This is a genomic window from Alcaligenes sp. 13f (assembly GCF_020496585.1).
Classification (GTDB): domain Bacteria; phylum Pseudomonadota; class Gammaproteobacteria; order Burkholderiales; family Burkholderiaceae_B; genus Alcaligenes; species Alcaligenes phenolicus.
The window spans coordinates 1-57,671 of the sequence record NZ_JAHKKC010000008.1; the positions used below are offsets into that span (position 1 = coordinate 1).

Here is a 57,671-nt window from a genome sequence, read left to right on the forward strand (position 1 = left end):
TCGCCCGGAACCAAGGAGTCCAGCGTGACCATTTCCCATTCATGTTGATAAGCAGTCGGGGTCTTAAGCATGAACGTATTATGAACAAGCCTGCTGTTTTATGGGAGGGTTTGTCAGCAGTCTGAGGACGCCTACTGGCGTCCTTTCCTTAACCTTTAACAAGCAAACAATCCGATCTCAAATCCTACAAAGTCGCATCACCCTTGCTCTTGCGCTTGAAGATCTTCCACAAGGCCCCAGCCACAACAGGCACTGCCGCTGCCGCAATACCAATCAGCACAATGGTGTTCAAATGCGCCTTGATGAAAGGCACATTACCAAAGAAGTAGCCCAGGGTAATCAAGCTGCAAATCCACAGCACCGCGCCGGTAATGTTATACATCTGAAAGCGCATGGCATTCATATGGCCCACCCCGGCCACAAAAGGCGCGAAGGTGCGAAACAGAGGCAAAAAGCGGGAAATGACGATGGTCTTGCCACCATGCTTTTCATAAAAAGCATGGGTTTTGACCAGCGCACGACGATCCAGGAATCGGGATTCCTGGGTAAAGACTTTCGGACCTATATACCGCCCCACGTGATAGTTCACGGTATTACCCAGCACGGCTGCCACGATCAGCAGGCCACCCAGCATGACCGGGTCCAGCATGCCCGAAGCGCCAAAGGCTCCAGCAATAAACAACAGGGAATCGCCCGGCAGGAAGGGCAAAACCACAAGCCCGGTCTCGCCAAATATAATCAAGAACAGAACAAGATAAATCCAGGCTCCATACTGCTCGACCCACACACCCAGGTACTGGTCAATATGAAGGATCATGCTGAGTAAATCGGGCATAGTTCCACACCAAAATAACAATCCAGCCAGTCCGATACTGGCCAGACCGACACCATAGAGCAAGCGGTTAAAATAAGCCGCTACCGTTTGAAACCCGTTGAACGTGTAATGTTCAACCCTGAATACACACAAGGCCAGCCGCCCTATGTCATCAAGACGCCGTATTATCCCACTCCCGGACTTGCTTGTAAGCCAAATTGCGGCCGGTGAAGTTATCGAGCGCCCGGCATCTGTCCTGAAGGAATTGCTGGAAAACGCCATTGATGCCGGAGCCAGTGCCATCGAGATTCGTCTGGACGGCGGCGGCATACGCCGCATCTCTGTCAGCGACGATGGCCACGGCATCACCCAGGAAGAATTGCCCCTGGCGCTGCTGCAACATGCCACCAGCAAGATTCGCTCGCTGGAAGAACTGGAGTCCGTGGCCTCCATGGGCTTTCGGGGTGAAGCCCTGCCCTCAATTGCCTCGGTAGCCCGCCTGACGATCAACTCGCGCACCCAGGACGACCCACACGCCTGGGAGTACTCGCTGGGCCAAGCTGAACCCCAGCCCGCCTCCGGGCAGATTGGCACGCATGTGGATGTACGTCAGCTATTTGACGAAATCCCTGCCCGTCGCAAGTTCCTGCGTACGGAAGGCACGGAGTACGGCCATTGCGTGACCGCGCTGGAGCGCATTGCCCTGGCACAGCCGCAGATCGCTTTCCGACTGTTTCACAATGACAAGCCCCAACGCCACTGGCGCAGCGGCACACTGGAGCAACGCCTGCTGGATATTTTGGGCAAAGAGTTTATTGAGCAAAGCCTGCCTGTCGCCCAGGAACAAGGCCTGATCAGCTTGCGTGGTCTGGTGATTCACCCCGCCCATGCTCGCCCCAGTGCAGACAAACAGTTCCTGTTCGTGAATGGCCGTTTTGTGCGTGATCGTACTGTGTCACATGCTATACGCAGTGCTTATGCCGATGTACTGCATGGAGATCGCCAGCCTGCCTATGCCTTGTTTCTGGACATTGCCCCATCGACGCTGGATGTGAACGTACACCCCGCCAAGCATGAAGTCCGCTTCCGTGACAGCGGCGCCGTGTACCGCTTTGTGCTGCAGTCTGTCGGACAAACCCTGGCGCAAGGCAGCATGGCCGGCGAAACGCCTGTTGCCGCCATGCCTTTACCTGAAGGCGCTACCCAGCCTCCCATAAGTGGCACGCCCTATCCTTCGTCGGCTCCAGGCGCGCCAAGCGCTTCCTATACCAGCAGCGAGCCCGCCATGCCATATAGCCATCCGGCTCGCCAAGGCTGGCAATCCAGTTTCAGCCTGCGCGAGCCATCTGGCGGCGGCAGTGCCGACTGGAAAAGCATGTATCGCCCGATTGAGCCTGCTCCCAGCAACACCCCAGTCACCAGCTATCAAAGCGAGGCAGACAGCACGACGGACGAATTTCCTTTGGGTATGGCCCTGGGGCAGTTGCACGGCATCTATATTCTGTCCGAAACCCGTCAGGGCATGATTCTGGTGGACATGCACGCCGCACATGAACGCGTGGTCTACGAACAATTGAAGCAGGCTCTGGATGGCCGCGAACTGCCTCGTCAGGATCTGCTGGTGCCGGTCGTATTCAGTTGCTCGGAAAGTGATATCGCCTTGCTGGATGAGCATCAGGAAACCCTGGCCGATCTGGGCCTGAGCATGAACCCGGCAGGCCCCACCACCATGGCCGTGCGTGCCGTCCCCGCCCTCCTGGCCCAAGGCGACATCGAATCGCTGGCCCGTGCCGTACTGCGCGATCTGGCTCAGGTAGGCTCGTCACGCCACCTGGATGAGCAACGCAACGAACTGCTCTCCACCATGGCCTGCCACGGCGCCGTACGCGCCAATCGTCGCCTGAGCATCCCCGAGATGAACGCTCTGCTTCGCAAGATGGAACAAACTGACCGGGCCGACCTGTGTAATCACGGTCGCCCCACCTGGTTCCAATGGAAGCTCAGCGAGCTGGACAAACTTTTTATGCGTGGACAATGAACGATTTACCCATTCTGTGCCTGGCTGGCCCGACGGCCAGTGGCAAAAGCGCAAGCACGCATATCCTGGCGCAACACTGGCCGATTGAAGTGATTGTGATGGACTCGGCCACGATTTACCGTGACATGGACATTGGCACCGCCAAACCCAGCGCCGAAGAACAAGCCGCTATCCCCCACCACTTGCTGGATATACGCGACCCGGTAGAGAGTTACTCAGCCGCAGAGTTCGCCACCGACGCAACCCGTCTTATTCAAGAAATCCGGGCGCGCGGGCATTACCCTGTGCTATGTGGCGGCACCATGCTGTATTACAAAGCCTTGCGCGAAGGCTTGAACGATTTACCGCAGGCAGACCCTGCCATTCGCCAGCAACTGGATGAGCGTGCCCAGGAAATTGGCTGGCCCGGCATGCACGAGGAACTGACCCGCATCGACCCGGTGACGGCTGCCCGACTGGCTCCCCGCGACAGCCAGCGCATTCAACGTGCGCTGGAGATTTTCCATATCAGCGGCAAGACCATGAGCGACTGGCTCAAGGACAAAGCCCAGCCGCAAGAAGAGAGCCACCAATACGTCACCATGAGCCTGGAGCCAGAAGATAGATCCTGGCTGCATAAGCGCATTGCGGCTCGCTATCACGACATGATCGCGCAAGGGCTGCTGCAGGAAGTGGAGAAGCTGTACCAGCGCCCTGATTTGCATCCCGGTCTGCCCTCCATTCGCTGTGTGGGCTATCGGCAACTGTGGTCGTATCTGGACGGCGAAGTCAGCCTGGACGTGGCGATCGAACAGGCGATTGCCGCGACTCGCCAGCTAGCCAAACGTCAATTGACCTGGCTACGCTCCGAACCCGAGCGTCTGCAATTCAACTGCCAGAGCCCGCAAGCCGCCGAGCAGATTGTGCAAGCGGCACGCCAGATCTGGCCAGCCTGATACACCAGGCTCGCTCGTAGGAACGGCCCCTTGACGGCCGGATAGTATCCGACTGCCAAGGGGCCGTTCAAAGAGACCGTTTTTTTACCCGAAACGCCTCTTATACCGAAGCGCCGCTCAGCTTGGGCAAAACTTTGGTGCGCATGGCCAGGTATTGGAACGCGCCACCCAACAAGGCACCAATCAGCCAGCCGTAACCCGCCATATTCGCCAGCGCAGGCACCCAGACGGTCGCTACCGAGAACACCGCCGCCAGGAAGAAAGCGGCCATTGCACGCTTGTTCCAGCCGTTCTGGAAGTAGTAGGTACCGCTTTCTGCCAGGCTGAACAGATCCGACACCACGACACGCTGTTTGCGGATCAAGTAGAAGTCCACAATCATGATGCCGTACAAGGGAGCCAGCAAGGCGCCCAAGGTATCCACAAAACCCGTAATGCCGATAGCGCTGATCAAGGGCAGCCACAAGGCACCGATAAAGAAAGCAATTACGGCTGTCAGAATGCCGCCCATCTTGGCAGAGATCAGCTCGGGCTTGAGGTTGGCCAAATCAAAGGCCGGTGGAATGAAGTTCGCCACCAGGTTGATACCCACGGTTGCGGCAAAGAAGGTCAAAGCCGCGATCACCGTTAAAGCCAAACTATCGACGCGATCCACAATATCGGTAGGGTTGGTCAAGGTTTCGCCAAACAACACAGCTGTACCGGCGGTAATGAACAAGGCCAGGAAGGAGAATACGGCCAGGCTGACAGGCAAGCCCATGAAGTTACCGATACGCATGCTGCGCTCGTCTTTCACAAAGCGCGAGAAGTCGCCGTAGTTGATCACAACGGCAGCAAAGTACGCCACCATAGTGCCCACCACCGCACCAAAGGCCATCAAGGGTCCGCCTTCGTAAGAGCCTTTACCAGCAAAGATCTCGCCCACTTTGTCGAGCAAACCACCGCCAGCCTTGTACCAGATCACGGCCAGCAAGGCGAACATCACCAGATACACCAACGGGCCCGCCCAGTTCAGGAAGCGCGTAATCCACTTCATGCCCATCAGGAAAATACCCAGCTGCAGGATGCAAACCACCACGTAAGACACCCAGCCCACCCAATCCAGCCCCAGGAACAAGGCTCCGCCGGGGTGATCCAGCAAGGCATTGAACAACAGCGCCAAGGCCGTGGAGGCAAAGTAGGTCTGCACGCCATACCAGAAGATAGCCACAATCCCGCGCACCAGAGCAGGAAACTTGGCGCCCTTCACCCCCATGCTGATACGGGCAATCACAGGATAGGGAACGCCATACAGCACGCTGGGTTTACCGCTCAGATTCACCAGCCCCATCACAATAAAACCGGCCAGCAAGATGCCGGCAAACACGGCCCAACCATTCAAACCATAAGAAATGAACAAGGTGGCGGCCAAGGTGTAGCCAAACAGACTTTGAATATCGTTAGACCAGACGTTGAAAATCTCGAACCAGCCCCACAAGCGTTTTTGTCGTGGCAAAGGCGCCAAGTCTTCGTTGTGCAAAGCAGGATGCGGGTCTTTCAAAGATAAATCGCTGTGCTCCATTTTCTTCCCCCTAAGAAATTGCTTCTAACATTTCAGCTGAAATTTCTATGTGCTTGCCGCTACTGTAGGAGCCTTGCTGATCGGGGAATATTATGGAATGTACGAGTAATACCTAAATTCGGATTAGCTCGAAAAACGACATAATCAAATCCATATAATATTTATTTGAAAATCAAATACATCAGATTCGATGCGGTAATACAGGGCAATTCAAAGCAGGATGCAGGAATAAAAAAAGCCAGCTCGATGAGCTGGCTTTTTTACTGACGGAAAGATCAGAGGTTTTTAGACCACTTCGGTCTGTGCCTGACCTTCCTGACGCTCCAGGATTTCGCCCAATTGGTAGACGGTTTCGCCTTGCTCGGACAAAGTGGCGCTGATGGCGTCTGCCTTGTCAGCAGGAACAATGATGATCATGCCGATACCGCAGTTGAACACACGGTACATTTCTTCGTCGGCCACGTTACCGTTGCTTTGCAACCACTGGAACAAGGCAGGCATGGTCCAGGAATCGCGCTTCAGACGGGCAGTCAGGTGCTTTTGCAGAATGCGTGGCACGTTTTCCAGCAAGCCGCCGCCGGTGATGTGAGCCAGGCCCTTGATGTCCGCACCGTGAGCAGCCAAAGCAGCCAGCACGGATTTCACGTAGATGCGGGTGGGTTCCATGACCACGTCAGCCAAAGGACGGCCATCAAGCTCGTCGGTAGGCTTGGCGTTGGCGTGCTTGAGAATCTTGCGAATCAGGGAGTAACCGTTGGAGTGGGCACCGCTGGAAGCCAGACCCAGAACCACGTCACCAGGAACAATGGACTTGCCATCGATAATGCGCGATTTTTCTACCGCTCCCACTGCAAAACCGGCCAGGTCGTACTCGCCTTCGGGGTACATGCCGGGCATCTCTGCCGTTTCACCACCGATCAGGGCACAAGCGGACAGTTCACAACCCTTGGCAATGCCGCCAACTACTTGAGCAGCCGTGTCGACCGACAGCTTGCCGCAGGCAAAGTAATCCAGAAAGTACAAGGGTTCTGCGCCCTGGACTAGAATGTCGTTGACACTCATGGCCACCAGGTCTATACCCACAGTGTCGTGGCGCTGCCAGTCAAATGCCAGGCGTAGTTTGGTACCAACACCGTCGGTGCCAGACACCAGAACGGGCTCTTTAAGGTGGGTAGGCACTTCAAACAAAGCGCCAAAGCCTCCGATTCCAGCCATGACGCCTGCACGCATGGTTTTGGCAGCCAGTGGTTTAATACGATCGACCAGGGCATCGCCCGCGTCGATATCCACGCCTGCATCGCGGTAGGTCAAGGAAACAGAAGTAGTGTTTTTCATGGGAAAAGCCGTGGGATATGTGAAAATTGCGAGTTGGACGAAATTGTACGACACATGACCGAGCAACTGATTCTGGATATATCTCCAGCACCGCCTGCCTCTTTGGACAACTTTGTTGCCGGAGCGAATCAGGCTGCGTTGCAGGCTCTGCGTCAATGCAGTCCAGGACGCGCGGTTTACCTGTGGGGACCGCCCGGCGCAGGTCGAACACATCTGCTGCGGGCGATGGCCAGTCAAGACGACAGCCGCTATTTTAGTTCAGATACACCCTCCCAGCCCATCTTTGACATCGCTACCGATGACAAAGCCCCTCCCAGCCTCTTGGCCATCGACGATATCGAACGTTTTGACGAGCACGGACAGGCTGCCGTATTTGCACTGTACAATCGCTGGCGCGAGTCGGCCACCCGGCCAGACGCCTTCACGCTGCTGGTCTCCGGCGACCGGGCTCCCAAAACCATGTCCGTGCGCGAGGACTTGCGCACACGCCTGGGCTGGGACCTGGTATTCAGGCTGGAATACCTGTCGGACGCCCACCGGGCCGAAGCCATGCAACAGCGAGCCGCTGCCCGCGGTCTGCAGCTGCAAGCGGAAGTGCTCAGCTGGATACTGACTCACTACGATCGCGATATGAACCGCTTGAGCGCACTGATCGATGCGCTGGACAATTATTCACTGGTAAAGAAACGCCCCATCACTTTACCCCTGCTCAAAGAACTTCTGGCCAACAGCCAGACCCAATCTTCTAGTTGAGTCATGACTGCTTCTTCTTTTATTGCCCTGTTTGATCTGGACCACACTCTGCTTCCTTTAGATAGCGATTACCAGTGGGCTGACTTCCTGGCCCGTACCGGCCGCGTCGGTGACCCCGCTGAAGCCATTCGTCTGAATGAAGACCTGATGGAACGCTATAACCAGGGATTGCTGACGGCCGAGGAATCGGCCGAATTCATGTTGGGCCTGCTCACCAATGCCAGCCAGGAAGAGTTGCTGGCCTGGCAGGACGAATTCATGCAGGCCGTGATCCTGCCCTCGATCAGCCCCGCTGCACGCGAACTGTTGGCCCAGCATCAGGACCAGGGCCATCTGGTGGCAATCGTGACCGCTACCAACGAATTTGTGACACGCCCCATTGCTGCGGCATTGGGCGTAGACCACCTGATCGCCACCACCCCCGAGATGAAAGACGGCCGCTACACCGGCAGGATCAGCGGCGTGCCCAGCTTTCAGGCTGGCAAGATCACCCGTGTAGAACAGTGGCTGCAAACCATGGGCAAAACTTTGGCCGACTTCGAGCGCAGCTGGTTTTACAGCGATTCGCCCAACGATCTGCCCCTGATGGAAGTGGTGACCGACCCCGTGGCAACCAACCCCAGCGACAAGCTGCGTGCCGTGGCCACCGAACGCAATTGGGTCGTCATCGATTTGTTCGCTGACATGATGGACAGCAAATCGTAAAATCAGACGCATGCTCAAGCGAACAATAAAAACATTTGTCGACCGGCTGCTCAAACCAGCCAAAAGCGCGCGTCCCAAAGGGCCGCGCCGCTACACACGAGAAGAACATGGCATAGACCGACGTCTGGTCTCGCGTCATGCCATCAAAGTGTGCGAGGTCCTGAACCACGAAGGCTATCAAGCCTATGTCGTGGGCGGCGCGGTGCGCGATTTGCTGGTGGGCCTGGAGCCCAAGGACTTTGACGTGGCAACCAACGCCACACCCGAGCAAATCCGCCCCCTGTTCCGTCGTGCCCGCATCATTGGCCGTCGCTTCCGCCTGGTTCACGTGGTGTTTGGCCAGGAAATCATCGAAACCTCGACCTTCCGGGCCGATGATAGCGGCAAGCAAACGGACGAACATGGCCGCATCCTGCGCGACAACGAGTACGGCACCATCGAAGACGATGCCGCACGCCGCGACTTCACACTGAACGCGCTGTACTACGACCCCCTGACTGAAACCGTCATCGACTACCACAACGGGGTAGCCGATCTGAAAGACCGTCAGGTACGCATTATTGGTGATGCGGAAACCCGCTATCGCGAAGACCCGGTGCGCATGCTGCGTGCCGTGCGCTTTGCCTCCAAGCTGGATGCCACCATCGAACCGGCAACGGATGCGCCCATTCGTTCCTTGTCGCGTCTGATCGAGAACGTCCCCGAGTCCCGTCTGGCTGACGAAACACTCAAGCTGCTGAACTGCGGCCATGCCATGGATTGCATCCAGCGCCTGCAGGCGCTGGGTCTGCACAGCAAGCTCTTGCCTATGGTCGAGCCGGTTCAACGCCTGCCCGGTGGCTCTGAATTTCTGGACATGGCCTTGGCCCGCACCGACACCCGCGTTCGTGCTGGCAAATCGGTCAGCCCCAGCTTTATCTATGCCTGCCTGCTCTGGAAGCTGGTCAAGCAAGAATGGGAACGACGCAGTGCCCAGGACATGCATCCCCAGCAAGCCTTGCTGGAAGCCGCCGACCTGATCCTGGAAAAACAAAGCCGCATCATGCCGATTCAAAAGCGCTTCCAGTCGGATATGCGCGAAATCTGGTTCATGCAGCCCCGTTTTGAGCGCATCGCCAATCGCGCTATCTGGCGCATGACGGAACAACCTCGTTTCCGTGCCGCTGTGGATTTTTTACAACTACGCGCCGAAGCCAAAGAGGTGGATAGCGTGCAGGCGCAGTGGTGGATGGATCTGGCCGATGCCGGTGACGAAGAACGCAGCAATATGATTGCCGTGCGCAAACCTGCTGGCACCGCCGCTACCGGCTCGCGCAGCGGCCAGCGCCGTACCCGCCGCCGTCGCTCCAACGCCAAGCGCAGCAACGCAACGGGTGGAAGCGAATCGTGATTCCAGGCAGCACCACCGTTTTCGTCGCCATGGGCGCGAATCTGGGCGAAGCACGACAAACTCTGGACACTGCAGCGGCTGAACTGGCCGCTACTGCTGGCATCCAGGATCTGACGCTGGCCCATTTCTACAGCACGGCTCCCGTCGATTCCAGTGGCCCGGATTACGTCAATACAGTCGTTCGCTTCACCTGCACCCTGGCTCCCGAGACCTTGCTGGACCGTCTGCAACACATCGAGCAAGAGCACGGCCGCACGCGCCTGTACCGTAATGCACCCCGTACTCTGGATCTGGACTTGCTGCTTTACGGGCAAGAGCAGATCAACACGGAGCGGCTGATCGTCCCCCACCCCCGCATGCATGAACGTGCTTTTGTGCTGGTACCGCTGGCTGATCTGGCTCCTGAACTTGAACTGGCTCAAGGCCACATCAGGGAGTTACTGGTCAACGTGCAAGATCAGGAAATCAAGCGGCTGAGTTGATACCCGCGGCCAGGCCCTCGTCCGTAGCGGAGCCTGTCGCCAGCCGCCATCCCATTTGCAAGACCTGGGTAATACTGCTGACAATTTCCTCGCGGCGGGTCGCAGAGTCCACACGCAGCGCATACGAAGGATGCCAAGCTGCAATTACCCACGTCTGCCCTAAAAGAAACGGCTTGGCCAAATACTGAGCAAGCGGCACTTGGGTTCCCAGCAAAGCAGATAAGGCCGTCACCCCAAGGGTAACGATGACAGCAGGTTCAAGGCGCGCCAGTTCTTCCTGCAACCAGTGCCCACATGCCTGCACTTCGGCTTGAGAGGGGCTGACATGCAAACGCTGCTTGCCTCGCCCTTTCCATTTGAAATGCTTGACGGCATTGCTCAGATACAGCGCATTGCGTTCAATACCGGCACGCTGCAAAGCCTGATCCAGAACCCGCCCTGCAGGACCGACAAAGACACGCCCTGCCAAATCCTCGTAATCACCGGGTTGCTCGCCCAGCAACATCATGCGCGCTGTTGCCGGGCCTTCTCCCGGCACTGCTTGCGTAGCGTGCTCCCATAGGCCGCAGCGACGACAGGCTTCCAGTACAGACGGTTCACTGCGGTGAGGCTGTGCGCTGTGGGCCTCCACCGCGACTGACTTGCCCGGCATCCGGGCTACCGCACTAAACTGCCCCACTCGCCGGGCGCCATTACGGGCCTCGCTAATCATGGCGGGAATCAAGCTGGCTTCGGGCAGGCCTTTCCAGAATCGCACTGGCATGCTCTGCTGCAAAGCGGTTTCATTCAGCCGCGCGGGATTGAAAATGCTTTGGTAATAGCGCAACCACAAGGCCTCCACCTGATCATCGGCCGGGCCAGCCCGTAACGCCTCTATATTGTCGGGGGCATCCTGCAGCTGCAGATTCCGACCATCCCACAGTGCAAGCCCTTGCGGCGTCGCGATACACCACGACGTGCCCCCCATGCGTTTGGAGAAATAGTCTGCAATCCACTCCAGCACATCGTGCTCGGGTTCAAACCAGGCCCAGTACTCGGGCTGCATGCCCTTGCCACAATGGCGGAACCGTACATAAGCCATCATGTCGTGTTTTTCCTTACGCACCGCTTTGGCCATCTCGTACAAACGGGCACCATCTTCGTCTGCTACAGACTCCACACTGCGATCACCCTGATGCCAGCGCCACAGGACACGGTAAAGTAAAGCCCAACGCGCCGGCGCACGACACAGGGCCGCATCCTGCAGCAAGGCAGCCAGCCCTTTGGAAATACGCACAGACACACTGGAAACGGGCTGCTGCGCCTGGGGCTCTTGCAAGGAAACAGGAGAGGGAAGCGGCGCATGGGACGCTTCATACTCCAACCCGATTTGCTGCCCTTGCCGCCCTAAATCCGGGCTTGCTTCTGCCCAACAAAGCTCCTCCGGCGACCAGCCCTCGGCCAAAGCGCGTAATGCCTGCTCGCGCCAGGCCAGATAACCGCCGTTCACCATCAGAGTCATCATGACTGTTGGCTCCTGCTGCCAGAAAGAAGCAAGGTCGTCACACAAGGAGGATTCATAGCAAGCTCAGTTGCTGCGGATTGCTCGAGAGCATGCGTCGCAGCTTGTCTGACGCGGCTTCAGCAAGGCCGGGACGGTAATCCTGGACCACTACAAACGGCTGCAATGTCTTGATGGAACACCGCAAGCGAATCAAGTCCTGATATCGGATCGCCCGCATCTGACGAAGCTCGACCAGGCGCTTGGCATTGCGTATGCCTATACCCGGAACACGCGCAATCAGACGCTCGGGCGCCCGATTCAGATCTACCGGAAAAACCGCTCGATTGGACAAGGCCCAAGACAGCTTGGGATCAATATCCAAGGGTAAATCGCCCTTATCCTGAAACAGCTCCTCGGCCCGGAAACCGTAGCTACGCAGCAGGAAATCGGCCTGATACAGACGATGCTCCCGCAAGAGCGGCGGCGGCTGGGCTGGCAGCGCCGACGAACTGTCCGGGATGGGGCTGAATGCCGAGTAATACACCCGCTTGAGCTTGTAGGCTCCGTACAAGGTCTGCGCCGTTTGCAAGATATTGCGGTCATCCGCTGCATCCGCACCGACAATCATTTGTGTACTTTGCCCGGCAGGCACTTTAGGCCGCTTCTCCTCCTGAGCCTGTTCCTGGGACAGACGAATGACGCCCATGGCGCGCTTGATCGTATGCCCACTTTTCTCGGGCGCAAGACGGCTCAGGCCAGCGTCTGTGGGAAGCTCGATGTTGACGCTGAGGCGGTCTGCATAAAGACCAGCCAACGTAATCAGCTGGGGATCTGCATCAGGAATGGTTTTAAGGTGGATATAGCCGCGAAAATGGTGATCTTCGCGCAAGGAGCGCGCCACCTCGACCAGGCTCTCCATGGTGTAGTCCGAACTTCGTATGATGCCCGAGCTCAGAAACAGACCATCTATATAGTTACGCCGATAAAAATCCAGCGTCAGATCAACCACTTCGGCAGGCCGAAAACGCGCGCGTGGCACGTTGCTGGAGCGCCGGTTCACGCAATACAGGCAGTCATACTGACAAAAATTGGTCAGCAGTATTTTGAGCAGCGAAACGCAGCGCCCGTCAGGCGTGAAGCTATGACAGATGCCCGCCCCCGTACTGGCCCCAAGACCCGTACGCCCACGGGAATCCCGTTTGGGCGCGGCACTGCTGGCGCAAGAGGCATCGTACTTTGCCGCGTCGGCCAGAATTTCGAGTTTGCGCGATAGCTCCATGGTCGAAATACTGTATATAAAAACAGCATTATACAGTTTTCGCTCAAGGCGTCACTTATCCAGAAAACGTTCAAAGAGGGCAAGCGGCCTGGCCTGTCCGGCAAAGGACAAGCCAGGCAAACCAGCTCAAGCTAAAGGATCACGCGTCCAAAAGCTTGATCAAGGCCTCTTGATGATTGGATCGAGCCTCCAGCAACTGCCGCCCTTCTTCGGTCAACATGGCTATCAGGGGAGCGGGGAAAGGGGAAGGAGTCTGCGTCGTTTGCGGGATGGCTTGGACTAATCCCAGCGACTGTAATTGTTCAAAAACTGCTTGTTTCTTGTGCCAGGGGGTTTGGCGTAAGCGCACGAGCTCAAGAGTGTTCCAGATTGTGGGGTTGAGCTGCGGAATAGTGATGGAGCGCTGAAGTTGCGTCATACAAGGCCCTTAATTAAGACCACCCATACCGACGTTGTGTGCCCATAAGGGAGGTCAGCCAGAAAGCATCCCTATACCGTACAACATAACGATGTACAGAATATTTCAAGGAGTTCTGACAGACATCGTCGCAGCGCTCCTCCAAGACTCCAATAAGCAATAACCCGCGCTTGCGCCCTGGCAAACCCGGAAAAATCAGTCCGGGCCCGTTTTTTCTGCTCATTTTTTTTGATGCAAAATTGTTCCGAAAAGCAGCAAAAACACAACAAACGATCCGGCTCCAATCAACCCCAGATTCGCGCTTAAACCGTAGGCATCCACAGTCTGCCCGCCCAGCCAGGAGCCAAGCGCTATGCCGATATTGAACACAGCCACGTACAACGCCGTAGCCACCTCAACAGCATTGGCAGCGGCCTTCATCATCCAGCTCATCAGCCCTACCGACACCCCGCCATACGCCAGGCCCCAAAGCAGCAAAATCGCACCTCCACTCAGCGGTGATCTACCCACTGTCAAGAAAAGCAAAGCAGTGATGCTTAGACCCAACGCTATCGCCATCAAGCTGGCTTCAGTGCGTTTGGCCGCCGACATCCCGATCAGGAAATTGCCCACAATCCCGGCCACTCCATAAGCAAACAACAAGGCTCCTATCCATTGAGCACCTATGCCGGAAACAGACAGCAAAAGAGGACGCACAAAGGTAAATGCGCTGAAATGCCCCGCGACCAGAATCAGGGTCAAGAGCAAACCAAACCATAACTGCCGATTGCCAAACTGCTCGGCGAACTGACGCCATGTGGTCGAGCGCGACACGGACAGGGGCGGAATCACGGCCAGATGGAAGATCAACACCAAAGCGCTCAGCAGCGCCATGCCGCCAAACGCCCAGCGCCATCCAGCCAGTTCACCCATCAATGCGCCCAATGGCACGCCCAACACAGAAGCGGCGGCAACCCCACCGAAGATGATCGAGGTTGCCAAACCTACAGACTGAGCCGGAACCAGACGGGATGCCAAGCCACCTGCAATGGCCCAGATGCCTCCCATACAAAAACCAACCAGAACACGGGCGGCCAGCATCCAGGCGATGCTGGGGGCCAGGGCGGACGCTATATTGGCCATCACCAGCAAGGCCTGCAAACCACACAGAATGCGTCGTCTGTCCACGCCACCAGAGGCCAGCACCACCAGAGGCGCAAACAGGGCCGCCAACAAGGCAGGCAAGGAAATCAGCAAAGCAGCCGTCCCCGTGGAGGTCTGCAAACTGTCTGCAATAGGAGTCAGTAAACCTACGGGCAGCATTTCCGTCGTGACCACAGAAAAAGTGGCTAGGCCAACGGCGATAACGGCCAGCCAGGACTGCCGCTTGCTGGGCTGCCCGGTCATGGATAGAGAAGAGGTATTCATCGCTACATGCTCAAAGAAAGAAGTCTAGACAGCGCAGGAGCGGGCTACTACGGGTGCGCGCAAACTTTGATAGCTGCACAAGGCAAGCAAGACGATCAGGGCAGCGGCATAGAGCGCAGCCACAAAGCCGGAGCTGGCTCCGCCCTGATCCACCATCCGCCCCGAAACGGCAGCCCCCATAGCCACACCAATATTCAGACCAGCCAGCAGCCAGGTCATGCCCTCGGTTAATTGCTGCTCCGGCACCACACGCTCGACCAGCGACATGGCCACAATCATAGTGGGGGCGAAAAACAGACCAGCCAGCAAAACCGCCCCTGCCAGCTGTGCCACGCTGGCCACCAGCAATAAAGGCAAGGTCGTAGCGGCGGTAGCCAAACCGCCCAACAGCAGCAGGCGATGCAAAGGGATGTTCAGCTTCAAACCACCAAACACCAGACCTGCTGCGCAAGAACCCAGGGCGTAAGCCGACAGCACCAGGCTGGCCGCCCCCGGCTGCCCCATTTGCTGGGCAAAGGCCACGCTGACAATATCCACGGTGCCCACGATCACGCCCATGGCGACCATCAGCAATGCCAGCAAACGCACACTATTCAGACGCAGGACCGAAGGGCGGCTGCCCTGCTCCTGCGCTTGGATCGGCGGCTCAGTCCCCTTTTGCAACAACAGAGCCGACACACCGGCAATCAGCAGTAGCGCGGCAGCCAGCACACCGGCTTGTGGAAACACCAGGACCGCCAAACCCACCGACAAAGGCGGCCCGGCAATAAAGGTGACTTCATCCAGCACGGTTTCCAGCGAATACGCTGTTTGCAAGCGATCCTGCCCACGATAAATCGCCGTCCAGCGAGCACGCACCATGGCCGACATGCTAGGCATGAAACCGGCCAGCACCGCGCCTGCAAACAAGGTCCAGTCAGGCGCCTGCCACCATGTCGCCCCAAACAAGAGCAACAAGCCCAGAACACTAATGGCTGTTGCTAGCGGCAGAACACGGCTTTGCCCACGCCGGTCCACCCAACGGGACACTTGTGGCGATAGCAGCGCATAGCTCAATACAAAGGAGGCGGACACCGCCCCCGCCAAGGCATAGCTGCCCCGCAGTTGCGACAGCATGGTGATGATTCCTATCCCTATCATGGGCAGCGGAATCCGGGCCAGCAGCCCGGCCAGGGCGAATCCCCGTGTGCCAGGCGCGGCAAAAAGTTCTCGATAAGGCTGAGCCATTACATTCTCCGTGAGCGCCCGCTTGCCACGACACGGTGATGCGTCGACAATACATACAGGGCGTATGTTTAAAATGATATATACATACTCCGTGCATGTAAATATACATTCAGTTCGTATGTAAGGAGAAACTATGGCACGCCGTACCCGCGCCGAGATGGAAGAAACCCGCGCCACCCTGCTCGCCACCGCTCGCACGTTCTTTGCGGAACGTGGCTATGCCGACACATCCATGGACGAGTTGACGGCGCAAGCGGGCCTGACACGTGGTGCGCTCTACCATCATTTCGGTGACAAAAAGGGTTTGCTGGCGGCGGTGGTCGACCAGATCGATGCAGAAATGGACGAGCGCCTGCAGGCTATTTCCAACAATGCCGAGGACGCATGGGACGGGTTTGTACGCCGCTGCCATGCCTATCTGGAAATGGCGCTGGAACCGGAAATGCAGCGCATTGTCTTGTGTGATGCCAAGGCCGTGCTGGGGGGCGCATCACCCGAATCGCATCAGTATTGCGTGGGTTCCATGGAAGGCTTGATTCAGGCACTGATGGATCAAGGTCGGATTGAACAGGCAGATCCCCACGCCCTGGCTTCCCTGATTTACGGCAGTCTGGCCGAAGCCGCCTTCTGGATTGCGCAGGGAGAGGATGGGGATGCCCGCTTGGTAAAAGGGCTGGCTGCACTGGATTTATTACTGCGCGGCTTGCTGATCAAGTCCTGAACGGGCGATGCTGAAAAAGCCAGTGTCCAGGCAAAGAGCGGGCCTGAGATCATCTGCTTCTAGCGGCAGGCAGATCAACAGATCGAATTCTTGTTTACGCGACCTCTTGAGCCGCCAGAAATATACGGTCCTGGCATCTGTGGCGGTAATGATCCTCTCCTAAAACCAGAACATTCAGGCAGCCAAGCAAAGCTCATACAAACGACAGACATAAAAAAACCCGCATTGAATGTTGTGCTGACGCTGCTATTACAAGCAGACCAGAAACACTCAGGCGGGTTTTCTATCTATAGCGCCGGGAAGCCCAAGCTTCCCGTTTGACGTCTTACACAGCGACCAAAGAGATCTCTGCGATACGCTTGCGCCACTCGGCAGGGCCAGTGTTGTGCACGGACACGCCTTGCGAGTCCACAGCCACGGTCACGGGCATGTCCTGAACTTCGAACTCGTAAATGGCTTCCATACCCAGGTCCTCGAAAGCCACCACTTTCGCATTGCGAATGGCCTTGGAAACCAGGTACGCGGAACCGCCCACAGCCATCAGGTAAGCCGATTTGTGAGCACGAATCGCTTCAATCGCGGTTGGGCCACGCTCGGCCTTGCCGATCATGGAGATCAGGCCAGTTTTGGCCAGCATCATCTCGGTGAACTTGTCCATGCGAGTGGCGGTGGTCGGGCCTGCTGGACCAACGGCCTCGTCGCGCACAGGATCAACCGGGCCCACGTAGTAAATCACGCGGTTGGTGAAGTCCACAGGCAGGGACTCGCCTTTTTCCAGCATGTCCTGAATACGCTTGTGAGCGGCGTCACGGCCAGTCAACATCTTGCCCGACAGCAGCAAGGTCTGACCTGGCGTCCAGGAAGCCACTTCTTCAGGAGTCAGCTCGTCCAGGTTCACCTGGCGGGACTTGTTGTAGTCCGGCGCCCAGTGAATGTCAGGCCAGGCCGACAGCGGCGGAGGTGCCAGCTCGGCGGGGCCGTTGCCGTCCAGCGAGAAATGTACGTGACGGGTTGCCGCACAGTTGGGAATCATGGCCACAGGCTTGGAAGCGGCATGAGTCGGGAAGGTATTGATCTTCACGTCCAGCACGGTCGTCAAACCGCCCAGCCCTTGAGCGCCAATACCCAGAGCATTGACCTTCTCATATAGTTCGATACGCAGCTCTTCCAGCTTGCTTTGCGGGCCGCGTTGCAGCAGCTCGTACATATCGATATCTTCCATCAGGGCTTCCTTGGCCATCAGCATGGCTTTTTCAGCCGTACCGCCCACGCCAATACCCAGCATGCCCGGAGGACACCAGCCAGCGCCCATCGTAGGAACGGTTTTGAGCACCCAATCCACCAGAGAATCGCTGGGGTTGAGCATCACGAACTTGCTCTTGTTTTCCGAACCACCGCCCTTGGCGGCCACTTGAATGTGAACCTGATCCCCAGCGACCAGTTCCACATTCACAATACAGGGTGTGTTATCGCGCGTGTTTTTACGGGTGAACAAGGGATCATTCAGGATCGAGGCGCGCAGTGGATTATCCGGATTCAGATAACCGCGACGCACCCCCTCGTCACAGAGCTCCTGCAAGGAGCGCTTGGAATCAAAGCGCACACCCATACCCACTTTCAGGAATACGTTCACCACCCCGGTGTCCTGACAGATGGGGCGATGGCCCTCGGCACACATGCGCGAGTTGGTCAGGATCTGAGCGATGGCATCTTTGGCCGCCGGGTTCTGTTCGCGCTCATAAGCGCGGGCCAGATGTTCCAGATAGTCGGTGGGATGGTAGTAACTGATGAACTGCACCGCATCAGCGATGGACTGAATCAGATCGTCTTCTTTGATCGTGGTCATGGTGGCGTCTATATAAAAAACGGGATGAACAAGGGGAAACTATTTGCCCTGCCAGACAGGTTCGCGCTTCTCGGCAAAAGCCGTCGCGCCTTCCTTGGCGTCTGCAGAGGTAAAAATGCCGGCGATACGGGGGCGCTGCAGATCGAACAGATCCGACTGACGCCAGTCGCGCGACTGGGAAATAATGCTCTTGGCGGTTTGCACGGCCAAAGGACCGTTGGCGGCGATCTGCTCGGCCAGTGCCAGCGCCTGCTCGGTAGTTTTGCCGGGTTCGGCCAGACGGCTGACCAGACCCAGTTCGGCCATGCGGGCTGCAGGGTACATACCACCGGTCAGCACCATTTCCATGGCCATGTGGTAAGGAATACGGCTAGGCAAGCGCACCATGCCGCCCGATCCGGGGACAATGCCGCGTTTCACTTCAGGCAGGCCAAAGTTGGCGCTGTCGGCCGCAACAATCAGGTCGCAGGACAGGGCAATTTCAAAACCACCGGCCAGGCAGTAGCCTTCCACGGCGGCAATCAATGGCTTGGCAGGCGGGCGCTCGCAAATACCAGCGAAACCGCGGTCGCCTACATAGGGGCGCTGGCCAGTCTTGGCAAAGGCTTTCAAATCCATACCGGCGCAGAAGGTATTGTTGGCCCCTGTCAGCACGCCTACGGCAATGCTGGGGTCGGCATCGAACTCATCCAGAGCCTGGGCCAGCGCCTGCGCGGTTTCCAGGTTGATGGCATTGCGTGCCTCGGGACGGTTCAAAGTAATCAACAACACCTTGCCGATACGTTCAAGCGTGACAAGTTCACTCATGGACCTAGCCTCCTTTAGACTGCCGCCCGAGATTCTGTTTCAAGATCAGGTCAGCAAATAAGCAGTATTTGGACAAACGCATATGATACGTCTAAAAACAACTTGCCCGCCCGGTACACAGCGGCCTTGCCCATGGCCCGGACGGCCAAAATAGCCCATTACGGGCGCTTTTCTGCTGCAAGGGCGCAGTTCACGCTAAAATAGAAAAATTTTGCAGATTCTCGCTTTACTGGCCATTGCTCATGCTCACCTTTCAGCAAATCATACTTACGCTCCAGCAATACTGGGACAAGCACGGATGCGCTCTGCTTCAGCCCTACGATATGGAAGTCGGTGCCGGAACCTCTCATACGGCAACCTTTTTGCGGGCCATCGGCCCTGAACCGTGGCGCGCTGCCTATGTGCAGCCTTCGCGCCGCCCCAAAGACGGGCGTTACGGGGACAACCCCAACCGCCTGCAACACTACTACCAGTTTCAGGTCGTGCTCAAGCCCGCACCTGAAAACATTCTGGACTTGTATATCGGCTCGCTGGAAGCCTTGGGCATCAACCCCAAAGCGCACGACATCCGTTTTGTTGAAGACGACTGGGAAAACCCGACACTGGGCGCCTGGGGTCTGGGCTGGGAAGTCTGGCTCAATGGTATGGAAGTCACCCAGTTCACCTACTTCCAGCAAGTAGGCGGTCTGGACTGTACCCCTACCACGGGCGAAATCACCTATGGTCTGGAACGTCTGGCCATGTACTTGCAAGGCGTGGAAAGCGTCTACGATCTGGTCTGGACCGAAGGTCACAACGGCCAGCGTATTTATTACCGCGACGTGTTCCACCAGAACGAAGTGGAGCAATCCACCTACAACTTCGAGCACGCCAGCACCGATGTACTGTTTGCGCATTTCAACGACTACGAAGCCGAAGCCAAACGCATCATTGACGTGCCGCTGGCCCTGCCCGCTTACGAGCAAACGCTGAAAGCTGCCCACACCTTCAATATGCTGGATGCCCGCGGCGCCATCAGTGTGACCGAGCGCGCTGCCTATATTGGCCGTATCCGCAATCTGTCCCGCGCTGTCGCACAGGCTTACTACGACTCCCGCGAACGCCTAGGTTTCCCCATGCTGAGCAACAAATCCTCGGAGGCCAAGTAATGAATGCCTCCACGACACAGCCTTTGCTGATTGAACTGTTCACCGAAGAACTGCCCCCCAAAGCGCTGCAACAGCTGGGGCAAGCCTTTAGCGAAGGTCTGCAAAAAGTATTGGGCGAGCAAGCCCTGCTGGCCCCGAACTGTGAAGTGCGCGCCTATGCTACGCCTCGCCGTCTGGCGGCCTGGTTCAGCGCTGCGTACCAGCAAGCCGAAGACCAGCCTTATACCGAAAAGCTGATGCCCGCCCATATTGGCCTGGATGCCAATGGTGAGATCGCTCCGGCACTAGCCAAGCGCCTGGCTGCCAAAGGCCTGGAGCATCTGAAGGCCAGCGACCTGCTGCGCGAATCCGATGGCAAGCAGGATTACCTGTACGCCAGCGGCATTGCCACTGGCGCCGCCCTGAAAGACGGGCTGCAAGAAGCTCTGGAATGGTCCATTACGCACCTGCCCATCCCTAAAGTGATGCGCTATCAGTTGGCCGATGGTGTCAGCAGCGTGCGCTTTGTACGCCCTGCTCACGGCCTGGTCGCCCTGTGGGGGTCGGACATCGTTCCCGTCAGCGCCCTGGGCCTGCAAGCCGGTCGCCAGACACACGGTCACCGCTTCATGTGCGATGTCCCCTTCGACATCCGTGATGCCGACAGCTGGGCCGCACAAGTTCAGGAGCAAGGCTGGGTGGTTCCTTCCTTCGAAGTTCGTCGCGAGCAGATTCGCACCGACCTGGAAGCTGAAGCCCAACACCTGAACTCCACCTTGGGCAACGATCCCGAAGTGGAAGCCCTGCTGAACGAAGTCACCGCTCTGGTCGAATACCCTACCGTGTACGTGGGCCAGTTTGACGAGCAATTCCTGCAAGTGCCTTCCGAATGTCTGATTCTGACCATGCGTCTGAATCAAAAGTATTTCCCGCTGTTTGACCCCGCCACACAAAAGCTGACCAATCGCTTCCTGATCGTCAGCAATATGAAGGTGGACGATCCCAGCAACATCATCGAAGGTAACGAGCGTGTGGTGCGCCCCCGTCTGGCGGACGCTCAGTTCTTCTTTGAAACCGATCGCAAGCAAACTCTGGCCGAGCGTGTTCCTACGCTGGCCGGCAGCGTGTACCACAACAAGCTGGGTTCGCAGCTGGACCGCATCGAGCGCCTGCAGTCCGTGGCTGGCTACATTGCCAAGCAACTGGGCGCGAATGAAGAGCACGCCCGTCGTGCCGCTTTGCTGGCCAAGGCGGACTTGAACTCCAATATGGTGGGCGAGTTCCCCGAGCTGCAAGGCGTGATGGGCGCTTACTACGCCCAAGGCGATGGCGAGCCCGAGGACATCGTGCTGGCTATTCGCGAGCAATACCGTCACCGTCTGGACCAGCCTGTCACAGAAGCCAGCCTGACCCAAGCCATTCTGTTCCTGGCCGAGCGCGCCGAGGTGCTGGTCGGTATCTGGGGCATTGGTCTGGCTCCTACAGGTGAACGCGACCCTTACGCCCTGCGCCGTGCCGCATTGGGCCTGATCAGCGCCTACGAACAGCTGCAAGCCGGTTCCCAATTGAAGGCCAACAGCCTGAATCTGGATACGCTGCTGAACACCACCGCTTCCTTCTTCAAGGACGGGGTTCTGGCCGATGACACGGTCGATGCGGTTCAGACCTTCATCTACGAGCGCTACCGCAATCAGCTCAGCAACGATTACGAGCGCAGCGTGGTCGATGCCGTGCTGGCCCTGCGTCCACCGCTGGAACAGGTTCACGCCCGCATTCAGGCTTGCGCCTCTTTTGCCCAACGCCCTGAAGCCGAGAGCCTGGCTGCCGCCAACAAGCGCGTCAGCAATCTGCTCAAGAAAGCCGAAGGCGAACTGGCAACACTGGACGACCAACTGCTGGTCGAGCCCGCCGAGCGTGAGCTGGCTACCAAGATTCAGGAATTGCAGCCCGTTGCCCAGGCCCAGTTTGAAGCCGGTGAATTTGATGCTTCCCTGGCCACGCTGGCCCAGGCCCGTGGTGCCGTGGACAACTTCTTCCAGGACGTCATGGTCATGGCCGAAGACCCTGCCATCCGTGCCAATCGCCTGGCCTTGCTGGCCAAGCTGCATGCACTGATGAACCAGGTTGCGGATCTTTCCAGGCTGGCTAACTAGTGAAACTTGCCATCATTGATCGGGACGGTGTCATCAACCATGACAGCGATGCCTTTATCAAAAGCCCACAAGAGTGGGAGGCCATCCCAGGCAGTCTGGAGGCCTTGGCTCGCCTGACCGAAAACGGCTGGAAGGTGGTCATTGCCACCAACCAGTCCGGTCTGGCGCGTGGTTTGTTTTCCATGACCACGCTCAATGCCATCCATGCCAAGATGCGCCGTGAACTGGCCTTGCTGGGTGGCTTTATCGACGCCATCTTTATTTGTCCGCACGGCCCGGATGATGGTTGCACCTGTCGCAAACCGGCCCCTGGCATGTTTCGCGACATTGCGCATCGCTATGAAGTGAACCTGCAAACCGTACCCTCGGTAGGCGACTCCTTGCGCGATCTGCAAGCGGCCAGTGAAGCCGGTTGTGCCCCCTGGCTGGTTCAAACCGGCAAAGGCATGCGTACCCTAGAGAAAGGCGGCTTGCCCGAAGGCACGCGCGTCGAGGCCGATCTGGCCGCTGTTGTCGACAAATGGCTCCACGGAAACTGATATGGGCATTATCCGCGCTTCACTCTATCAACTCTTTTTGTTGATTACCGTTATCCCCTACGCCTTTGCCTGCCTGATTATTGCGCCGCTGCCCCTGGATATGCGCTATCGCTTTACCACTGGCTGGCCACGTCTGGCTGTCTGGGGTGCGCGCACGATCCTGGGCATACGCTGGCAGACCAAGGGCTGGGAAAACCTGCCCGATGGCAAGGCCATCATCCTGTCCAAGCACCAGTCGGCCTGGGAAACGCTGTTCTTTCCTTCTTACATGCCGCGTCAGGTGTGCTTTGTGTACAAGCGTGAACTGCACAAAGTCCCTTTCTTTGGTTGGGGGCTGGCTTTGCTGCGCATGATTCCTATTGATCGTGCCAAAGGCCGGGATGCCTTTGAACAGGTGATCAAGATCGGGCAGCAGCGCATTGACGAAGGCCGCTGGCCCTTGTTGTTTCCCGAAGGCACCCGTACCGCCCCAGGCTCTACCGGCCGCTACAAGATGGGTGGCGCCTTGCTGGCCAGCCGTACTGGCACGCCCATTATTCCCGTAGCGCATAATGCGGGCGAATGCTGGCGTCGCAATGCCTTTATCAAGACGCCGGGCTTGGTTACTATCTCCTTTGGTCCTCCCATTGATCCTGCCGGGCTGACCCCTGAAGAAGTAAACCAACGCGTACAGACATGGATTGAAACCGAAATGCGCGTCTTGAATCCGGAACGCTATGACGGTCCCCCCACAACTGGCTCTGTTTCCTGACACGGCCTTTCCCCACCCGGCGAAGCGGCAAGAAAAGCCGCCCGCCGGTTCTGCTCTGCCCCCCAAAAGTGCCCTGACTGTCCGGCCCGAAAGCTTGCCGGAAGGTGTGCAATGGCAGCAGGTGGAGCTGGATGGCCACACCATTGGCTATCAGCTCAAACGCTCCCGCCGCCGGACTCTGGGGTTGACCATTAACGACAGTGGCCTGACCGTTGCCCTGCCCTCCTGGGTCAAGATCAGTCAGGCAGAACAAGTGCTGCACAGCAAAAGCGCCTGGATACTGCGCAAGCTGCGCGAATACCAGCAGCGTCGTGAACAACTGGCCTTGCAAAGCCTGCAATGGGTCGATGGCGACACCCTGCCCTTTATGGGGGTGCCCATCCGCCTTAGCCTGAACCCGCAGATTCAGCAGGTACATTTCGACGGACGAGCCGGTCAGGTTCAAGGAGGTCAACGCCTGTCACTCCCCCTGCCCGTCGAGGCCGAACCACAACGTGTTCAGGAACTGACTCAGGCCTGGCTGCAAAAACAAGCCAAACAGTGGTTTGAGCAGCGGCTGCAACATTATTTGAACCTGTCGGGCTTGAGTGCCAGCAAATTGCGGCTGGCGGCCCCCGCCAAACGCTGGGGTTCCTGCAACAGTGACGGCACGATTATGCTGAACTGGCGCCTGATACACTTTCACCCATCCATCATTGATTACGTCGTCGCTCACGAGGTCGCGCATCTGCAAGAGATGAATCACGGCCCACGTTTCTGGGCCTTGGTCGAAACGCTCTACCCTGATTTTGTCAATGCGCGCAATCAGTTACGACAATATGATCCAGGCACCCTGCCCCTGCTTTAAGGCAGGTTGAACTCTAGGAGCTCTACCTTATGCGTATCCTGCACACCATGCTGCGTGTCGGCAATCTGGACCGTTCTCTGGCCTTTTACACCGAAGTGCTGGGCATGAAATTGCTGCGCCAGTCCGACTACCCGGACGGCCGCTTCACCCTGGCTTTTGTTGGCTATCAGGACGAGTCCGAAGCCGCCGTATTGGAGCTGACCCACAACTGGGACACCCCCTCCTACGATCTGGGCGACGGCTATGGCCACATTGCACTGGAAGTGCCTGATGCCTACAAAGCCTGTGAGGACATCAAGGCTCGTGGCGGCAAAGTCGTACGCGAAGCAGGACCGATGAAGCACGGCACCACCGTGATCGCCTTTGTGGAAGACCCGGACGGCTACAAGATTGAACTGATCCAGGCCAAAGGGCGCGTGGATTAAAGCAAACAGAACCGGCCTTAATTGGCCGGTTTTTTTTATGCACCCCTAATTATTCAACTTGGCACAAAGGTGTCCGAATCATATTTTGCGACTATTTGTGCCGCTACCCTTACATACCGTAGCCGCTAAAACCCGCCTGGATTCTGCGACAATCTAGCTTGGCTTTTCCCTGCCCTGTTTACTGCCAACACTATGCTCAATACTCTTTGGCTGTTTTTCTTCCTGATTGCCGCCGTCAGCGGGTTTTACCAGTGGCTGGTCGGGGGAAATAGCGAAATTTTTGCGCAGATGGTGCGCAGCCTGTTCGATATGGCCGCCCTGTCCGTGCAACTGATGCTGCTGCTTTTTGGCACGCTCACCCTGTGGTTGGGTTTCTTGAAAATTGCCGAGAAGGCCGGGCTGATCGATATCCTGGCTCGCTGGCTGGGCCCACTATTTAGCCGCTTGATGCCGGGTGTGCCTGCCGGTCACCCTGCTCTGGGGCTGATCACGCTGAACCTCGCGGCCAATGGCTTGGGTCTGGACAATGCCGCCACGCCCATCGGCTTGCGGGCCATGAAATCGCTGCAAACGCTGAACCCGCATCCGGACACGGCCACCAACGCCCAGATCCTGTTTCTGGTGCTGAATGCCTCGTCCCTGACGCTGATACCCATCAGCATCTTCATGTACCGGGCTCAGCAAGGTGCGCCCGATCCTACGATGGTGTTCCTGCCTATTTTGCTGGCCACCACCGCCTCTTCCCTGGCGGGCTTGCTCAGCGTTGCCCTGGTTCAGCGCCTGCGTTTATTTGATCCCGTTCTGATGCTGTGGTTTGGCGTTTTTGCGCTGATCCTGGGCTCTTTCATGGCCTTGCTGGCTACGCTCAGTGCAGCAGCCATCCAGTCGCTGTCCTCTCTGATGGGCAACCTGACCTTGCTGTCCATCATCTGGCTTTTCCTGCTGATGGGCTGGCGGCGCAAGATTCCTCTGTATGAAGCCTTTGTAGAAGGCGCGAAAGAAGGCTTTAGTGTTGCCAGGGATCTGTTGCCCTATCTGGTTGCCATGCTGTGCGCTGTGGGCGTGCTACGCAGCTCTGGTGCTCTGGATATCGTGCTGGACGTAATCCGCTGGCTGGTGAACCTGACCGGACTGGATACGCGTTTTATTGATGCCTTGCCTACCGCTCTAGTCAAACCCTTTTCAGCCGGTGCCGCTCGTGCCCTGTTGATTGAAACCATGCAGCATCACGGCGTGGACAGCTTCCCGGCCCTGCTGGGTGCGACCGTGCAGGGCAGCACAGAGACAACTTTCTATGTGCTGGCGGTCTACTTTGGTGCGGTCGGCATCCAACGTGCCCGCCACGCGGTTTCCTGCGCCTTGATTGCTGATCTGGCAGGCGTGCTGGCCTCGATTGCGGTTTGTTATTGGTTCTTTGGCTAGAAGTCAGGGCTCTGCATGAGGGCAGGAAACTCTGCCACTGCAGACTCAGCCAGGAATGGCCGATCATTCTGTATAGCCTCAACGGTGTCCCTCATAAAAAAACACCCCAAAACGGAATCTATATCCTGTTTTGGGGTGTCGTTCATTATGGAGTTTTGTCTATCAGACGGCTTGGATAACGCCCTTATCCATCAGGTGATCGGCCAAGGCAATGTACTGCTCCAGGGACAAATCAGCCGGACGGCTGGTAGGTGCAATTTCCAGCGCCTCCCAGTCGATATGAGCCGTCCAGTCACCCAGGCCACCGCGCAACATCTTGCGTTTTTGCGAGAAGGCCCGCGCCACAACCTGGCTGAACACACGCGCATCACGCGCCTGGGGACGATCTGCCGCCAAAGGCACCATACGCACGACTGCCGACACAACACGCGGTGGTGGGTTGAATGCCTCGGGCGGCACTTCAAACAACTTCACCATGCGATAGCGCGACTGCAACATCACCGACAGGCGGCTGTAGTCTGAAGAGCCGGGTTTGGCGACCATGCGATCAATCACTTCGCGTTGCAGCATGAAGTGCTGATCCACCACGGCATCGGCATAGTCCAGCAAATGAAAGAGCAAGGGGCTGGAGATGTTGTACGGCAGATTACCCACAATACGCAGATTCGGGCCTAAAGCACCGAAGTCCACGCTCAAGGCATCGGCCTCAATAATTTCCAGTTTGCTGGGCGAATAGTGATTACGCAGACGGGCTGCCAGATCACGGTCAATCTCGACCACACGCAAACGCTCCAGCGCCTGCGTCAGCGGTCGGGTCAGGGCCGAGAGGCCCGGACCAATTTCCACCATATTATCGACAGGCCGAGGGCCAATCGCACGGATGATCTGGTCGATGATGGCCTCATCTTCCAGAAAGTTCTGTCCAAAGCGCTTACGCGCCTGATGCTGGGCCATACTTATCCTTAGCGACGGCGGGTGCTGGACTCGGGGTCCAAACGGTTATCAATGTAAGCGCGGCCACGCAGGCTGTTCAGCCAATCTTCAAAGGCAGGCTCGGCACGCTGCTGGAACAGAGCCTGACGGGCCTGCATGCGCTTGTACTCACCTTCCATATTGCGGGTACGGCGCTCGATCACCTGGATCAGGTGCCAGCCAAACTGGGACTCCACCACGGCGGTATCGTTGCCGGGTTGCAGCTTGTCCATGGCTTGCTCGAACGGAGGCACAGTCTCGCCAGGCGAGAGCCAACCCAAATCACCACCTTGTGGTGCGCTGCTGTCTTCCGAGTACCGCTTGGCCAGATCCTCGAAGGACTCGCCATTGCGCAAACGCACTTGCAGTTGCTCAATACGCTGACGAGCCTGTTCGGAAGTCATAACCTTGGACAGCTTGACCAGAATATGGCGAGCATGAGTCTGCGTCACCATCATGGGACCGGACTGCGCCGATGCCGCACTGGGCACAGGCGAAGTATTGCCAGGCGCAGCACCGCCTCGCTCCAGCACCTTCAGAATATGGAAACCTTGACCACTGCGAATCAGGTCGGAAACCTGGCCGGGGGCCAGGTTATGGACAGCTTGTGCAAATAAGTCAGGCCAGTCGGACAAGGAACGAGTTCCCAACGCACCACCGCTCAGGGCCTCTTGACCATCCGAGTTGGAGGCAGCCAAACCGGCAAAGTCTGCGCCGGAACGAACCTGGGCCAGCAGGCCCTCTGCTTTGGTCCGCAAACGCGCTTCTTCGCTGGAGTTCGCGCCTTCAGGCACTCGCACCAGGATCTGCGCCAGACTGACAGGTGCATTTTGCGCCTGTGCCGCCGATTGCCCCAAATTGCCCAAACCTGCGCCACCTTGAGAGCGCAGGTAAATATCAATGTCGGCGTCCGTAATATTGATGCTGCTGTCGACCGCACGCATGCGCAACTGATCCAGCAGGATTTCCTGCTTCAGATTGGCACGGTACTGCTCCCAGCTAATGCCATTCTTTTCAATCTCGGCTCGCAACTGGGCTTCGGTCATATTGTTGCGCGAAGCAATCATGCGCACACCTTCATCCACTTGCTGTGGACCGACTGAAATCCCCATGGCGCGAGCTTCCTGCTGCTCCAGGCGCTCATTGATCAGCCGTTGCAAAACCTGTTTGCGCAAGATGTCATGATCAGGAGCAGGAATTTTCTGCTGCTTTAACTGTTCCAGCACCTGTGCGGCTTCCAGATCAACCTGACGCAGGGTAATCACCTCGTCATTGACCACGGCAGCAATGCCATCCACAAACTGGGAGGAAGCAGCGGGTGCCGCCTTGGCTGCAGCGGGCTTGGACTGCGCCTGAGCCATTTGAGCCGTGCCCAGCCCCATGACGGCCATCAAAGCCAATGACAGGGTACGGTTTTTCAAGCTGAAACGCATATTATTCATACCTCTCATGAATCATTTTTTCCTGTACGGGATTGGTGACGGGTTCATAGCCAATCACACGGTCACGCAGCATTTTGATAGGGTCGTTGCCAATTCCGCCCAAACCGGATAGCTCCAGCTGGAAGAACAGGGCCTTATTGGTTTCCCTGGCCGAAACCGCATAGCGTTGCATCACCACACGAGCCGCCCAACAACAGTCGCCTTTATACTCCAGCCCCAGCACCGTTTGCGTGCCACGGCTTTCCTGGATGGAATAATCGTAACGTCCCACAGCGTACACCTTGTTGCTCAACGGCCATTGGCCCGTCATGGAGACGTATTCCTTACCACGATGATCTTCGTCAACGGGCGTAAAGTTTGGATCAACAACCTGACGGGGGTCACGTTCATAACGATAGTTCAAACCCAGTGTTGCCAGGCGTTTAGGACGCCAACGAATACCGGAGGCCAGACGGTTGCGGCGTTTTTCGTCCGGGTTGAATTGCGCATCGAAGTTGACCGAGAACGTATTGGTCAAAGCCGCACTGGCACCGACCAGATAATCGGAACGAGTGCTGGTACGCGCTTTTTCATCGCCCAGTGTTACGGTTTGCTTATCAAAATACAAGCGCTGAGCGGCCTGCAGAACCAGACGCTCGAAGCCCGTGTCCGCATCCAGCCAGCGGGACGTCAGGCCGACGGTGACCTGGTTCGCATTGGAGATACGGTCCCAACCACCGGAGAAGATATTTTCGCTGAAAGCCTGGGCAAAGTTGAAACTGGCCAGACTGGTGTCGTACAAGGGCAGCGAGGACTGGTCGCGATAAGGCACGTACAGATAGTAAACACGCGGCTCCAGGGTTTGAATGGAGTCGTTGCCAAACAAGGTGGTGTCACGCTCGAAGGTCATGCCGGTATCCAGGGACAGGATAGGCAAAACACGACTTTGCGTACGGGCCCGGTCCGCGAAACGCGCCATATTAGGATCACCCACATACCAGTCTGTCTGGTATTGGCTCATATGCAAGCCAGCTTTGGGCGTGATGTACCAACCTGGGCGAACGATGGGGTAAGCCACCGTTGTGTAGGACGAGAAACGAGTACCATCTGGAGCCAGACGGGTACTGCGCATATTATCGAATTCGCTCAGGTTGCCACTATAAAAGGGCATGCGGAAACGCGTCGCGTAGTTATCGCTGACCACATCAAAGCCACCCCAGTTATAACGGGATGCGCCCAAATACCATTCTGGCAATTTGTCGTACTGCGGCTGACGATACCAGGACGAGGAGTCCTGCAAAGTCTGATAGCGCGTCGCACTGACGTGAGAGCGGAAATACTTGGAACCGCCCCAACCCAGAGTCACCGTACTGGCCAGATCCTGAATGGTGGAATCGTTCAATCCAAAGCTGCTGAAGTCACGGAAATAATCATCATCCGAGACACGGCGGATATCCGCATTCAAATAGAAACTGGCAGGCAGGCTCTGACGATACTGCCCCATGAACAGCCAGCGTTTATAACCCAGCTCCTTGTCATCAGGCAGATAGTTACCGGTCAACTCTCCGGAGAAGCTGTCACCCAGATAACGGAATTCCCCCCCCAACATGGCGCCGCGTTTAGCCATGAAGCGGGGCGTCAGGGTGGCGTCGTAATTAGGGGCCAGATTCAGGTAATACGGCACGCTCAGGTCTACACCACCCCGCGTCGTCATGCCGTAAGTAGGCAAAAGGAAACCGGACTTGCGCTCTTTACGGAGCGGAAAGGTCAGGTAAGGGGAATACAACAGGGGCATACCCTTGAAGTACAAGACGCCATTACGCGCCACCCCTTCGTTTTCCTTGGAATACAGATCAACCTTGGGCGACTGGATATACCAGGCAGGTTCAGGACATGGACAACCCGAGTAATTCACATCGGATAGCCGCATATGGTTGGAACTGAGAATATCAGCCTGCGTCGCGGTACCGCTACCGCCGGTGGCCCCCAGCCAGAACTCCGGGGACGACATGCGCCCTGTATCCGCGTCCAGGTTGTAATCAAACTCCGGGCTGCGCACCAGGGCCCCATCACGCATGATCAAGCCGTTGCCACGTACTTCCACCTGGCCGGTTTTTTCCTGATAGTCGATCCGGTCGCCTTTGACGACAGAATCAATGCGCCGGACCTGGGCACCGCCTTCCAGACGCAAGGTGCCATCTTCCAGTGTTTTCATCTGGTCGCCTATCAGATAGACGGCCATATCCTCTTCCTGGAGCTTGCGCACTTGCAAACCGGGGGACGTCTTTAAAGACGGACGCACGGACGACTGAGCCTGGGCGACCCCCATGCCTGTCATCATCAACACGATATACCACGCCGCAACTCGCACTAAGACTGCGCCTCCAGTTGTGTCCTGCATTTATGTCCTGCATTTGTTCCACCAGAGACGAAAAACCCTGGCGACCCGGTATTATAGTTAAGCCTGCCGTTTAGCGGCACTGCTAAACACTAATCCGTTACGATCTTCTGCTTCCCTTTATCTATGTCTGCTTCTATTTCTGCCGCTACCGACCCTCGTTTGCAACAAGCGATCACTTGGCTGAACACCCTGAAGTCCCGTTTTGGGCTGGATCTGGACAGCCTGCAAGCGGCCTCCAGCGACGCCAGCTTTCGCCGTTACTTTCGCCTGCAAGCCCAGGATCGAACCGTCGTTTTGATGGATGCGCCTCCGGCCACAGAAGACTGCAAGCCCTTCGTACACGTTACCGAGCTGCTGGCACCGACGGGCATCCACGTGCCCGAAATCCTGGCAGCAGACACTGAACAAGGCTTTTTGCTGCTCAGCGATCTGGGCCAGGACAATTTTCAGACCGCGCTGAAAAACCCCATGCCGCAAAGCGAGCTGGACAAACTGTACCGCAGTACACTGTTGACCTTGGTGAAATTGCAACAAGCCGACACCACGGGCTTGCCTCCCTACAACGAACAGCGTTTGCTGGAAGAGCTGCAGGTGTTCCCCGAGTGGTACATCCAAAAACATCGCCAGTTCGAACTGAGCGAAAAAGATCAGGAGATGTTGCGCAAAACCTTTGCCGAGCTGGTTCAAGCCAATGTGCAAAGCGCTACTGTACTCGTGCACCGGGATTTCCACAGCCCTAATTTGATGATGCCCCTGCCCGGCCAAAGCGAGCCCGGTGTTATCGACTACCAGGACGCCCTGGCTGGCCCCATCACCTATGACATTGCCTCCCTGGTGATGGACGCGCGTGTTACCTGGACGGAAGAGCAGCAACTGGACTGGGCAATTCGCTACTGGCAAGCCGCCATGGAAGCCGGCCTGGATGTGCCTGCCGACTTTGCCGTGTTCCACCAGCAATACGAATGGATGGGCCTGCAACGCAATCTGCGCATTCTGGGTGTGTTTGCCCGCCTCTCTCTGCGTGACGGCAAACATCATTATCTGGACCATATGCCCCGCCTGCTGGGCTATGTACATCAGGTGGCCAGCCGCTACGAGTGTTTTAACGGTTTGCTGCGCCTGCTGAACCGCCTGGAAGGTCGCCAAACTGTTTTGGGCATGACGGTCTGATGCGCGCCATGATTCTGGCGGCCGGTCGAGGTGAGCGCATGCGCCCCTTGACCGACACCTGCCCCAAACCCCTGATTCCGGCAGGTGGTCGGCCTCTCATCGTCTGGCACTTGCGCGCGCTGGCCAAAGCCGGCTTTCGAGAAGTCATCATCAATCACGCCTGGCTGGGTGAGCAGATTGAATCCACTCTGGGTGATGGCAGCCAATGGGGCCTGCGCCTGAGCTACTCGCCTGAATCATCTGCCCTGGAAACTGCCGGTGGTATTGCCAAGGCACTGGATTTTTTCCAGGACCAGCCTTTCCTGTTAATGAATGGCGATATCTGGTCCGATTGGGATCCTGCCCAAGCCTTTGCCATGGCCGAACGTTTGCAAGCTGGCCCGGAGCAGGCCTGGTTGATCCTGACCCCCAACCCGCCCCACCACCCCGAAGGTGACTTTGGCATGCAAGAAGGACAATTGCACCTATGTGCCAAAACCCTTGCGGGTGCCCGCAGCGCCACCTTGAGCGGCATAGGGGTCTACAAACCCGAACTCTTTGCCCATCTGCCCAAAGATCAGCCTGCCAAAGCCGCCCCCCTGCTGCATGCCGCCATCGAGCGCCGGCAGGTGCTGGGCAGTCTGCATGAAGGTTTCTGGATGGATGTCGGTACCCCCGAACGATTAGCCCAGTTAAACCAACACTTGGAATCGTTAGCACCCTCACAGTAAACTGATATTTTCCAGGCTAGCTGGCAGACGTTTCCAAGCACAACAAAGGGCAACAAAGCCAGCCATCCCGCCTCCGTAGCCCCAATGACGTCTATGCTAATGGGTTTTGTAATCGGGACTTGATTTGCTTTGAGTCCCTTGTCTGACAGGAACGTCTGTTCTCATGCTTGGTTCCTCCAAACGCACCGTATTCAAACCCACCGCCTACGGCTCCAGCCGTCGAAAACGCCGTATTCCACGCTGGTTTGTCCTGCTTTTGACAGGTATTGCCCTAGGTGCTGGTGGCCTGCTGTTCTTGCAAAAAAGTTATGGCCCTACGCGCCTGACCGTGGAGCAGTCGGAACAACTGCACTATGACCTCAACAGCGCCAATGCTGACAAGCAACGTCTGCAAGCTCAGTTGAACCAGACCAGTCGCGATCTTGAAGATGTCAGCCAGAAGGAAGACAAGCTGGGCAAACAGACCAGCGATCTGCAGGCCATGGTCACCAAGCTGGAAAAGGATATCGCGCTATTTGCCGATGCCATGCCTCCTGACCCGCGCGGCACCTCCCCTGGCATTCGCGCTGCCGAGTTCTCGGTTACGGACGGCCAACTGAACCACTTTGTGCTGCTAATGCAGGACAAGGGCAAGGACGCCGAATTCACCGGCACCATGGAGTTGGTTGCTGCTGGCCGCTACAGCAATGGTCGCAGCGGCAATGTGGACCTGCCCAGCCAGCCTGTCAGCGTAGGCCGTTACGCCTACATCAATGGCTCCGCAGAGCTGCCCGCCGGCTTTACGCCCCGTCAGGTCACGATCCGCATCAAGCCGGATGGCGCGAACCGCGTCGTTGCCACGCGCACCATCTACGTGACGCCCTCCCGATAAGCGCTGACCTGTCACGCACAGGCTGATAGTCACAAGAAAGCCCTTCAGGCCCTTGGCTTCATCGCCAAAATCCTGAAGGGCTTTTTTTAGCCGACGATCCAGCCAGACTCTTAAGCCACGTGCTGCAAAAAGTCTTTCAAACGTTGGCTAGGTGGATTGCTCAGCAACTCCGCAGGTGGACCATCGTGCGCCACCCTGCCCTGATCAATAAAGATCAGACGGCTACCCACACGACGCGCAAAATCCATCTCGTGTGTCACCACCACCATGGTCATGCCCTCTTCCGCCAGCAACTGCATGACCTTGAGCACTTCCTGACGCAGTTCCGGGTCCAGTGCGGAGGTAGGCTCATCAAACAGCATCAGCTTGGGTTTGATCGCCAGGGCACGAGCAATGGCGACCCGCTGCTGCTGGCCACCGGACAGCTCGTTAGGATAATGATTCATACGCTCGGCCAGGCCGACCTTGGCCAGCAACTCCGTCGCTTCCTCGCGTGCCTGAGAGCGGCTGGTTCCACGCGTATGGATGGGCCCGAACATGACGTTTTCCAACGCGCTCATCTGCGGAAACAGATTGAACTGCTGGAACACCATCCCTGCTTCCCGGCGCAAGTCGCGCACCTGAGCGGGCGTGCCATTGACGCTCAAACCATTGACCACGATATCGCCAGCCTGAATGTCTTCCAGCTTGTTGATGCAGCGCAGGAAGGTGGATTTCCCCGATCCGGACGGGCCAACCACCACAACCACTTCGCCTTTATCAATATTCAGACTGATATCGTCGAGCACGATATTGTCGCCAAAGCGCTTGGTTACCTTCTTGAACTCGACAATACTCATACAATCCTCATGCGATGTTCAATAAACTTCAGAGTCAGGGCAATCAGGCTGGTCAGGATCAGGTAGATCACCGCCACCGCTCCCCAAATCTCCACCGAACGGAAGTTGTTCGCAATAATTTCCTGGCCCTGACGAGTCAGCTCAGCAACCCCAATCACAATAAATAGCGAAGAATCCTTCAAGCTGATGATGCACTGGTTACCCATGGCGGGAATCATGCGGCGAAACGCCACCGGTCCAATAATGTGGCGCAAGATCTTGTGAAATGGCAGGCCCATGGCCTCTCCGGCCTCTTTCAGGCCCTTGGGCACAGATTGCAAGGCACCACGCACAATCTCGGAAATATAGGCCCCGGAGTTGATCATCAAGGTAAAGATCGCCGCGGTCAGCCCGTCAATTCGGATACTGGCCAGCATGGGCAGTGCGAAGTAGATGAACATCACCTGCACCACGATAGGCGTGCCGCGTATGAACAGCACGTAAAGCTGGCATAGGAAAGAGAGCACATACAACAGATAGCGTCTGAAAAAGCCCAATAGCGACAGAGCGATCAGCGCCTGTATGGAGCTCCAGATCCAGGCTGGCACAAAGCTCAGCCAATTGCTCATCAGCCAGGACAGGCCCTTGAGCGCAAAGCCCAGTGCAAACACGCCCAACACGAACAAGGCGGCTCGGCGCCAGGTGACCGGTACCCGAATATAGGTGGTAATCACCCCGGTCAGAAAACCCAATATAGCGCCACCCACCAACCCCAAAAGGGTAATGAGCAGCGTCATTTTTGTACCTTCCAGCAGGCTGGGTAAAGCCCCCCAGATAGCGTCCCATTCAAAAGTCACAGTGCTACCTTTGTCTTTGAATAAACGCCCACAACAGAGCGTCAAAAAATAAAAGCGGTGATCCCGTTACGACACGCGATCACCGCTTGGCATGCGCTTGGCTTTACGCCTGTTTATTCAGGCTGTTTACCAAACCATTTCTGGTAGATTTTGTCGTAGGTGCCATCAGCACGAATATCTTTCAAAGCCTGATTCACGACCGGAACCAGTTCGCTGTCCTTGGGAAAGGCAATACCGTAGAAGTCACCACTTTTCACGGCACCAGTGACCTTCACACGATCCTTACCGCCAGTCTGGGCGTAGTACTGCACGTTAGGCGTATCGTGCACCACCGCGTCCACACGGCCAGTTGCCAGCTCCAGGAAGGCATTGTCGATATTGGGGAACAGCTTGAGCTTGGCAGTAGGAACCGAGCGCTGCATGAAGTCCACCGTGGCGGTGCCGATCTTCACCGCCACAGTCTTGCCTTCCAGATCGGAGGCAGTCTTGATGGCCGAGTTATCGGTGTTGACCAGAATGGCCAGACCGCTTTCGTAGTAAGGATCGGAGAAATCGATCACTTGCTTGCGGTCATCACGAATGGTGATCCCGGCCAGCGCAGCATCCAGATTGCGAGTTTGCAGGCCCGGAATAATGCCGTTGAAGTCCATGGGCTGGAAGCGGTAATTCAGATTGGCCTTCTTGGCGACCGCATCCCACAGGTCGATGTCAAAACCGGTGTATTTACCGTTTTGCTTGAACTCAAAAGGCACAAACGCCGTATCGGTTGCGACCACCAGCTCTTTGCCTTGTTGTGCCAGAGCCTGCCCAGCGGGCAAAGCCAAAGCCAAGGCCAAACCGGCCATCAGGGTTTTCATTTTCTTATTGAACATCCGTTACTCCTCTGTAGGGACTGACCAAAAACCAGCCAGTTCGATGTTTTACCCAAGTCAGCGCAGGCTCATGACCTGCCCCAGCGTTGATCTATCCTACCCGAAGCAGCACAACTGTTTGTATTTAATAGTTTTAAAAAAAGAAAAACCTCGGGAAATCCCGAGGTTTTTTCATACAGCGAGTCGTATCAACACTCAAATTCAGAACGCAGGAACAATAGAACCTTTGTACTTGTCAGCGATGAATTTCTTCACGTCTTCGCTATGCAGAGCCTGGATCAGCTTGGCCACGCGTGGGTCATCCTTGGACTTGGCAGCTACAGCGATCAAGTTGGCGTAAGGGGAGTCTGCACCTTCGATAGCCAAAGCATCCTTGGTGGGGTTCAGACCGGCTTCCAGCGCGTAGTTGGTGTTGATCAGGGCGATATCCACATCAGCCAGAACGCGAGGCAAGGTAGCGGCTTCCAGCTCCTTGAACTTCAGCTTCTTGGGGTTCTGGTCCACATCACGCGAGGTTGCCAGAATGTTGGAGGGATCTTTCAGAGTCAGAACACCGGCTTTTTGCAGCAGCAGCAAGGCACGGGCACCGTTGGAAGGATCGTTAGGGATCGCCACCAGCGCGCCTTCTTTCAGCTCATCCAGGCTCTTGATCTTGGTGGAGTAAGCACCGAAGGGCTCAACGTGAACCACAGCCACCGACACCAGATCGGTTTTGTGTTCTTTGTTGAACGTATCCAGGTAAGGTTTGTGCTGGAAGAAGTTGGCATCGATATGGCCGTCAGCCACTTGCTGGTTGGGCTGCACATAATCGGTGAACACCTTGATATCCAGGTTCACACCTTCCTTGGCCAAAGCAGGCTTCACAAACTCCAGCAGCTCGGCATGCGGCACGGGGGTAGCAGCAACCGACAGGGTCTCGGCAGCTTGGGCCACACTGGCCAGCAGAGCCGACACGGACAAGGCCAGAACGGGAACAAATTTCTTCAAAGACATGAGCGACTCCAGTTTCAGAAAGGCAAGACTATGACGATAGCTGCCAGGACTTATTTTCGGCTCAAGCGAGCCACCATGGCGTCTCCAAACACCTGCAGGAGTTGCACCAGCACCACCAGGATAGTCACGGTCACCACCATGACATCCGTTTGATATCGTTGATAACCAAAGCGCAAGGCCAGGTCACCCAGGCCACCGCCGCCGATCACACCGGACATGGCCGAATACCCCACCAGGGCAATGGCGGTCACAATCAGGGCCGCCACTATGCCAGTCGTCGCCTCAGGCAGCAAAGCCAGCAAGACGGTCTGACGGGAGTTCGCTCCCATGGCACGGCAGGCCTCATTCACACCGGGGTCCAGTTCACGCAGGACGTTTTCCACCAAACGGGCAAAAAACGGCGCGGCGCTCAGGACCAAGGGTGGAATAGCGCCCTGCACGCCCAACGACGTACCGGCCAGAATGCGCGTCAAAGGAATAATGACGATCAGGAGAATCAGGAACGGCACGGACCGCAAGATATTCACGATCAGGGACAAGCTCTGGTAGATCCAGGCATTGTCCAGCATCTGCTTGCGGCTGGTCAGAAACAGCAGTACGCCTAATGGCAAACCAATAATTGCGGTAAAGCCCAGCGAAATACCCGTCATCAACAAGGTATCAATCGTGGCTTCACCAATCAGCGCCCAATCCAGGTTGCTAAAGTTCATGGTCGCAATACCTCAAATTGGACATTCAATTCAGTCAGCAAGGCATCCAGCCCTGCTTTAGCCTGCACATCGCCTTCCACGGCCACGACCAGTTGTCCGTAAGGCTCGGTCTTGATGCGGCCAATGGCCCCCTGCAAGATGCTGACATTCAGCCCCAGCTGGCTGGTAATGCGGCTGATCAAAGGCTCCGTTGTCGCCACACCGCGCACGCTCAAGCGCATGACACTACCGGGCACACCTTCTGCCAAGGCATGCCAGTCGTCAGCGTTCACGCCGCTTTCACTGAGCAAGGACTGCGTAGTGGGATGATGCGGGTGCAGGAACACATCCAGCACTTCACCACACTCCACGATCTTGCCGGCATCAATCACGGCAACCCGATCACAGACAGAGCGAATCACGTCCATGCCGTGCGTAATCAGGACAATCGTCAGCCCCAATTCCTGATTGATCTCACGCAGCAAACGCAAGATCGACTGGGTGGTTTCTGGATCCAGTGCCGAGGTCGCTTCGTCGCACAGCAAAAGCTGCGGCCGATTAGCCAGGGCACGGGCAATACCGACGCGCTGCTGTTGTCCGCCCGACAACTGACGGGGATACTTATTGGCATGGTCCTTCAAGCCCACCAGCTCCAGCACTTCCAGAGCGCGAGCGTGACGTTGGGCGCGATCCACCCCTGCCAGGCGCAGAGGAAAACAGACATTATCCAGAACCGTGCGGGAATGGAGCAGATTGAAATGCTGGAACACCATGCCCACGCCTTGTCGGAACGCGCGCAACTGCGCACCCGAAAAGCGTGTGATGTCCTGATCCTGCACCCAGACCTGGCCTGAACTAGGTTGCTCAAGCAGATTGAGCATGCGGATCAGCGTACTTTTCCCAGCACCCGAGCGACCAATAATACCGAAGACCTCTCCTCGGTGAATCTGCAAGGAAACGTCGTTCAAAGCATGAACGGTCTTGCCTGCCAAAGAATAGGTTTTTGAGATGTGTTCAAGACGAATCAAGATGAACTCAGCCTAGTTAGTCAGTCGAGTTATAAAAGCCTGAGCTGTAAGCGAAATTTACCATAAAGCAAATTTGACTATGACCAGATAGATATAACCCAAGGAAATATTGAAACCATACTGAGGGCTGCACTGTATAGCAAGATTTCCGACCGGCCAATGCGCGGATGTGACCTTGGCTGTGCAAGGCAAGCGCCCAAAGAAAAAGGCCGCTAAGAGCGGCCTTGTTTCTACGTTTCAGTTTAGTGGTGGGTCGTGCGCGACTCGAACGCGCGACCAACGGATTAAAAGTCCGCTGCTCTACCGACTGAGCTAACGACCCCCGACTGAAAGATGAAATTATGGCCTGATTCGAAGGAGCCGTCAAGCACTAAATGCAAAATAATTGGAAAAAAGGCGTTTTTCTTTAAAAAACCTGAAAACAGCGTCTTGCCAAGGCCCCGCCCCTGCCCTTTTCCCTGTTTCAGAAACAAAATCGGAACATCTATCCAGGAGTATTTACTGCTGAAAATAGAAAATGCCTCCCGAGACTGAGGTCAGACCCCAATGCCGGGAGGCATTCAAAGACGATCAGGTTCGTCTAGCGCTTAACGGGCACGAGAAATACGGACCTCGGCACCACGGCGTTTGACCTCCAGCCCTTCGGACGGCAGGATCTTCAATCCTTCCAGACCCTTGATGTAGCTCGAACCCTGCATCTGCATGACGCGAATCTTGTTGCGCATCACAACCGGGCTGTGCTCGGGCATGCCAAACATCCAGACCTCATCCAGCAAACGAGCCGAGTTGAACTCGGATGTATGCTTGACCACTGGTCCCAGACACAGCATATGGCCTTCGCGGCCAAAGACCGGCAAGCGATCCAGACCCACAGTCATTTTCAGGATGGTGCCGCCTTCATAGCGCCAGCCTGTGCTCAGATCCCACCAGGCATCGCCCTCAGGCAGATAGACCTCAACATCCTGACCAGGCTGCAAGACAGGAGCCACCAGCAAGGCAGGACCCAACAAATACTGGGTATCCCACAAGCGAGCCTGGGCATCTGCCGGGAAGCTTTGAGCCATGGAGCGCTGTACCGGCAAGCCAGTACGCACGGCGTCTTCAATAATGCCCAATACATAAGGCACCAGACGGAAACGCCACTCCAGCCAATGAGCAACCTGAGCCTGGGTTTCTTCGTCAAACGCATCAGGACGCAAGGCAGGAATACCTTGCAGGCTGAAGTTTGCCGAGAAAACCGACATGGCCAACCAACGCAGATACAACTCTGGCGTCATTTCGCTAGTCGATGCAGCCGCATTGCCCCAGCCATGAATCTGGATAGGCACGCCGCTATTACCGGTAGCCAAGGCGGACTTCAAGGATTGCGTCAGACCTGCCCAGGTATTTTCCACCTGCGGGCCCAACTGCCAGGCAAAGCGCTGGGAAGATGGGCTCAGGTCGCGGCTGGCAACCACGCCTTCTTGCGGTGTCTTGTGACCGGCAACAGCATCAAACAGGGCCTGACGTGCCAACACAGGGTAAATTGCACGCAACAGGGCGCCAGACTCGCCACCACGGCTGGTGATGGCATCCGGAATATCAAAACGGGCATTGCACAGCACGGCACCCAGACCATCGTCGACCATCTGACGCTGGCGCTCGGTCCACATGCGGAACACGTCTTTGTGGGTCAGGTCCAGCAAACCGTAGTCGCGACCACCGCTTAGCTCATCGCCAGGGAAGACATAGGCGCAGCCGTCGTCATCATTGATAAGCAACCAACCGCGATCTTCCCACTCTTCGAACAAGCTGGTGCCCGCCAGTACGCAAGGACGAGTCCAGGCGGCCAGCTGCAACTGATCATTCTGCAAGGCAGAGAAAGCGTCGCGAGGGTCAGCCATGCGGGCGGCATCCCACTCCAGCGTAGGCTTGTCCTGCTGAAAATCGTAAGGCTCCGGTGGCGGCAAGACGGCCACATCCAGCGCAATGCCCTGCTCGCGGCACTGATTGGCCAGCTCACGCAAGGACGTTACATCCTGCGCCTGAGCGCCATCCAGCCACAAGCCCATAGGCGTGACACCGGGCTGACCAGCACGGCCCGTCAAGGCGGAGTACTGGTTGATGATTTCGCTGGGATCACCCAGGAACAGGAAGAAATCCAGGTCGGCAGCGTGTACACGAGCGCGGTACGCATCCAGATCTTGCTGACCCAGATCATGTTCAACCCGCTCGAAGGTATTGATGTATAAACCCCAGCCTTGGGTGCTCCAGAGCAAAGGCAGGCTGCGGTCGTCCGGACGATCGGTATCAACCGTTTCCTCTCGGCGGTCCAGTTCGCCCAGGGTTTCGCCCAAACCATACAGGGCGTCTTCCTCGGCCAGGGCCAGAACCAGTTGCCAGCAACTATTGGGCTCCTGCTCGAGCATCAATGGCTGATCGCCACTGCTCAAGAGCAGTTGCTCGCCACGCCGGACTTCAAAGCGCCACGGATTGGCCTTAATGTGCAGGGCAAGCTCGCCCTGCTCAATCCGCCAGCCCGAATCGGCTGCTTCCAGTTGAAATTCGCTGACCGCCTCATGGCGGGCCAGCAGCATATCGCCCAAAGCTTTGGCACGGGTACTGAGCTTTTCATTATCGAGCCGGGTAGCCGGCATACAGCGGAAACGAAAAACACCCGGCGCATGAGCTTCGATGCGCAGCGCAAAATCGGTTTCGACAAAAGCGAAATCGGCCTGGGCCGGTTTCGTCGTCAACAAACTCAGATGATTAAACAATTGTGTCACGTCGTCAGAGTGGAGCGAACGGCACGATGCTGATCGCAGGGTCACGCTCAAGATTACTTAACAAGGCCACTATTTTGACGTATTTGCGCTACAAAGGAAAATGTTGCTTCAAATTTCGCCGAAATAATTCGAAAAAAGGGCCTTAGCGAGGTATTAAGGCTTGCTCCAAACGCCGCTCCAAAGGAATGGGTTCCTCCAGACAATAAGCGGCAAACAAACGGGCTGCCAGCAGGCTCCAACTCAAACCACGTGAGCCGTAAGCCGCAGCCATAAACAAACCGGGCAGGCCCGGCACAAAACCCATCACGGGCAAATGATCACTTAAAGCACAGCGCCAACCGGCCCATCCCTGTTCGGGTGTTGCCACCGCCACAGCGGGATGAGCCAGCATGGCAGAAACTTTTTCTATATTTTGCTGATGACCCTGGCAACTGACCTGGGCAGCCTCACCCAAACGTTCGTAGGTGCTACCAATGACTTGCCCCTGCGAGCCTACAGGCAGGATATAGCCCTGACCGCTTAAAGTCACTTCGCCACGAGTCAAAGCCTGTTCGGCAGGCAAGTATGTCACCTGCCCGGCCAGACGCTGCATGGCCGCCAGCCGTGGCAGGGGATGCTGGGCCAAGAACTCGTCGGGCAGCAAACTCAGGCTTTGGGCTGCCGCAGCTATCACTACACGATTGCTGCTTTCCAGGCGCTCCCCCTGCTGATTGCAGACCTCCCACACTTCCGGCTCCGGGCCGGCTCGCAAGGACACCTGCTCTGGCAGACATTGAATCAAGGGGTGATCCAGCAGATGAGCCACCAGTGCACCGGGATTCACTACCATGCCTTGCGGAAAATACAGGCCACCGCCTTGCAGCGGCACCCCAGCCAAGGCCGAGCCCTGCTCACGATCCAGCCATTGCACCCAATCCTGGTCCAAGGCCAAACGCTCCAGCGCCTGCTGAATTTCGGCATCACTATTGCCCGCCTGCCCAAACACCAAGGTTCCGACTCGACGCGGGCGAGCCGCTTCCGGCAAGTCTTTCCAGCCCTGCCAGGCATGCAGAACAGCATTACGGCTCAAGCGGGCCAAGGGGGCATCATCCAGGGCGAACACGGGGGAGATGGCAGCCAGACGGTGACCTTGATGCGTCGCATCCAGGCCCTGGCTCAGTGCCGGATCACCAACCAGAACGGGCACACCTTTGCGGGCCAACTCCCAGGCACAGGTCGCCCCCGCCAAACCGGCACCAATCACTACCGCCCGCCCTTGCTGTGGTGGCAAATTGCTGCGTCGTCCCAGGTGGGGACGCAAGCGAGCGCGAATGGTGCACCACTTCCCCCCGGCACCGGGGACTTTTTCCACTTCAAAACCTACCGAGGCCAGATCACGTCGCACCTGCCCGGCACAGCACCAGGAAGCCGCTGTCGCCCCCGGCGCAGCCAGACGCACCAGTTGCCCCAGGACCGACCGCGACCACATGGAAGGATTGCCACGGGGCGCAAAGCCATCCAGGTAAAACGCGTCCGCATGGCAGTGCAACTCGCGCATCATGGTTTCGGCTTGCCCAAAGGCCAAGGTCAGTGTGACTTGTCCCCTATCCAGCTCCAGCCTGTGTATGCCCGGCACCAGTATGGGCCAGGCTGCCAGCAGTTCCTGGGCTTGGGTCTGCAACTCCTCGGGCAAGCGGGCGTACAGAATCGCCAAATCTGACTGGCGGAAAGGATGGGCCTCAACCGACACGAAATGCAGCCGCTGGCTGCGCTCCGGGTCCTGACGCCAGGCCTGCCAGGTAGCCAGAAAGCTGGCCCCCAGTCCAAAGCCGGTTTCACAAATCGTAAATTGGGATCGCCCCCGCCAACGCTCGGGCAGACCATTACCGTGCAGAAACACCCGTCGTGCCTGCCCCAAAGGGCCATCTGCCGGGTGATAGCTATCCTGATACACCGCGCTGACAGGCACACCATGCTCATTGAATTCCAGAACGGCCGGGACCAGGGGCTCAAACGCAGAGGCAGCCATTAATTTTCCTGCCCATAACAACACTCACACACGCTCTAACCCCTTAAACTGGCCTTAATCAAACTGACACCAACAAACACGTACAATGAAAAGTCTCAGCTTCAGACTTTTCTTTTTTAAAACCGGATTGCCATGCCATTGTCACGTTTACCGCTCAGCGCCTGCCTGGACGCTGCTGTTACCGCAGCCCATGCCGCCGCCGCTATTTTACAAGCCTATGCGTCGGACCGTAGCTCTCTGGTGATCAGCAACAAAATGCACAACGATCTGGTGTCGCAAGCCGATCACGAAGCCGAGCAGGCCTGCATCAGTGTGCTGATGGAGCGCACCCCGGACATTGATATCGTGGCCGAGGAAAGCGGCGGCGTGAATACAGGCCGTCCCACCTGGTATATCGACCCGCTGGATGGCACGACCAACTTCCTGCACGGCATCCCCCACTATGCCGTCTCAGTAGCACTGATTGCTCCTGCCGGCACCCAAATGGATAACGGCCTACTGACCCAGGACACCCCGGTCATTGCCGTGGTCTACGACCCCAATCGCGAAGAGCTGTTTACCGCCATGTACGGTGTGGGCGCCTGGTTGAATGGCAGCCGTATTCAGACATCCTCATCGAAAAAACTGGCGGACTCGGTATTGGCCACAGGCTTTCCCTTCCGCGACTTCTCTTTTTCCGACCAATACATGCCCAGCCTGAACGCCTCCATTACAGGCAGCCGTGGTGTGCGCCGCATGGGTGCCGCCGCGCTGGATCTGGCCTGGGTGGCTTGTGGCCGTTACGACGGTTACTGGGAAATGGGCCTGGCCCCTTGGGACGTTGCCGCTGGCACCTTGCTGGTGCGTGAAGCCAAGGGTGTGTGTCAGGACCTGTATCAGGAAGAGCCCTGGCCCGTCAGCGGTCACGTCTACGCAGGCAATGCCCACATTGCCGATGAGTTGCTGGGCATGGTGCGTCCGTCGCTGACACAGCGTCCGACCAAACCCAAGCCTTAACGCCTTATTCGGGGCCAGTTGCCAAACCTCCTGCTCTGATCTTCATCGCCCGATAAAAAAGCGAGCCATTTAAAACGGCTCGCTTTTTTCATACAAATCAGGTTGCAGGCCAGGTTTAGCGATTTGCTGAGTAATCGTCCCCCCAAACCGCCAAATCAAGCCTGCGCTTCAGGCTTGACTTGCTCATCCCGCAGGACGCGGCGCAAGATCTTGCCCACATTGCTCTTGGGCAGTTCATCACGGAACTCAATAATGCGGGGACGCTTGTACGCCGTCAGACGCTCTTTGCACCATTGCTTGATATCGGCTTCAGTCAAGGACGGATTACGTTTGACCACGAACAGCTTGATGCTTTCACCACTGTGCTCGCTGGGCACCCCCACCGCCGCCACTTCCAGCACATCAGGATGCGCCGCCACCACGTCTTCAATTTCATTCGGATAAACGTTGAAGCCCGACACCAGAATCATGTCTTTCTTGCGATCCACTAGACGAATACGTCCCTGCTGATCCATGACACCGATATCACCTGTCTTCAAGAAACCATTAGGCGTAAAGACATTGGCGGTTTCCTCCGGCTGGTTCCAGTAAGCCGACATAACCTGCGGCCCTTTGACGGCCAGCTCGCCTTGTTCGCCCATGGCAACCGGTTGCCCCTGTTCGTCCAGCAAGAGCACATCGGTTGAAGGCAAGGGAAATCCAATCGTGCCACTGTAATCGCGTGAATCCGTCGAGTTCACCGCCACCACCGGGGAGGTTTCCGACAGACCATAACCTTCAATCAAAGGGCAGCCCGTCACAGCCAGCCAACGCTCGGCCACGGCTTTTTGCAAGGCGGCACCACCGGCCAGACACAGTTTGAGCTGCGCAAACGGCAAGGTACGGAATTTTTCGTGATTCGCCAGCGCATTGAACAAGGTATTCACCGCTGGAACAACTTCAGGCGGATTGCGTTTCCAGGCCTTGTAAACCGAATTGAGATCGCGCGGATTCATCACCAGCACCATATGCATACCTGCATACATGGCAAACAGACCGCAAACCGTCAGCGCAAAGATGTGATACAGCGGCAAGGCCACCATCATGGTGTAAGCCGGACCTTTAAAGTCGCCCAAAGCGGGAAAGCCCACGGCCTCCACCTGCAAGACGTTTGCCATCAAATTGCGCTGGCTCAACATGGCGCCTTTAGGGCGGCCCGTTGTACCGCCCGTGTATTGCAACAGCGCCAAATCATCCGGTTTGGCGGGCTGACGGCTCAGGCTCAATTTGCTGCCCTGCTCCAGCACGGCCTTCAGACTGTGCGAACCCGGCAAAGAATAAGACGGCACCATGCGTTTCAAATAACGCACGGCGAAATTCACCACGCTGCCCTTGAGCCCCATCAGATCACCCACGGTACTCAACACCACGTGGGCAGGCTTCACATTGTCAGGAACTTGCTGCAGCACATGCGCAAAGGTTTCCAGAATCACAATGACCTGAGCCTGGCTATCGGCCAGTTGGAACTCCAGTTCGCGTTCGGTGTATTGCGGGTTGGTATTGACGCCCACCATGCCCGCCCGCATGGTGCCCAGCAAGCAAATCAGGAAGGGCAAACCATTGGGCAGCATCAACATCACACGGCTGCCACGCTCCAGACCCTGTGCCTGTAACCAAGCCGCGAAGGCATCCGCGCTGCGGTCCAGATGTTCATAGGAAATGTCATGCCCCATAAAGGTCAGCGCAGTCCTGTCCTTATGCTTTTTCATGGCGGCATCCAGACAATCGATCAAGGTCTGCTCGGCGCCTAACTGAATCTCATGGGGCACGGAGGCCGGATAATGCTCGAGCCAAGGTTTTTGCTGAGTATCCAAGGGCTTGTCACCTAATACGTGTTTATTTATGGTTAACTCTACTCTACTTTATTGTTCAAACCCAAGGACAAGCCCGCATCATGAAGCTGTTTGAACCCATTTCCGCCTGGTCGCATGAAATTGCGGCTATCCGGCGCGATCTCCACACCTACCCCGAACTGGCTTTCGAGGAAACCCGGACGGCCGATCAAGTCGCGTCCTGGCTGGAGAAATGGGATATTCCGGTACATCGTGGCCTGGGCGTGACAGGCGTTGTCGGTATCCTGAAGGGTACGGGCGGCGAAGGTCCATCCGTGGGGCTGCGCGCCGATATGGACGCCCTGCCCATGCAGGAGATGAACGAGTTCGAACACAAAAGCCGTCACGACGGCAAGATGCATGCCTGTGGACACGATGGACATACCGCCATGCTGCTGGGTGCAGCGCGCTACCTGTCCGAGCACCGTGATTTTGCGGGCACCATCTATCTGATTTTTCAGCCTGCCGAAGAAGGTTTTGGCGGCGCACGCGAAATGATCAAGGATGGCTTGTTCACGCTGTTCCCCATGCAAGCTGTATTCGGCCTGCATAACTGGCCCGGCATGCCTGCCGGCACCTTCGGGGTTTTGCCAGGCGGCATGATGGCCTCCAGCAATACCTTTGAAATTCGCATTGAAGGCAAAGGCGCCCATGGAGGCATGCCCCATCTGGGCGTGGACCCCATCATGGCGGCCGTGCAACTGGCGCAAAGTCTGCAAACCATTGTCAGCCGCAATGTGGACCCCCTTGAACCCGTGGTGCTGAGCATTACCCAGATTCATGCCGGCTCTGCCGATAACGTTATTCCCAACGAAGCCGTCATGCGCGGCACGGTACGCACCTTCTCCACCGAAGCCCTGGACCTGGTCGAGGCCCGCATGCGCGAACTGTGCGAGCAAAGCTGTGCCGCCCAGGGTTGCAAGGCCGAGTTCGACTTTGACCGCCGCTACCCTCCCACCATCAATAATCCGGAGCAAGCGGCCTTTTGCGCGCAAGTCATCAAGGAGCTGGTTGGCCCCGACAAGCTGCGTCAGGACATCCGCCCTTCCATGGGTGCCGAAGATTTCTCCTTCATGTTGCAAGAAGTCCCCGGCTGCTATGTCTGGCTAGGCAATGGCGATGGCGACCACCGCAGCCAGGGCCACGGCATGGGTCCATGCATGCTGCACAACGGCAGCTACGACTTCAACGACGCCCTGATTCCTATTGGCGCCAGCTACTGGGCCAAACTGGCTCTGGACTGGCTGGCACAACACCGTTGATGCTTTAACAAATGTTTCATAGCGGGGCCAAAGCTTGCCGTTACAATGGCAGGTTCTATTGTTGACGGCGTGCGCTCCGCGCGACGGGCATCTGTCCCACCACCCTTTCTTCCAATACGGGAGTATTTGTGACTACTTCAAGCAACATCTCTTCGCTCCCGGACGGAGCCCCCACCCTGCGCGTCATGCCCATGCCCACAGACGCCAATATTCACGGTGACGTGTTTGGTGGCTGGATCATGTCCCAGGTGGACATTGCCGGAGCGATTCCTGCAACACGACGCGCCCAAGGCCGGGTTGCCACCATTTCCGTGAATGCCTTCACCTTCAAGCAGCCCGTGTTTGTGGGTGATTTGCTCAGTTTCTACACAGAAATCATCAAAACAGGCCGCACCTCCATTACGGTTTCGGTGGAAGTGTATGCAGAACGCAAACGCCTGCAACTTGAAACGGTCAAGGTAACGGAAGCCACGCTTACCTATGTGGCTACCGATGACGAGCGCCGCAGCCGCCCGCTGCCCCCTCTCTAAGTATTCGTGACAGGCAGGCCTATGCAGGAAAACCTGGTACCCCCTACTTCGCCCAGTGACACTCCCAAGCCACGCCGCCTGGAGCCCGAGGATGCGCAGCAGGCACTGTATCGCCTGAAAAACATCCTCAAGCGCCAGGAAGTGGTGGAATCGCTGGCCCAGCGCCAGTTCGAGGACGACGACCGCTCCAACCTGCTTGAGGGCTTGATCCATCGCCAGCATGAAAGCGAGATCAAGGCCATCCTGAACGATCTGCACCCGGCCGACATTGCCTTCATTCTGGAGTCCTTGCCCGAGCTGGAGCGCCAGGCCATCTGGCAATTGGTGGATGCCGAGCACGACGCCGACGTGCTGCTGGAAGTAGCGGACTGGGCACGTGAATCGCTGATTCGTTCCATGGACGCCGCGGACCTGATCGCGGCCGCCGGCAATATGGATGCCGACGAAATTGCCGATCTGGTCCCTGACCTGCCGCCCGATGTGGTGGCAGCCGTGCAGCGCGGCCTGACGGACGAGGAGCGTGCACAGTTGATCGAAGCCATGGGCTACCCCGAAGACACCGTGGGCGCCATCATGGACTTTGACATGGTGCGCGTGCGCGAGGATGTCACCCTGGAAGTGGTCCTGCGTTACCTGCGTCGTTTGCAGGAACTGCCAGACCACACTGACCAGATTTTCGTGGTGGACCGGGCCGATAAACTGCAAGGCACACTGTCCCTGACCCGCATGTTAGTCAGCGAGCCTGAAACCCTGGTGTCCTCTGTCATGTCAACCGATTATCTGACGCTGAATCCACTGGATTCGGACTCGGATGCGGCCGGGGCCTTTGAGCGTTATGACCTGGTGTCTGCTCCTGTGGTGGACGATATTGGCCGCCTGATTGGCCGAGTCACCATTGACGAAGTAGTGGACGTGCTGCAAGAGGACTCGGAAGAACAGGCCCTGTCTCGTGCCGGTCTGCAAGAGGACGATATTTTCTCGCCCATCCGTACGGCTATCCGCAACCGGGCTCCCTGGCTGCTGATCAACCTCTGTACAGCGGCAACGGCTTCCTTCATTGCCTCGCGCTTTGAGGATACCGTCAGCCACATCGTGATCCTGGCTTTCCTGATGTCGATTGTGGCCGGTATTGGTGGCAACTCCGGCAACCAGACCATGACCATGATCATTCGTGCCATTGCCACCGGCCGAGTCACAGGTTCCAACGTCCTGCCATTGATCAAGCGCGAACTGCTGGTGACCTTTCTGGTTGGTGTCTGTGGCAGCGCGGTAACGGCATTCTTTGCCTGGTTTATCTCCGACTCGATCGCCATTGCTGCCGTGATGATGGCCGCCATGATCGGCAATATGTTGATTGGCGCGGCGCTGGGCGTGATGATCCCGATTCTGCGTGATCGCTTTGGCAATGACCCTGCTGTGGGCTCCTCGGTATTGCTGACCTTTGCGACGGACTCACTGGGTTTCTTGCTGTTTCTGGGGCTGGCAACAGTTTTCTTGCTGTAAATCACCTGCAGGCATGATTAAAAAAACCGGCTTCTGGCCGGTTTTTTATTTCTGCATCAAAGGGAATCAATCGACTCTTTTAATCTTTTGGCCCCAGAGGGCCTGAAAATCCGGCCACTGGAACATCTAAATATCGGACTGCTGAACGTTGAATTTCAGTATGTGTGCTTCATCTTATTAAGCACAAGCTCTTTACCCTTTCCCGAAGGGAAAAACTTGATAGCCCCCCAAAAAAGTTACCTCAGACTCAAACACGCGCACCAAACTGTCCTTCCAAACAACTAAGATCGTGAGGACGACAGTCGGGCCTCTTCCAAGAACACTTCCAGACTCTCCTGTGTCCCCACGGCCTGAGCTCTTTGCAAAGACTCGGTCTGCGCTGTGTGCTCAAAAAAATCCAGTACGCCATTGGTCACTCGCGGCGCAATGCCTGCCAGCTCCAGCTGACGACGCACTTGCAGAACCTCGTCTCGGCGGCGCACGCCGTGCACCAGATGGCTGCGCAGGCAGGACTCCATGAAGTCCTGCAAGCCCCGCTGATTCAAATCCTCCAGGACTTCATACAGCTCGGCCCGCAAACCCATGCGCTCGGCCAGCATCAAGTTTTCAATTCCCAAGGCCTCCAGCCCCTTGGTCATCAAACTGCGCAGCAGCTTCAAGCGCATTGCATCCCCCGCCTGTCCCGGCAAGATACGCACAGAAGCGCCCTGAGCCTGCCAAAACGCCGCAGCCCTGCCTGACCCTTGCCCTGCCGCCAACAAAGCCGTCTGAGCGCCTGTAGAGGGCACAGAGCCCATAATCGCCAGGTCAGCCAGCTCGATTCCGTGCTCTTGCGCCAAAACGTCCATGCTCTCCATGTCCTGGGGCTCGGCCGTACACAAATCCATGTACAGCGCTTTCACAGACAAATGCGGCATGACGGCCTTGGCCACTATGTATGCCTGTGTTCCCGTCACTGCCGACAACACGCCGTCAAGACTCCGCCAATCCGTATCCGCCTGCAAGCACAGTTGCGCTCCCAATTGCTGCGCCAGTTCGCTGGCTGCAGCACTTTCCCGGCGCACCAGGATAAACGGCACCTGCACACCAGCCAACTTCAAGGCAGCACCATAAAAACGCGCGACTTCGCCCGCCCCGATCAGGGCAACACGATGTAATAAGGGAGATGTTGTCATAGAAAAACACACAGAAGAAACGATCAGCCGCAGCCGGTAGCACCAAGCTGCGTCCCGTAGCTTACAGGGAAAAACGGCCCTGCATGAGCGGGATATAACCATTCACAGATCAGTTCGCAGCAACAAAGCTGGCATCCAAGAAAAAACCCCATGCGCCAGGGGCTCATGGGGTTTGATCTCGCAGCCTGCAGGCTGGGCAGCTTGAGTCAGAATCAGTTCAAGCGGCCATGGCACTGCTTGTATTTCTTGCCGCTGCCGCATGGGCAAGGATCGTTACGGCCTACGCGTGGCACTTCGCCCTTGGCCGCTTCGTCCAGACCGGGATCTTCACCGCTCAAGGCAGCATCGTAGTCCGAATGATGGAAACGGACATTGGAGTTGGCAGGAACCTCAACCGCGGCTTCCTCGACCTGCTCCGGAGTCTGAATACGCACGGTCATCAGCACTTTGACCACTTCATCACGCACACGGTCCAGCATGTCGGAGAACAGCTCGAAAGCTTCGCGCTTGTATTCCTGTTTGGGGTCTTTCTGGGCATAACCGCGCAGATGAATCCCCTGACGCAGATGATCCAGAGCCTGCAAATGGCCACGCCATTGCGTATCAATGGACTGCAGGAGTACAGAACGCTCGAAATTGCCCCAGTTAGGCTGACCAACCAGATCAATCTTGGCTTGCAGCAGACGCTGGGATTCTTCGATAACGCGATCATGCAAGTCATCGTCGGTCAGATTGGATTCTTTCTCCAGCATTTCAGCCAAAGGCAGCTCAATCTGGAAGGTGCTCTGCAAAGCGGTGGTCAGGCCGGGGATATCCCATTGCTCTTCCATGGTGTCTTGCGGCACGTATTCACGGAACAGACGGCTGACGGCGGCTTCGCGCAGGCTGCTGATGGTGTCGGAAATATCAGCCGACTCCAGCACTTCATTACGCTGGGCGTAGATCACCTTGCGCTGATCGTTGGCCACGTCGTCATACTGCAGCAGCTGTTTACGAATATCGAAGTTGCGGGCCTCGACCTTGCGCTGAGCGGATTCGATGGAACGAGTCACCATGCGGGCTTCGATAGGCTCGCCTTCAGGCAAACGCAGACGCTCCATGATGGCGCGCACACGATCACCGGCGAAGATGCGCATCAGCGAATCTTCCAGCGACAGGTAGAAACGCGAGGAACCTGGGTCACCCTGACGACCGGCACGACCACGCAGCTGGTTGTCAATACGGCGGGATTCGTGACGCTCGGTACCAATAATGCGCAAACCACCAGCCTGTTTGACCTGCTGGTTCAGGGGTTCCCAAGCAGCACGAATAGCCTGGATCTTGGCTTCTTTTTGCTCGGCACTCAGGGACTCGTCTTCACGCACCTGAGAAATTGCACGTTCGATGCTGCCACCCAAGACAATGTCCGTACCACGACCGGCCATATTGGTGGCGATGGTCACGTGACCAGGCATACCAGCTTCAGCCACGATGTCGGCTTCACGGGCGTGTTGTTTGGCGTTCAGCACCTCGTGCTTGACGCCAGCGGCATTCAGGCGTGTGGAGATCAGCTCGGAGTTTTCAATGCTGGTGGTACCCACCAGTACAGGCTGACCACGCTCGTGGCAGTCCTGAATGTCTTTCAGAATGGCATTGAACTTTTCGTCATCGGTTTTGAAGACCTGGTCGTTTTGGTCCTTACGGGCCAGCGGACGATTCGGTGGAATGATGACGGTTTCAAGACTATAGATTTCCTGGAACTCATAGGCTTCGGTATCGGCCGTACCCGTCATGCCCGACAGCTTGTCGTACATACGGAAGTAGTTCTGGAAAGTAATCGAAGCCAGCGTCTGGTTTTCGTTCTGGATGCGAACGCCTTCCTTGGCTTCCACAGCCTGGTGCAAGCCATCCGACCAGCGGCGACCAGCCATCAAACGGCCGGTAAATTCGTCCACAATCACCACTTCGCCGTCCTGGACCACGTATTGCTGATCGCGGAAGAACAGGTTGTGGGCGCGCAGGGCGACCATCAGGTGGTGCATCAGGGAAATGTGGCGTGGCTCGTACAGCGACTCGCCTTCGGGAAGCAAACCGATTTCGGTCAGGATCTGCTCGGCACGTTCGTGACCGGCTTCGGAAATATGAACCTGCTGGCCCTTTTCATCGACCCAGAAGTCGCCTTCGGGCTCGGGCTCGTGTGGACGAGGCTCTTGCGTCATGCGGGTCAGCATGGGCGGAACCACGTTCATGCGCACGTACAGCTCGGTATTATCTTCGGCCTGGCCGGAGATGATCAGCGGTGTACGGGCTTCGTCGATCAGGATGGAGTCAACTTCGTCGACAATCGCGTAGGACAAACCGCGCTGGCGGCGATCCTCGGCGCGGTATTCCATATTGTCGCGCAGGTAGTCAAAACCAAATTCGTTGTTGGTACCGTAGGTAATGTCAGCCTGATAGGCAGCAATCTTCTCGGCATTGTCTTGCTGGGGAACTACGACGCCCACGCTCAGACCCAGGAAGTTGTACAGACGCCCCATCCAGTTCGCATCGCGTCGAGCCAGGTAATCGTTGACGGTCACCACGTGCACGCCTTTGCCGGACAGTGCATTCAGGTACACGGCCAAGGTCGCGGTCAGGGTTTTACCCTCACCCGTACGCATTTCGGAAATCTTGCCGTTGTGCAAGGCAATGGCACCGAGCATCTGCACGTCAAAGTGGCGCATGCCAAATACACGGACACCCGCCTCGCGCACTACAGCAAAAGCCTCGGGCAGGAGCGAGTTAAGCGAGGCGCCATCCTGAACACGTTGGCGCAGCTCCTGCGTCTTGGCTGCCAAGGCCTCGTCGCTCAGGCCCTGAATAGTAGGCTCAAGAGCATTAATCTGGGCGACCTGCTTACGGTACTGTTTGAGCAATCGGTCGTTACGACTGCCAATAAGCTTTTTCAGCAATGAAACCATTCTTGTGTCGTCAATGTAGGCGAGGCCGCAAGGGCTTGAATCTGTGCCTCGAGCCTATCTCTGGTTAAAAGGGATGCGCAAGCAAACAATCAGTTTAACGCACATGCTGCAAGACGGAACTACTTGTCCGAATCCAATTGCGCGACTTGCTGCTCTACGTACTCACGCGCCGGCAGAAAAAGCTTGGGATCCAGGGCATGTCCGGCCATGCGCACTTCAAAGTGCAGGTGCGAGCCTGTGGACTGCCCGGTAGATCCGACACGGGCGATCAACTGCCCTTTTTCTACTACGTCGCCTAATTTAACAACGATTGATGAGGCATGGGCGTATCGCGTGCTCATGCCATTGCCGTGATTGATTTCCACCAGCTTGCCGTAGCCTGTCATATAGCGGGCTTCGGATACCACCCCTCCGGATGCGGCATAGATAGGCGTCCCCTTGGGTGCTGGAAAGTCCAAACCTTCGTGCAAGGCATGACGGCCCGAAATCGGGTGACGACGCCAGCCAAAGGAAGAAGCTACCTCGTCATAGTCCACCGGACGGTAATTGGGCAGACGGGCTTCGTTGCCGGTACGCTCGGTCAGCACGGAATCCAGCATCTGAAACCAGTCCTGTTGCTCGGACATCTGTTTGGCCAGATTATCCAGCTGCTCGCCCAGGCGGTCGGCGTTCCAGACCAGGTCGGCTCCATCCATGCTGTCCATGACGGCCAGATCCTGCACGGGCATGGCACCGGCCAGCTCCGGATCGGTGTACTCAATGCCGGCCGCCTTGGCCACGCGCTTGCTGACACCGTCCATCTCGATCAGTTTGGCCTGCAAACCGCCGACTTTTTCGGCCAGGCGGGTCACGTTGTCCTGCATGGCAGCGGCCTGGCTCTGGGCCATATCCGCGTCCAGCGACACGCCACCGCGTTCACCCCAGTGCGACTGCACCAGAGCTCCCGCCGCTGCGGAAACACCCAGCGATACCAGAGCCACCAGGGCGATCACCGTACGGCGCACCCCTTTGGCTTTGGCATCTAAGGACGTATAGTCTTTATGTTGATCCACTATCGTATAACCTCGAACATGACCTGGAAGCCCCCTTTTTCCTCATCCGCGCCAAAACGCAGTAGCGGGCAAAGCCACGCTTTGGGTTGGCTGGCCAGCGACCAGCAAGGTTCCCAGGTACTGGAAATGGCCCGGCAGCTGATGGCGGCGCAGACCCATGTAAGCAAAGCCTTGCCACCTGCTTTGGGCAAGGCTTGTAAAGTAGCCCGTATAGACAGACAGCAATTGACGCTGGCAGTTCCCAGCGCCGCACATGCGGCCAAGCTGCGTCAGCTGTTGCCCACTGTCACACGGCAGATGAATGCCGCTGGCTGGAACATTAGCGAGGCGCTGGTGCACGTGCAAGCCCATTTGTTTGCAGCTGTGACAGAAAAGCCCGCACGCCAGGTACAAGTCCTGGACGAACGGGCCTTGGAATCATTTGAAAAGCTGCATGACTCATTGCCGCAAGGTCCCTTGGCGCAAGCCATCGAACGCTTGTTGCGTCATCATCGCGGCTAAGCAAAGCACCAGGATCGGGCCCCTAAGCAAGTATCAAGCGAATTTCCACTCGCTGGAAAAAGCGTGGGGTGCACTGGCAGCCGACTCGAAAGTCACCAGCTCCCAACTATCCTGGGCGGCCAGCAAGGCACGCGCCAGCTGGTTATTCAAACCATGGCCGGATTTGCACGCCACATAGCGTGCAATCAGGGGGTGGCCAATCAGGTACAAGTCGCCAATAGCATCCAGAATCTTGTGCTTGACGAACTCGTCCTCATAACGCAGACCGTCGCTGTTCAGGACGCGGTACTCGTCCATGACGATGGCATTGTCCAAACTGCCGCCACGGGCCAGACCGGCGGCACGCAAAGCTTCCACTTCACTGGCGAACCCGAAGGTGCGCGCACGTGAAATAGTCTTCACGTACGAGTCATGCGCAAAATCCACCTCGGCAAAATTGGCCGTTGCATCAATGGCCGGGTGGTGAAAATCGATAGAAAACTGAAGGGCAAAGCCTTCGTAGGGCTCCAGACGGGCCCACTTGATGTCCTGCCCCTCGCCTTCAGAGACTTCGATGGGTTTGAGGACACGCAAAAACTTCTTGGCGGCTTCCTGCTCCTGCAAGCCCGCCGAACGCAACAAATACACGAATGTGCCGGCGCTGCCATCCATGATGGGCACTTCTTCAGCCGTCAGGTCCACGTGCAGATTATCAATGCCCAGGCCAGCGATGGCCGACATCAAATGCTCGACGGTTGAAACCCGAACATTATCCTTGATCAGCACCGAAGCCATACGCGTACCACCGACCTTGTCTGCCTGTGCGGGCAAATCCACGATTTCGGGCAGATCGATACGGTGAAACACAATACCCGTGTCAGGCGCAGCGGGGCGCAGTGTCAGTTCGACACGACGACCAGAGTGCAAGCCGACTCCTTTGGTACTGATGACATTCTTGATGGTGCGCTGACGAAGCATGGCTGTTCTTGTATTTGTAAAGTGTTGTTCGCAAAGACTATTGTAACCGTAATACGGGTTATCCACTATACGCTTTCTAAAAACATAAGCAATTGTCAAGCGTCAAACACCACGACACAACAAAGCACTTACGCCCCCTGAGCGCGAACGCCCAGGGGGAGTCGTGGGAGAAATCAAATTGGCGACTCGGGTAATCGCCGAACCTGATTTTTAATCAGCCTGCTTGCGCAAGAACGCCGGAATGTCGAAGTGATCCATACCGGCAGTCTCCAGTGCACGCACCTGAGCCGAAGCCTGGCTGCGTGGATTGCGGATGACGGCAGGCACGTCGGCATTGGCGTAATCCGCACCGATGACAGGCATGTTGTCCGTACCTGTACGTAACACTTCTTCGTTGTTTTGTACCAACTGTGGGCGCGCTTGCTTGCGACCCAGGCCAGTAGCAACAACAGTCACACGCAGGCTGTCGCCCATGGACTCATCGTAAGCGGTACCAAAGATAACGGTGGCGTCTTCTGCAGCGTAGCCACGGATGGTGTCCATGATTTCGCGCGTTTCGCGCATCTTCAGGGACGACGAAGAGGTGATGTTCACCAGCATGCCGCGGGCACCGTGCAGGTCCACACCTTCCAGCAATGGGCAAGCGATGGCGCGCTCAGCCGCTTCACGAGCTCGGTTCGAGCCGGAAGCCACAGCGGTACCCATCATGGCCTGGCCTTGCTCGCCCATGATGGTTTTCACGTCTTCGAAGTCGACGTTCACGTTACCTTCAACATTGATGATCTCGGCAATACCGGCGCAGGCATTGTGCAAGACATCGTCAGCTGCCTTGAAGCAATCGGATT

At 56.9% G+C, this 57,671-nt stretch carries 49 protein-coding genes and 1 tRNA gene (1 of these 50 running past the window's edge); 22 read left to right on the forward strand and 28 right to left on the reverse strand.

From position 1 onward, the window contains the following. Positions 1-184: 184 nt before the first annotated feature. Positions 185-835 (reverse strand): VTT domain-containing protein, encoded by a 651-nt coding sequence (locus tag KOE80_RS08510; RefSeq protein ID WP_026485215.1) that lies wholly within the window; start codon positions 833-835, stop codon positions 185-187. 145 nt (positions 836-980) lie between these two features. On the opposite strand from KOE80_RS08510, the gene mutL reads away from it, so the two are divergent. Both mutL and miaA read left to right on the forward strand, forming a co-directional pair. Continuing rightward, entirely contained in the window at positions 981-2,852 is a 1,872-nt protein-coding gene (gene mutL / locus KOE80_RS08515; protein ID WP_226348899.1) for a DNA mismatch repair endonuclease MutL, read from the forward strand. After that, positions 2,849-3,787, forward strand: a complete 939-nt coding sequence (miaA, locus tag KOE80_RS08520) for a tRNA (adenosine(37)-N6)-dimethylallyltransferase MiaA (protein WP_009461282.1) — start codon at positions 2,849-2,851, stop codon at positions 3,785-3,787. Before mutL ends, miaA begins: the two co-directional genes overlap by 4 nt. Before the next feature lie 100 nt (positions 3,788-3,887). Here miaA and KOE80_RS08525 read toward each other — a convergent pair whose 3' ends face one another. Further along, positions 3,888-5,348: an NCS1 family nucleobase:cation symporter-1 gene (locus KOE80_RS08525; RefSeq protein ID WP_226348900.1), complete on the reverse strand. Its 1,461-nt coding sequence runs from the start codon at positions 5,346-5,348 to the stop codon at positions 3,888-3,890. Positions 5,349-5,633: 285 nt separating this feature from the next. Further along, complete coding sequence (purM, locus tag KOE80_RS08535) at positions 5,634-6,683, reverse strand: phosphoribosylformylglycinamidine cyclo-ligase (protein ID WP_022983476.1); 1,050 nt, start codon at positions 6,681-6,683, stop codon at positions 5,634-5,636. Between the two features lie 54 nt (positions 6,684-6,737). On the opposite strand from purM, the gene hda reads away from it, so the two are divergent. Genes hda through folK form a run of 4 tightly spaced genes read left to right on the forward strand, consistent with a single transcriptional unit; the run spans position 6,738 to position 10,013 of the window. After that, positions 6,738-7,436 (forward strand): DnaA regulatory inactivator Hda, encoded by a 699-nt coding sequence (gene hda / locus KOE80_RS08540; RefSeq protein ID WP_022983475.1) that lies wholly within the window; start codon positions 6,738-6,740, stop codon positions 7,434-7,436. A 3-nt stretch (positions 7,437-7,439) separates the two neighbouring features. Further along, positions 7,440-8,141: an HAD family hydrolase gene (locus KOE80_RS08545; RefSeq protein WP_226348902.1), complete on the forward strand. Its 702-nt coding sequence runs from the start codon at positions 7,440-7,442 to the stop codon at positions 8,139-8,141. Between the two features lie 10 nt (positions 8,142-8,151). After that, on the forward strand, positions 8,152-9,531 hold the full coding sequence (gene pcnB, locus KOE80_RS08550; protein ID WP_009461279.1) for a polynucleotide adenylyltransferase PcnB: 1,380 nt from the start codon (positions 8,152-8,154) through the stop codon (positions 9,529-9,531). Between the two features lie 29 nt (positions 9,532-9,560). Further along, positions 9,561-10,013 (forward strand): 2-amino-4-hydroxy-6-hydroxymethyldihydropteridine diphosphokinase, encoded by a 453-nt coding sequence (gene folK / locus KOE80_RS08555; RefSeq protein WP_060185774.1) that lies wholly within the window; start codon positions 9,561-9,563, stop codon positions 10,011-10,013. Here folK and KOE80_RS08560 read toward each other — a convergent pair. The 5 genes from KOE80_RS08560 to KOE80_RS08580 all read right to left on the reverse strand — a co-directional run bounded on the left by KOE80_RS08560 (position 9,997) and on the right by KOE80_RS08580 (position 15,827). After that, positions 9,997-11,517 carry a UdgX family uracil-DNA binding protein gene (locus KOE80_RS08560; protein ID WP_226348903.1) on the reverse strand — a complete coding sequence of 507 codons (1,521 nt, stop codon included), beginning with the start codon at positions 11,515-11,517 and terminating at the stop codon, positions 9,997-9,999. The two genes, folK and KOE80_RS08560, sit on opposite strands and share 17 nt — an antisense overlap. A 52-nt stretch (positions 11,518-11,569) precedes the next feature. After that, positions 11,570-12,775: a putative DNA modification/repair radical SAM protein gene (locus KOE80_RS08565; RefSeq protein WP_009461276.1), complete on the reverse strand. Its 1,206-nt coding sequence runs from the start codon at positions 12,773-12,775 to the stop codon at positions 11,570-11,572. Positions 12,776-12,914: 139 nt separating this feature from the next. Beyond that, positions 12,915-13,193, reverse strand: a complete 279-nt coding sequence (locus tag KOE80_RS08570; RefSeq protein ID WP_022983473.1) for a hypothetical protein — start codon at positions 13,191-13,193, stop codon at positions 12,915-12,917. 219 nt (positions 13,194-13,412) lie between these two features. After that, positions 13,413-14,600, reverse strand: coding sequence for an MFS transporter (locus tag KOE80_RS08575; RefSeq protein WP_226348904.1), 1,188 nt, complete (start codon positions 14,598-14,600; stop codon positions 13,413-13,415). A 24-nt stretch (positions 14,601-14,624) separates the two neighbouring features. Beyond that, positions 14,625-15,827 (reverse strand): MFS transporter, encoded by a 1,203-nt coding sequence (locus KOE80_RS08580; protein ID WP_226348905.1) that lies wholly within the window; start codon positions 15,825-15,827, stop codon positions 14,625-14,627. 133 nt (positions 15,828-15,960) lie between these two features. On the opposite strand from KOE80_RS08580, the gene KOE80_RS08585 reads away from it, so the two are divergent. Continuing rightward, on the forward strand, positions 15,961-16,548 hold the full coding sequence (locus KOE80_RS08585; protein WP_035271028.1) for a TetR/AcrR family transcriptional regulator: 588 nt from the start codon (positions 15,961-15,963) through the stop codon (positions 16,546-16,548). A 325-nt stretch (positions 16,549-16,873) separates the two neighbouring features. On the opposite strand, the gene KOE80_RS08590 is transcribed toward KOE80_RS08585, so the two are convergent. Both KOE80_RS08590 and KOE80_RS08595 read right to left on the reverse strand, forming a co-directional pair. Then, positions 16,874-18,394, reverse strand: coding sequence for a fumarate hydratase (locus KOE80_RS08590; RefSeq protein WP_226348906.1), 1,521 nt, complete (start codon positions 18,392-18,394; stop codon positions 16,874-16,876). Between the two features lie 39 nt (positions 18,395-18,433). Continuing rightward, positions 18,434-19,201, reverse strand: a complete 768-nt coding sequence (locus tag KOE80_RS08595) for a crotonase/enoyl-CoA hydratase family protein (protein WP_060185623.1) — start codon at positions 19,199-19,201, stop codon at positions 18,434-18,436. Positions 19,202-19,443: 242 nt separating this feature from the next. Between KOE80_RS08595 and glyQ the strand changes: the two genes are divergently transcribed. The 7 genes from glyQ to KOE80_RS08630 all read left to right on the forward strand — a co-directional run bounded on the left by glyQ (position 19,444) and on the right by KOE80_RS08630 (position 26,465). Then, positions 19,444-20,349 carry a glycine--tRNA ligase subunit alpha gene (gene glyQ / locus KOE80_RS08600; protein ID WP_026485201.1) on the forward strand — a complete coding sequence of 302 codons (906 nt, stop codon included), beginning with the start codon at positions 19,444-19,446 and terminating at the stop codon, positions 20,347-20,349. Further along, positions 20,349-22,481 carry a glycine--tRNA ligase subunit beta gene (gene glyS / locus KOE80_RS08605; RefSeq protein ID WP_226348907.1) on the forward strand — a complete coding sequence of 711 codons (2,133 nt, stop codon included), beginning with the start codon at positions 20,349-20,351 and terminating at the stop codon, positions 22,479-22,481. The genes glyQ and glyS overlap by 1 nt, the downstream gene beginning before the upstream one ends. After that, a complete protein-coding gene (gmhB, locus tag KOE80_RS08610) occupies positions 22,481-23,020 on the forward strand; it encodes a D-glycero-beta-D-manno-heptose 1,7-bisphosphate 7-phosphatase (protein WP_226348908.1) in 540 nt (179 codons plus the stop codon). The genes glyS and gmhB overlap by 1 nt, the downstream gene beginning before the upstream one ends. A gap of 1 nt (position 23,021) precedes the next feature. Further along, complete coding sequence (locus KOE80_RS08615; RefSeq protein WP_226348909.1) at positions 23,022-23,771, forward strand: lysophospholipid acyltransferase family protein; 750 nt, start codon at positions 23,022-23,024, stop codon at positions 23,769-23,771. Continuing rightward, the gene (locus KOE80_RS08620; protein ID WP_226348910.1) at positions 23,737-24,618 is read left to right on the forward strand and encodes a M48 family metallopeptidase; all 882 of its coding nucleotides are present in this window, start codon (positions 23,737-23,739) and stop codon (positions 24,616-24,618) included. The genes KOE80_RS08615 and KOE80_RS08620 overlap by 35 nt, the downstream gene beginning before the upstream one ends. A 29-nt stretch (positions 24,619-24,647) precedes the next feature. Further along, the gene (gene gloA, locus KOE80_RS08625; RefSeq protein ID WP_035271035.1) at positions 24,648-25,043 is read left to right on the forward strand and encodes a lactoylglutathione lyase; all 396 of its coding nucleotides are present in this window, start codon (positions 24,648-24,650) and stop codon (positions 25,041-25,043) included. A 192-nt stretch (positions 25,044-25,235) separates the two neighbouring features. Next, positions 25,236-26,465 (forward strand): nucleoside recognition domain-containing protein, encoded by a 1,230-nt coding sequence (locus KOE80_RS08630; protein WP_226348911.1) that lies wholly within the window; start codon positions 25,236-25,238, stop codon positions 26,463-26,465. A 162-nt stretch (positions 26,466-26,627) separates the two neighbouring features. On the opposite strand, the gene rsmA is transcribed toward KOE80_RS08630, so the two are convergent. Genes rsmA through KOE80_RS08645 form a run of 3 tightly spaced genes read right to left on the reverse strand, consistent with a single transcriptional unit; the run spans position 26,628 to position 31,259 of the window. Then, complete coding sequence (rsmA, locus tag KOE80_RS08635; protein ID WP_137431391.1) at positions 26,628-27,419, reverse strand: 16S rRNA (adenine(1518)-N(6)/adenine(1519)-N(6))-dimethyltransferase RsmA; 792 nt, start codon at positions 27,417-27,419, stop codon at positions 26,628-26,630. 8 nt (positions 27,420-27,427) lie between these two features. After that, positions 27,428-28,879 (reverse strand): peptidylprolyl isomerase, encoded by a 1,452-nt coding sequence (locus KOE80_RS08640; protein WP_319002403.1) that lies wholly within the window; start codon positions 28,877-28,879, stop codon positions 27,428-27,430. Then, the gene (locus KOE80_RS08645) at positions 28,872-31,259 is read right to left on the reverse strand and encodes an LPS-assembly protein LptD (RefSeq protein ID WP_309544372.1); all 2,388 of its coding nucleotides are present in this window, start codon (positions 31,257-31,259) and stop codon (positions 28,872-28,874) included. Before KOE80_RS08645 ends, KOE80_RS08640 begins: the two co-directional genes overlap by 8 nt. A gap of 123 nt (positions 31,260-31,382) precedes the next feature. On the opposite strand from KOE80_RS08645, the gene KOE80_RS08650 reads away from it, so the two are divergent. The 3 genes from KOE80_RS08650 to KOE80_RS08660 all read left to right on the forward strand — a co-directional run bounded on the left by KOE80_RS08650 (position 31,383) and on the right by KOE80_RS08660 (position 34,010). Further along, entirely contained in the window at positions 31,383-32,429 is a 1,047-nt protein-coding gene (locus KOE80_RS08650) for an aminoglycoside phosphotransferase family protein (RefSeq protein ID WP_035271044.1), read from the forward strand. Further along, positions 32,429-33,139, forward strand: a complete 711-nt coding sequence (gene murU / locus KOE80_RS08655) for an N-acetylmuramate alpha-1-phosphate uridylyltransferase MurU (protein ID WP_226348913.1) — start codon at positions 32,429-32,431, stop codon at positions 33,137-33,139. Before KOE80_RS08650 ends, murU begins: the two co-directional genes overlap by 1 nt. 163 nt (positions 33,140-33,302) lie before the next feature. Further along, positions 33,303-34,010 (forward strand): hypothetical protein, encoded by a 708-nt coding sequence (locus KOE80_RS08660; protein WP_009454993.1) that lies wholly within the window; start codon positions 33,303-33,305, stop codon positions 34,008-34,010. A gap of 110 nt (positions 34,011-34,120) precedes the next feature. Here KOE80_RS08660 and glnQ read toward each other — a convergent pair whose 3' ends face one another. From glnQ to mnmC, 9 genes are all read right to left on the reverse strand, one after another. Further along, entirely contained in the window at positions 34,121-34,849 is a 729-nt protein-coding gene (gene glnQ / locus KOE80_RS08665; RefSeq protein ID WP_009454997.1) for a glutamine ABC transporter ATP-binding protein GlnQ, read from the reverse strand. Beyond that, positions 34,846-35,685: an ABC transporter permease subunit gene (locus KOE80_RS08670; RefSeq protein WP_226348914.1), complete on the reverse strand. Its 840-nt coding sequence runs from the start codon at positions 35,683-35,685 to the stop codon at positions 34,846-34,848. Before KOE80_RS08670 ends, glnQ begins: the two co-directional genes overlap by 4 nt. Before the next feature lie 113 nt (positions 35,686-35,798). Beyond that, positions 35,799-36,530 (reverse strand): glutamine ABC transporter substrate-binding protein GlnH, encoded by a 732-nt coding sequence (gene glnH, locus KOE80_RS08675; RefSeq protein ID WP_373568170.1) that lies wholly within the window; start codon positions 36,528-36,530, stop codon positions 35,799-35,801. A gap of 228 nt (positions 36,531-36,758) precedes the next feature. After that, complete coding sequence (locus KOE80_RS08680) at positions 36,759-37,550, reverse strand: MetQ/NlpA family ABC transporter substrate-binding protein (RefSeq protein WP_009455007.1); 792 nt, start codon at positions 37,548-37,550, stop codon at positions 36,759-36,761. Between the two features lie 50 nt (positions 37,551-37,600). Continuing rightward, positions 37,601-38,260: a methionine ABC transporter permease gene (locus tag KOE80_RS08685; protein ID WP_022983463.1), complete on the reverse strand. Its 660-nt coding sequence runs from the start codon at positions 38,258-38,260 to the stop codon at positions 37,601-37,603. After that, entirely contained in the window at positions 38,257-39,267 is a 1,011-nt protein-coding gene (locus tag KOE80_RS08690; RefSeq protein ID WP_226348915.1) for a methionine ABC transporter ATP-binding protein, read from the reverse strand. Before KOE80_RS08690 ends, KOE80_RS08685 begins: the two co-directional genes overlap by 4 nt. Positions 39,268-39,513: 246 nt before the next feature. Further along, positions 39,514-39,589: transfer RNA gene (locus KOE80_RS08695), tRNA-Lys, on the reverse strand. A 265-nt stretch (positions 39,590-39,854) separates the two neighbouring features. Beyond that, positions 39,855-42,023 carry a glycoside hydrolase family 31 protein gene (locus KOE80_RS08700; RefSeq protein ID WP_226348916.1) on the reverse strand — a complete coding sequence of 723 codons (2,169 nt, stop codon included), beginning with the start codon at positions 42,021-42,023 and terminating at the stop codon, positions 39,855-39,857. Positions 42,024-42,174: 151 nt separating this feature from the next. Continuing rightward, positions 42,175-44,040 (reverse strand): FAD-dependent 5-carboxymethylaminomethyl-2-thiouridine(34) oxidoreductase MnmC, encoded by a 1,866-nt coding sequence (gene mnmC / locus KOE80_RS08705; RefSeq protein WP_226348917.1) that lies wholly within the window; start codon positions 44,038-44,040, stop codon positions 42,175-42,177. Between the two features lie 132 nt (positions 44,041-44,172). Here mnmC and KOE80_RS08710 point away from each other — a divergent pair, with 132 nt between their 5' ends. Beyond that, positions 44,173-45,036: an inositol monophosphatase family protein gene (locus KOE80_RS08710; protein WP_226348918.1), complete on the forward strand. Its 864-nt coding sequence runs from the start codon at positions 44,173-44,175 to the stop codon at positions 45,034-45,036. Positions 45,037-45,191: 155 nt separating this feature from the next. On the opposite strand, the gene KOE80_RS08715 is transcribed toward KOE80_RS08710, so the two are convergent. Continuing rightward, complete coding sequence (locus KOE80_RS08715) at positions 45,192-46,889, reverse strand: AMP-binding protein (RefSeq protein ID WP_226348919.1); 1,698 nt, start codon at positions 46,887-46,889, stop codon at positions 45,192-45,194. Between the two features lie 80 nt (positions 46,890-46,969). Here KOE80_RS08715 and KOE80_RS08720 point away from each other — a divergent pair, with 80 nt between their 5' ends. From KOE80_RS08720 to mgtE, 3 genes are all read left to right on the forward strand, one after another. After that, positions 46,970-48,169 carry a M20 aminoacylase family protein gene (locus KOE80_RS08720; RefSeq protein ID WP_226348920.1) on the forward strand — a complete coding sequence of 400 codons (1,200 nt, stop codon included), beginning with the start codon at positions 46,970-46,972 and terminating at the stop codon, positions 48,167-48,169. 185 nt (positions 48,170-48,354) lie between these two features. Beyond that, positions 48,355-48,699 carry an acyl-CoA thioesterase gene (locus KOE80_RS08725; RefSeq protein ID WP_003803527.1) on the forward strand — a complete coding sequence of 115 codons (345 nt, stop codon included), beginning with the start codon at positions 48,355-48,357 and terminating at the stop codon, positions 48,697-48,699. Between the two features lie 21 nt (positions 48,700-48,720). Further along, on the forward strand, positions 48,721-50,202 hold the full coding sequence (gene mgtE / locus KOE80_RS08730; RefSeq protein ID WP_009455029.1) for a magnesium transporter: 1,482 nt from the start codon (positions 48,721-48,723) through the stop codon (positions 50,200-50,202). A gap of 281 nt (positions 50,203-50,483) precedes the next feature. Here mgtE and KOE80_RS08735 read toward each other — a convergent pair whose 3' ends face one another. The 3 genes from KOE80_RS08735 to KOE80_RS08745 all read right to left on the reverse strand — a co-directional run bounded on the left by KOE80_RS08735 (position 50,484) and on the right by KOE80_RS08745 (position 55,368). Beyond that, positions 50,484-51,377, reverse strand: coding sequence for a DUF1932 domain-containing protein (locus tag KOE80_RS08735; protein WP_226348921.1), 894 nt, complete (start codon positions 51,375-51,377; stop codon positions 50,484-50,486). 212 nt (positions 51,378-51,589) lie between these two features. After that, positions 51,590-54,316, reverse strand: coding sequence for a preprotein translocase subunit SecA (secA, locus tag KOE80_RS08740; protein WP_009455031.1), 2,727 nt, complete (start codon positions 54,314-54,316; stop codon positions 51,590-51,592). Between the two features lie 119 nt (positions 54,317-54,435). Continuing rightward, positions 54,436-55,368 (reverse strand): M23 family metallopeptidase, encoded by a 933-nt coding sequence (locus KOE80_RS08745; RefSeq protein ID WP_035271071.1) that lies wholly within the window; start codon positions 55,366-55,368, stop codon positions 54,436-54,438. Between the two features lie 18 nt (positions 55,369-55,386). Here KOE80_RS08745 and KOE80_RS08750 point away from each other — a divergent pair, with 18 nt between their 5' ends. Next, a complete protein-coding gene (locus tag KOE80_RS08750; protein WP_115634326.1) occupies positions 55,387-55,869 on the forward strand; it encodes a DciA family protein in 483 nt (160 codons plus the stop codon). 33 nt (positions 55,870-55,902) lie between these two features. Here the strand turns inward: KOE80_RS08750 and lpxC are convergent, their stop codons facing one another. Next, positions 55,903-56,826: a UDP-3-O-acyl-N-acetylglucosamine deacetylase gene (lpxC, locus tag KOE80_RS08755; RefSeq protein WP_026485180.1), complete on the reverse strand. Its 924-nt coding sequence runs from the start codon at positions 56,824-56,826 to the stop codon at positions 55,903-55,905. 210 nt (positions 56,827-57,036) lie between these two features. After that, a protein-coding gene (ftsZ, locus tag KOE80_RS08760; RefSeq protein ID WP_035271073.1) for a cell division protein FtsZ crosses the window boundary here: on the reverse strand, positions 57,037-57,671 show its 3' portion. The gene runs 532 nt beyond the window's last position; 635 of the gene's 1,167 nt are visible here — the last part of the coding sequence; its start codon lies off the right edge, out of view; its stop codon occupies positions 57,037-57,039.

Coding starts and splice junctions, on each gene's coding strand:
- KOE80_RS08510 (WP_026485215.1), bottom strand. CDS start 835: ATGCCCGATTTACTCAGCATGATCCTTCATATTGACCAGTACCTGGGT.
- mutL (WP_226348899.1), top strand. CDS start 981: ATGTCATCAAGACGCCGTATTATCCCACTCCCGGACTTGCTTGTAAGC.
- miaA (WP_009461282.1), top strand. CDS start 2,849: ATGAACGATTTACCCATTCTGTGCCTGGCTGGCCCGACGGCCAGTGGC.
- KOE80_RS08525 (WP_226348900.1), bottom strand. CDS start 5,348: ATGGAGCACAGCGATTTATCTTTGAAAGACCCGCATCCTGCTTTGCAC.
- purM (WP_022983476.1), bottom strand. CDS start 6,683: ATGAAAAACACTACTTCTGTTTCCTTGACCTACCGCGATGCAGGCGTG.
- hda (WP_022983475.1), top strand. CDS start 6,738: ATGACCGAGCAACTGATTCTGGATATATCTCCAGCACCGCCTGCCTCT.
- KOE80_RS08545 (WP_226348902.1), top strand. CDS start 7,440: ATGACTGCTTCTTCTTTTATTGCCCTGTTTGATCTGGACCACACTCTG.
- pcnB (WP_009461279.1), top strand. CDS start 8,152: ATGCTCAAGCGAACAATAAAAACATTTGTCGACCGGCTGCTCAAACCA.
- folK (WP_060185774.1), top strand. CDS start 9,561: ATGGGCGCGAATCTGGGCGAAGCACGACAAACTCTGGACACTGCAGCG.
- KOE80_RS08560 (WP_226348903.1), bottom strand. CDS start 11,517: ATGATGACTCTGATGGTGAACGGCGGTTATCTGGCCTGGCGCGAGCAG.
- KOE80_RS08565 (WP_009461276.1), bottom strand. CDS start 12,775: ATGGAGCTATCGCGCAAACTCGAAATTCTGGCCGACGCGGCAAAGTAC.
- KOE80_RS08570 (WP_022983473.1), bottom strand. CDS start 13,193: ATGACGCAACTTCAGCGCTCCATCACTATTCCGCAGCTCAACCCCACA.
- KOE80_RS08575 (WP_226348904.1), bottom strand. CDS start 14,600: ATGAATACCTCTTCTCTATCCATGACCGGGCAGCCCAGCAAGCGGCAG.
- KOE80_RS08580 (WP_226348905.1), bottom strand. CDS start 15,827: ATGGCTCAGCCTTATCGAGAACTTTTTGCCGCGCCTGGCACACGGGGA.
- KOE80_RS08585 (WP_035271028.1), top strand. CDS start 15,961: ATGGCACGCCGTACCCGCGCCGAGATGGAAGAAACCCGCGCCACCCTG.
- KOE80_RS08590 (WP_226348906.1), bottom strand. CDS start 18,394: ATGACCACGATCAAAGAAGACGATCTGATTCAGTCCATCGCTGATGCG.
- KOE80_RS08595 (WP_060185623.1), bottom strand. CDS start 19,201: ATGAGTGAACTTGTCACGCTTGAACGTATCGGCAAGGTGTTGTTGATT.
- glyQ (WP_026485201.1), top strand. CDS start 19,444: ATGCTCACCTTTCAGCAAATCATACTTACGCTCCAGCAATACTGGGAC.
- glyS (WP_226348907.1), top strand. CDS start 20,349: ATGAATGCCTCCACGACACAGCCTTTGCTGATTGAACTGTTCACCGAA.
- KOE80_RS08615 (WP_226348909.1), top strand. CDS start 23,022: ATGGGCATTATCCGCGCTTCACTCTATCAACTCTTTTTGTTGATTACC.
- KOE80_RS08620 (WP_226348910.1), top strand. CDS start 23,737: ATGACGGTCCCCCCACAACTGGCTCTGTTTCCTGACACGGCCTTTCCC.
- gloA (WP_035271035.1), top strand. CDS start 24,648: ATGCGTATCCTGCACACCATGCTGCGTGTCGGCAATCTGGACCGTTCT.
- KOE80_RS08630 (WP_226348911.1), top strand. CDS start 25,236: ATGCTCAATACTCTTTGGCTGTTTTTCTTCCTGATTGCCGCCGTCAGC.
- rsmA (WP_137431391.1), bottom strand. CDS start 27,419: ATGGCCCAGCATCAGGCGCGTAAGCGCTTTGGACAGAACTTTCTGGAA.
- KOE80_RS08640 (WP_319002403.1), bottom strand. CDS start 28,879: ATGAATAATATGCGTTTCAGCTTGAAAAACCGTACCCTGTCATTGGCT.
- KOE80_RS08645 (WP_309544372.1), bottom strand. CDS start 31,259: ATGCAGGACACAACTGGAGGCGCAGTCTTAGTGCGAGTTGCGGCGTGG.
- KOE80_RS08650 (WP_035271044.1), top strand. CDS start 31,383: ATGTCTGCTTCTATTTCTGCCGCTACCGACCCTCGTTTGCAACAAGCG.
- murU (WP_226348913.1), top strand. CDS start 32,429: ATGCGCGCCATGATTCTGGCGGCCGGTCGAGGTGAGCGCATGCGCCCC.
- KOE80_RS08660 (WP_009454993.1), top strand. CDS start 33,303: ATGCTTGGTTCCTCCAAACGCACCGTATTCAAACCCACCGCCTACGGC.
- glnQ (WP_009454997.1), bottom strand. CDS start 34,849: ATGAGTATTGTCGAGTTCAAGAAGGTAACCAAGCGCTTTGGCGACAAT.
- glnH (WP_373568170.1), bottom strand. CDS start 36,530: ATGGCCGGTTTGGCCTTGGCTTTGGCTTTGCCCGCTGGGCAGGCTCTG.
- KOE80_RS08680 (WP_009455007.1), bottom strand. CDS start 37,550: ATGTCTTTGAAGAAATTTGTTCCCGTTCTGGCCTTGTCCGTGTCGGCT.
- KOE80_RS08685 (WP_022983463.1), bottom strand. CDS start 38,260: ATGAACTTTAGCAACCTGGATTGGGCGCTGATTGGTGAAGCCACGATT.
- mnmC (WP_226348917.1), bottom strand. CDS start 44,040: ATGGCTGCCTCTGCGTTTGAGCCCCTGGTCCCGGCCGTTCTGGAATTC.
- KOE80_RS08710 (WP_226348918.1), top strand. CDS start 44,173: ATGCCATTGTCACGTTTACCGCTCAGCGCCTGCCTGGACGCTGCTGTT.
- KOE80_RS08720 (WP_226348920.1), top strand. CDS start 46,970: ATGAAGCTGTTTGAACCCATTTCCGCCTGGTCGCATGAAATTGCGGCT.
- KOE80_RS08725 (WP_003803527.1), top strand. CDS start 48,355: ATGCCCATGCCCACAGACGCCAATATTCACGGTGACGTGTTTGGTGGC.
- mgtE (WP_009455029.1), top strand. CDS start 48,721: ATGCAGGAAAACCTGGTACCCCCTACTTCGCCCAGTGACACTCCCAAG.
- KOE80_RS08735 (WP_226348921.1), bottom strand. CDS start 51,377: ATGACAACATCTCCCTTATTACATCGTGTTGCCCTGATCGGGGCGGGC.
- secA (WP_009455031.1), bottom strand. CDS start 54,316: ATGGTTTCATTGCTGAAAAAGCTTATTGGCAGTCGTAACGACCGATTG.
- KOE80_RS08750 (WP_115634326.1), top strand. CDS start 55,387: ATGACCTGGAAGCCCCCTTTTTCCTCATCCGCGCCAAAACGCAGTAGC.
- lpxC (WP_026485180.1), bottom strand. CDS start 56,826: ATGCTTCGTCAGCGCACCATCAAGAATGTCATCAGTACCAAAGGAGTC.